52 protein-coding genes and 1 pseudogene (2 of these 53 only partly in view) are annotated in these 56,766 nt (G+C 61.9%); 29 read left to right on the top strand and 24 right to left on the bottom strand.

The window, feature by feature from the left end; translation table 11 throughout:
- The 4 genes from ACQZ5H_RS14195 to ACQZ5H_RS14180 form a co-directional block, all read left to right on the top strand.
- Positions 1-567: the 3' portion of an ABC transporter ATP-binding protein gene (locus ACQZ5H_RS14195; protein WP_112719799.1), read on the top strand. It extends 432 nt beyond the left edge of the window; only the last 567 of its 999 coding nucleotides appear in the window; the start codon falls outside the window, past its left edge; its stop codon occupies positions 565-567.
- A gap of 103 nt (positions 568-670) precedes the next feature.
- Positions 671-2,152: a mannitol dehydrogenase family protein gene (locus ACQZ5H_RS14190; RefSeq protein ID WP_449098073.1), complete on the top strand. Its 1,482-nt coding sequence runs from the start codon at positions 671-673 to the stop codon at positions 2,150-2,152.
- An 89-nt stretch (positions 2,153-2,241) separates the two neighbouring features.
- Positions 2,242-2,925: an HAD family hydrolase gene (locus ACQZ5H_RS14185; RefSeq protein WP_112719797.1), complete on the top strand. Its 684-nt coding sequence runs from the start codon at positions 2,242-2,244 to the stop codon at positions 2,923-2,925.
- On the top strand, positions 2,925-4,511 hold the full coding sequence (locus ACQZ5H_RS14180; protein ID WP_112719796.1) for an FGGY-family carbohydrate kinase: 1,587 nt from the start codon (positions 2,925-2,927) through the stop codon (positions 4,509-4,511). The genes ACQZ5H_RS14185 and ACQZ5H_RS14180 overlap by 1 nt, the downstream gene beginning before the upstream one ends.
- Here ACQZ5H_RS14180 and ACQZ5H_RS14175 read toward each other — a convergent pair.
- Complete coding sequence (locus ACQZ5H_RS14175; protein ID WP_130282295.1) at positions 4,508-5,365, bottom strand: MurR/RpiR family transcriptional regulator; 858 nt, start codon at positions 5,363-5,365, stop codon at positions 4,508-4,510. The genes ACQZ5H_RS14180 and ACQZ5H_RS14175 overlap by 4 nt on opposite strands.
- Positions 5,366-5,602: 237 nt before the next feature.
- On the opposite strand from ACQZ5H_RS14175, the gene ACQZ5H_RS14170 reads away from it, so the two are divergent.
- Positions 5,603-6,316 (top strand): sulfate transporter family protein, encoded by a 714-nt coding sequence (locus ACQZ5H_RS14170; protein WP_199628919.1) that lies wholly within the window; start codon positions 5,603-5,605, stop codon positions 6,314-6,316.
- A gap of 1 nt (position 6,317) precedes the next feature.
- Here ACQZ5H_RS14170 and ACQZ5H_RS14165 read toward each other — a convergent pair whose 3' ends face one another.
- Positions 6,318-6,743: a VOC family protein gene (locus ACQZ5H_RS14165; protein ID WP_203427953.1), complete on the bottom strand. Its 426-nt coding sequence runs from the start codon at positions 6,741-6,743 to the stop codon at positions 6,318-6,320.
- 81 nt (positions 6,744-6,824) lie between these two features.
- Between ACQZ5H_RS14165 and ACQZ5H_RS14160 the strand changes: the two genes are divergently transcribed.
- Positions 6,825-7,400, top strand: coding sequence for a TetR/AcrR family transcriptional regulator (locus tag ACQZ5H_RS14160; protein WP_449098072.1), 576 nt, complete (start codon positions 6,825-6,827; stop codon positions 7,398-7,400).
- On the opposite strand, the gene nth is transcribed toward ACQZ5H_RS14160, so the two are convergent.
- A complete protein-coding gene (gene nth / locus ACQZ5H_RS14155; RefSeq protein WP_449098071.1) occupies positions 7,365-8,168 on the bottom strand; it encodes an endonuclease III in 804 nt (267 codons plus the stop codon). The genes ACQZ5H_RS14160 and nth overlap by 36 nt on opposite strands.
- Here nth and ACQZ5H_RS14150 point away from each other — a divergent pair.
- A complete protein-coding gene (locus ACQZ5H_RS14150; protein WP_130282387.1) occupies positions 8,167-8,664 on the top strand; it encodes a DUF2244 domain-containing protein in 498 nt (165 codons plus the stop codon). The genes nth and ACQZ5H_RS14150 overlap by 2 nt on opposite strands.
- A gap of 69 nt (positions 8,665-8,733) precedes the next feature.
- Positions 8,734-9,606, top strand: coding sequence for a methylated-DNA--[protein]-cysteine S-methyltransferase (locus tag ACQZ5H_RS14145; RefSeq protein WP_449098070.1), 873 nt, complete (start codon positions 8,734-8,736; stop codon positions 9,604-9,606).
- A gap of 170 nt (positions 9,607-9,776) precedes the next feature.
- Here the strand turns inward: ACQZ5H_RS14145 and ACQZ5H_RS14140 are convergent, their stop codons facing one another.
- Entirely contained in the window at positions 9,777-10,757 is a 981-nt protein-coding gene (locus ACQZ5H_RS14140) for a sugar-binding transcriptional regulator (RefSeq protein ID WP_112719789.1), read from the bottom strand.
- A gap of 434 nt (positions 10,758-11,191) precedes the next feature.
- On the opposite strand from ACQZ5H_RS14140, the gene tal reads away from it, so the two are divergent.
- Together tal and ACQZ5H_RS14130 are read left to right on the top strand one after the other, a co-directional pair.
- Entirely contained in the window at positions 11,192-12,157 is a 966-nt protein-coding gene (tal, locus tag ACQZ5H_RS14135; protein ID WP_449098069.1) for a transaldolase, read from the top strand.
- Positions 12,158-12,249: 92 nt separating this feature from the next.
- Positions 12,250-12,915 (top strand): DUF1345 domain-containing protein, encoded by a 666-nt coding sequence (locus ACQZ5H_RS14130; protein WP_449098068.1) that lies wholly within the window; start codon positions 12,250-12,252, stop codon positions 12,913-12,915.
- Between the two features lie 25 nt (positions 12,916-12,940).
- Here the strand turns inward: ACQZ5H_RS14130 and ACQZ5H_RS14125 are convergent, their stop codons facing one another.
- On the bottom strand, positions 12,941-13,114 hold the full coding sequence (locus ACQZ5H_RS14125) for a DUF1328 domain-containing protein (RefSeq protein ID WP_112719786.1): 174 nt from the start codon (positions 13,112-13,114) through the stop codon (positions 12,941-12,943).
- 276 nt (positions 13,115-13,390) lie between these two features.
- Between ACQZ5H_RS14125 and ACQZ5H_RS14120 the strand changes: the two genes are divergently transcribed.
- A complete protein-coding gene (locus ACQZ5H_RS14120; protein ID WP_449098067.1) occupies positions 13,391-14,023 on the top strand; it encodes a YjbE family putative metal transport protein in 633 nt (210 codons plus the stop codon).
- Here ACQZ5H_RS14120 and ACQZ5H_RS14115 read toward each other — a convergent pair.
- The 7 genes from ACQZ5H_RS14115 to ACQZ5H_RS14085 form a co-directional block, all read right to left on the bottom strand.
- Positions 14,020-15,117, bottom strand: a complete 1,098-nt coding sequence (locus tag ACQZ5H_RS14115; protein WP_449098066.1) for a helix-turn-helix transcriptional regulator — start codon at positions 15,115-15,117, stop codon at positions 14,020-14,022. The genes ACQZ5H_RS14120 and ACQZ5H_RS14115 overlap by 4 nt on opposite strands.
- A gap of 172 nt (positions 15,118-15,289) precedes the next feature.
- On the bottom strand, positions 15,290-16,717 hold the full coding sequence (locus ACQZ5H_RS14110) for a gamma-aminobutyraldehyde dehydrogenase (protein WP_112719852.1): 1,428 nt from the start codon (positions 16,715-16,717) through the stop codon (positions 15,290-15,292).
- Positions 16,718-16,766: 49 nt separating this feature from the next.
- Entirely contained in the window at positions 16,767-17,582 is an 816-nt protein-coding gene (locus tag ACQZ5H_RS14105) for an ABC transporter permease (RefSeq protein WP_449098065.1), read from the bottom strand.
- The gene (locus ACQZ5H_RS14100; RefSeq protein ID WP_449098064.1) at positions 17,572-18,534 is read right to left on the bottom strand and encodes an ABC transporter permease; all 963 of its coding nucleotides are present in this window, start codon (positions 18,532-18,534) and stop codon (positions 17,572-17,574) included. The genes ACQZ5H_RS14105 and ACQZ5H_RS14100 overlap by 11 nt, the downstream gene beginning before the upstream one ends.
- On the bottom strand, positions 18,531-19,514 hold the full coding sequence (locus ACQZ5H_RS14095) for an ABC transporter ATP-binding protein (RefSeq protein ID WP_449098063.1): 984 nt from the start codon (positions 19,512-19,514) through the stop codon (positions 18,531-18,533). Before ACQZ5H_RS14095 ends, ACQZ5H_RS14100 begins: the two co-directional genes overlap by 4 nt.
- A 233-nt stretch (positions 19,515-19,747) precedes the next feature.
- Positions 19,748-20,908 carry an ABC transporter substrate-binding protein gene (locus tag ACQZ5H_RS14090; RefSeq protein ID WP_449098062.1) on the bottom strand — a complete coding sequence of 387 codons (1,161 nt, stop codon included), beginning with the start codon at positions 20,906-20,908 and terminating at the stop codon, positions 19,748-19,750.
- A gap of 119 nt (positions 20,909-21,027) precedes the next feature.
- Positions 21,028-21,939: a LysR family transcriptional regulator gene (locus tag ACQZ5H_RS14085; RefSeq protein WP_112719779.1), complete on the bottom strand. Its 912-nt coding sequence runs from the start codon at positions 21,937-21,939 to the stop codon at positions 21,028-21,030.
- A gap of 179 nt (positions 21,940-22,118) precedes the next feature.
- On the opposite strand from ACQZ5H_RS14085, the gene ACQZ5H_RS14080 reads away from it, so the two are divergent.
- Entirely contained in the window at positions 22,119-22,919 is an 801-nt protein-coding gene (locus ACQZ5H_RS14080) for a hypothetical protein (RefSeq protein WP_449098061.1), read from the top strand.
- 73 nt (positions 22,920-22,992) lie between these two features.
- Here the strand turns inward: ACQZ5H_RS14080 and lysS are convergent, their stop codons facing one another.
- The 4 genes from lysS to ACQZ5H_RS14060 form a co-directional block, all read right to left on the bottom strand.
- Positions 22,993-24,489 carry a lysine--tRNA ligase gene (gene lysS / locus ACQZ5H_RS14075; protein WP_449098060.1) on the bottom strand — a complete coding sequence of 499 codons (1,497 nt, stop codon included), beginning with the start codon at positions 24,487-24,489 and terminating at the stop codon, positions 22,993-22,995.
- 16 nt (positions 24,490-24,505) lie between these two features.
- Complete coding sequence (gene gltX / locus ACQZ5H_RS14070; protein ID WP_199628929.1) at positions 24,506-25,963, bottom strand: glutamate--tRNA ligase; 1,458 nt, start codon at positions 25,961-25,963, stop codon at positions 24,506-24,508.
- Positions 25,964-26,154: 191 nt separating this feature from the next.
- Positions 26,155-27,924, bottom strand: a complete 1,770-nt coding sequence (locus ACQZ5H_RS14065) for an SLC13 family permease (RefSeq protein ID WP_449098059.1) — start codon at positions 27,922-27,924, stop codon at positions 26,155-26,157.
- Between the two features lie 92 nt (positions 27,925-28,016).
- Positions 28,017-28,772 carry a bestrophin-like domain gene (locus ACQZ5H_RS14060; RefSeq protein WP_449098058.1) on the bottom strand — a complete coding sequence of 252 codons (756 nt, stop codon included), beginning with the start codon at positions 28,770-28,772 and terminating at the stop codon, positions 28,017-28,019.
- Between the two features lie 134 nt (positions 28,773-28,906).
- Between ACQZ5H_RS14060 and ACQZ5H_RS14055 the strand changes: the two genes are divergently transcribed.
- Complete coding sequence (locus ACQZ5H_RS14055) at positions 28,907-29,452, top strand: glutathione peroxidase (protein WP_199628930.1); 546 nt, start codon at positions 28,907-28,909, stop codon at positions 29,450-29,452.
- Here the strand turns inward: ACQZ5H_RS14055 and ACQZ5H_RS14050 are convergent, their stop codons facing one another.
- Positions 29,453-30,283, bottom strand: coding sequence for a helix-turn-helix domain-containing protein (locus tag ACQZ5H_RS14050; RefSeq protein WP_449098057.1), 831 nt, complete (start codon positions 30,281-30,283; stop codon positions 29,453-29,455).
- 93 nt (positions 30,284-30,376) lie between these two features.
- Here ACQZ5H_RS14050 and ACQZ5H_RS14045 point away from each other — a divergent pair, with 93 nt between their 5' ends.
- Entirely contained in the window at positions 30,377-31,300 is a 924-nt protein-coding gene (locus ACQZ5H_RS14045; protein ID WP_449098056.1) for a phytanoyl-CoA dioxygenase family protein, read from the top strand.
- 30 nt (positions 31,301-31,330) lie between these two features.
- Here the strand turns inward: ACQZ5H_RS14045 and ACQZ5H_RS14040 are convergent, their stop codons facing one another.
- Positions 31,331-32,080: a TerC family protein gene (locus ACQZ5H_RS14040; RefSeq protein ID WP_449098055.1), complete on the bottom strand. Its 750-nt coding sequence runs from the start codon at positions 32,078-32,080 to the stop codon at positions 31,331-31,333.
- 149 nt (positions 32,081-32,229) lie between these two features.
- Positions 32,230-32,907, bottom strand: a complete 678-nt coding sequence (locus ACQZ5H_RS14035; RefSeq protein WP_112719771.1) for a TetR/AcrR family transcriptional regulator — start codon at positions 32,905-32,907, stop codon at positions 32,230-32,232.
- A 155-nt stretch (positions 32,908-33,062) separates the two neighbouring features.
- On the opposite strand from ACQZ5H_RS14035, the gene ACQZ5H_RS14030 reads away from it, so the two are divergent.
- The 5 genes from ACQZ5H_RS14030 (at position 33,063) to xylB (ending at position 39,578) form a co-directional block, all read left to right on the top strand.
- Positions 33,063-34,283, top strand: coding sequence for an HlyD family secretion protein (locus ACQZ5H_RS14030; RefSeq protein ID WP_449098054.1), 1,221 nt, complete (start codon positions 33,063-33,065; stop codon positions 34,281-34,283).
- 22 nt (positions 34,284-34,305) lie between these two features.
- Entirely contained in the window at positions 34,306-35,895 is a 1,590-nt protein-coding gene (locus tag ACQZ5H_RS14025; RefSeq protein WP_449098053.1) for a DHA2 family efflux MFS transporter permease subunit, read from the top strand.
- 91 nt (positions 35,896-35,986) lie between these two features.
- Positions 35,987-36,979: an alpha/beta fold hydrolase gene (locus ACQZ5H_RS14020; protein ID WP_449098052.1), complete on the top strand. Its 993-nt coding sequence runs from the start codon at positions 35,987-35,989 to the stop codon at positions 36,977-36,979.
- Between the two features lie 100 nt (positions 36,980-37,079).
- Positions 37,080-38,105 carry a LacI family DNA-binding transcriptional regulator gene (locus ACQZ5H_RS14015; protein WP_449098051.1) on the top strand — a complete coding sequence of 342 codons (1,026 nt, stop codon included), beginning with the start codon at positions 37,080-37,082 and terminating at the stop codon, positions 38,103-38,105.
- A gap of 18 nt (positions 38,106-38,123) precedes the next feature.
- Positions 38,124-39,578, top strand: coding sequence for a xylulokinase (xylB, locus tag ACQZ5H_RS14010; protein WP_449098050.1), 1,455 nt, complete (start codon positions 38,124-38,126; stop codon positions 39,576-39,578).
- Between the two features lie 26 nt (positions 39,579-39,604).
- On the opposite strand, the pseudogene ACQZ5H_RS14005 reads toward xylB, so the two are convergent.
- A pseudogene (locus ACQZ5H_RS14005) lies at positions 39,605-39,734 on the bottom strand (endonuclease domain-containing protein); the annotation flags it as partial.
- Between the two features lie 45 nt (positions 39,735-39,779).
- Between ACQZ5H_RS14005 and xylA the strand changes: the two are divergent.
- Complete coding sequence (gene xylA / locus ACQZ5H_RS14000) at positions 39,780-41,090, top strand: xylose isomerase (protein ID WP_130282251.1); 1,311 nt, start codon at positions 39,780-39,782, stop codon at positions 41,088-41,090.
- 66 nt (positions 41,091-41,156) lie between these two features.
- Here xylA and ACQZ5H_RS13995 read toward each other — a convergent pair whose 3' ends face one another.
- The 3 genes from ACQZ5H_RS13995 to ACQZ5H_RS13985 form a co-directional block, all read right to left on the bottom strand.
- Positions 41,157-41,540: a response regulator gene (locus ACQZ5H_RS13995; protein WP_130282249.1), complete on the bottom strand. Its 384-nt coding sequence runs from the start codon at positions 41,538-41,540 to the stop codon at positions 41,157-41,159.
- A 1-nt stretch (position 41,541) separates the two neighbouring features.
- Positions 41,542-43,566, bottom strand: coding sequence for a GAF domain-containing protein (locus tag ACQZ5H_RS13990; RefSeq protein WP_449098049.1), 2,025 nt, complete (start codon positions 43,564-43,566; stop codon positions 41,542-41,544).
- Positions 43,567-43,782: 216 nt separating this feature from the next.
- Positions 43,783-44,814, bottom strand: coding sequence for a LacI family DNA-binding transcriptional regulator (locus ACQZ5H_RS13985; RefSeq protein ID WP_112719763.1), 1,032 nt, complete (start codon positions 44,812-44,814; stop codon positions 43,783-43,785).
- A 168-nt stretch (positions 44,815-44,982) separates the two neighbouring features.
- Here ACQZ5H_RS13985 and ACQZ5H_RS13980 point away from each other — a divergent pair, with 168 nt between their 5' ends.
- The 6 genes from ACQZ5H_RS13980 (at position 44,983) to ACQZ5H_RS13955 (ending at position 51,768) form a co-directional block, all read left to right on the top strand.
- Positions 44,983-46,506 carry a sugar ABC transporter ATP-binding protein gene (locus tag ACQZ5H_RS13980; RefSeq protein WP_199628940.1) on the top strand — a complete coding sequence of 508 codons (1,524 nt, stop codon included), beginning with the start codon at positions 44,983-44,985 and terminating at the stop codon, positions 46,504-46,506.
- A gap of 73 nt (positions 46,507-46,579) precedes the next feature.
- A complete protein-coding gene (locus ACQZ5H_RS13975; RefSeq protein ID WP_199628941.1) occupies positions 46,580-47,590 on the top strand; it encodes an ABC transporter permease in 1,011 nt (336 codons plus the stop codon).
- A gap of 87 nt (positions 47,591-47,677) precedes the next feature.
- Complete coding sequence (locus tag ACQZ5H_RS13970) at positions 47,678-48,625, top strand: substrate-binding domain-containing protein (RefSeq protein WP_112385616.1); 948 nt, start codon at positions 47,678-47,680, stop codon at positions 48,623-48,625.
- Positions 48,626-48,873: 248 nt separating this feature from the next.
- A complete protein-coding gene (locus tag ACQZ5H_RS13965) occupies positions 48,874-49,926 on the top strand; it encodes a sugar phosphate isomerase/epimerase family protein (protein WP_112719761.1) in 1,053 nt (350 codons plus the stop codon).
- A 174-nt stretch (positions 49,927-50,100) separates the two neighbouring features.
- Positions 50,101-51,288: a Gfo/Idh/MocA family protein gene (locus ACQZ5H_RS13960; RefSeq protein ID WP_130282242.1), complete on the top strand. Its 1,188-nt coding sequence runs from the start codon at positions 50,101-50,103 to the stop codon at positions 51,286-51,288.
- Between the two features lie 114 nt (positions 51,289-51,402).
- The gene (locus tag ACQZ5H_RS13955) at positions 51,403-51,768 is read left to right on the top strand and encodes a hypothetical protein (RefSeq protein WP_203427977.1); all 366 of its coding nucleotides are present in this window, start codon (positions 51,403-51,405) and stop codon (positions 51,766-51,768) included.
- 47 nt (positions 51,769-51,815) lie between these two features.
- On the opposite strand, the gene ACQZ5H_RS13950 is transcribed toward ACQZ5H_RS13955, so the two are convergent.
- Positions 51,816-52,220 carry a DoxX family protein gene (locus ACQZ5H_RS13950; protein WP_203430058.1) on the bottom strand — a complete coding sequence of 135 codons (405 nt, stop codon included), beginning with the start codon at positions 52,218-52,220 and terminating at the stop codon, positions 51,816-51,818.
- 248 nt (positions 52,221-52,468) lie between these two features.
- On the opposite strand from ACQZ5H_RS13950, the gene ACQZ5H_RS13945 reads away from it, so the two are divergent.
- The 3 genes from ACQZ5H_RS13945 to ACQZ5H_RS13935 all read left to right on the top strand — a co-directional run.
- Positions 52,469-54,067: an ABC-F family ATP-binding cassette domain-containing protein gene (locus ACQZ5H_RS13945; protein WP_449098048.1), complete on the top strand. Its 1,599-nt coding sequence runs from the start codon at positions 52,469-52,471 to the stop codon at positions 54,065-54,067.
- A 158-nt stretch (positions 54,068-54,225) separates the two neighbouring features.
- Positions 54,226-55,599, top strand: a complete 1,374-nt coding sequence (locus tag ACQZ5H_RS13940) for a GH1 family beta-glucosidase (RefSeq protein ID WP_449098047.1) — start codon at positions 54,226-54,228, stop codon at positions 55,597-55,599.
- A gap of 320 nt (positions 55,600-55,919) precedes the next feature.
- Positions 55,920-56,766 carry the start of a bifunctional diguanylate cyclase/phosphodiesterase gene (locus ACQZ5H_RS13935; RefSeq protein WP_449098046.1) on the top strand. It continues 1,361 nt past the right edge of the window, so only the first 847 of its 2,208 coding nucleotides appear in the window; the start codon lies at positions 55,920-55,922; its stop codon lies off the right edge, out of view.

Genomic DNA, 56,766 nt, shown 5'->3' with positions numbered 1-56,766 from the left:
GGCCGCGCGATCGTCCGCCAGCCGTCGGCCTTCCTGTTCGACGAACCGCTGTCGAACCTCGATGCCGCGCTGCGCGTCAACATGCGCATCGAGATCAGCGAGCTGCACCAGCAGCTGAAGACCACGATGATCTACGTCACCCACGACCAGGTGGAAGCCATGACCATGGCCGACAAGATCGTGGTGCTGAACAAGGGCAATATCGAGCAGGTCGGCTCGCCGCTGGAGCTCTACAAGAACCCGCGCAATCTCTTCGTCGCCGGCTTCATCGGCTCGCCGAAGATGAATTTCGTCAAGGGCCAGACGGCAGCACAGCTCGGCGCGCACACGATCGGCATTCGTCCGGAGCATGTGATGCTGTCGAACGAGAGCGGTGAGTGGAAGGGCAGGGTGACGGTCGCCGAGCATCTTGGTTCCGATACGTTCCTGCATATCGACGTCGATGGCATCGGCCCGGTGACGGCGCGTGGCGGTGGCGAATTCGCGGCCAAGGCGGGCGACACCGTCTACCTGACGCCGGACAAGACCCGCATCCACAAATTCAACGAGGGCGGCCTCGCCATCTGAGGCGACGACCGGGCCGGGGTGGCCATGTGAAGCGGGCAGGGTGTCCGCTTCACCGATACCCGGAGCGGCTGCCGTTCCGGAAGACCTCAAGAGGACTGAGATCATGACGTGCAAACTATCGCTGGCAACGCTTACCGAAGCGGCAAAGACCGCTGCAATTCCGGCCTATGACCGGGCGTCGCTCACGGCCGGCATCGTGCACTTCGGCGTCGGCAATTTTCATCGCGCCCACCAGGCGATCTATCTCGACGACCTGTTCAACCAGGGGCAGGATCACGACTGGGCGATCGTCGGCGCGGGCATGCTGCCGTCGGACGCGGCCATGCGCGAGAAGCTCGCGGGCCAGGATTTCCTGACGACCGTCGTCGAGCAGGACAACAACAAGACCGCGGCCCGGGTCACCGGACCGATGGCCGACATTCTGCCGATCGGCGACGCCAAGGCGATCATCGCCAAGCTCTCCGATCCCGCAATCCGCATCGTCTCGATGACGATCACCGAAGGCGGCTATTTCATCGACGCTTCCGGCAAGTTCAATCCGGAGCATCCGGCGATTGCCGCCGACGGCAAGAACCCGGCGGAGCCGAAGACCGTCTTCGGCCTGATCGTTGCCGGTCTGAAGGCGCGCAAGGACAAGGGCATCGTGCCGTTCACGGTCATGTCCTGCGATAACATTCCGCATAACGGCGTCGTCACCACCAATGCCGTCGTCGGCACCGCGAAGCTTTCCGATCCGGCGCTTGCCGACTGGATCAAGGCCAATGTCGCCTTTCCGAATGCCATGGTCGACCGCATTACGCCGGCAACCGGCCAGCGCGAAATCGACCTCCTCAAGGATCAGTTCGGCATCGAGGACAACTGGCCCGTTTACTGCGAAGAGTTCAAGCAGTGGGTGCTGGAAGACAAGTTCACGGCGGGCCGCCCGGCGCTCGAAAAGGTCGGCGTCACCTTCGTTCCCGATGTCACGCCTTACGAACATATGAAGATCCGCATCCTGAACGGCGGCCATGCGGCGATCGCCTATCCGGCGGCTCTGATGGACATTCACTTCGTGCACGACTCGATGGAAGATCCGCTGATCCGCGCCTTCCTGGCGAAGCTCGAAAAGGATGAGATCATCCCGATCGTTCCGCCGGTGCCGAACACTTCGCTGCAGGATTATTTCCAGCTGATCGAGCGGCGCCTGCTCAACCCGAAGATCGCCGATACCATTCCGCGCCTGGCGCAGGATGGTTCGAACCGTCAGCCGAAGTTCATCCTGCCCTCGACGCTCGACAATCTCAGCCAGGGCCGTGATGTCGTCGGCCTGTCGCTGGTCTCAGCGCTCTGGTGCCGCTACTTCGCCGGCAAGACCGACAGCGGCAAAGACATCGTCTTCAACGATGCCAGCGCCGACCGTCTGCATGCCGCGGCGCTGAAGGCCAAGGACGATCCGATGGCCTTCCTCGCTTTCGACGACATCTTCGGCGAAGTGGCGAAATCGGAAGTCTTCCGCAAGCGCTTCGCACATGCCCTGAAAACGCTGTGGGAAAAGGGCACTCGCGAGACGCTGCAGCTCTATCTCGACGGCAAGCTTGCAGTGTAAGCAATTGCGATGGCGGCGGATGACGCCGCCATCGCCCCGCCTTGCGGCAAGCGGGCCGGCAACGCGTCCGAGAACATGGTTGGTCTTTCATGACTGAGACACGGCTTGTCATTTTCGATTGCGACGGCGTGCTCGTCGACAGCGAGCCGATATCCGTCAACGTTCTCGTCAAGGCGATGAACGATCTCGGTGTTCCGATCACGGAAGAAGAGGTCTATGGCCGCTTTCTCGGCAAGAGCCTCGCAACCGTCATCGAAACCATGAGAAACGACTATCACGTCCATGCCGGGGAAGAGTTTCTTGAGCGGATGCGGGTCGATCTCTACAGCCGGTTCCGCAACGAGCTGAAGCCGATCGAGGGGATCGGCGAGACGATCGACGCGCTGCATCTTCCCTGCTGCGTGGCCTCGTCCAGCCAAGTCGAGCGCATCAAACTTTCGCTTTCCGTCACCGGGCTGATCGACAAGCTGCCGAACATCTTTAGCGCCAGCATGGTCAAGAACGGCAAGCCGGCACCGGACCTTTTTCTGCATGCAGCGCGGGAAATGCATGTCGCGCCGGAGAACTGCGTCGTCATCGAAGACAGCCCCGCAGGCATCGAGGCGGCAAAGGCCGCGGGCATGCGCGTCTTTGCCTTCACCGGCGGCTCGCACGCCAATTTCGAAGGCTATCGTGCTGAACTTGACCGGCTTTCGCCCGAAGCGGTGTTTGACGTGATGCCGGATTTGATACACCTTATCCAGAAACAAAAGCTGGATGGGATGCACCCCTGATGCATGATCACGTGGTTGCGGTGGATGTCGGCACCGGCAGTGCGCGCGCCGGTGTCTTCGATGCCACCGGCCGGTTGCTTGGCAAGGCCGAGCATCCCATCATCATGAACAGACCGCGTGAAAACCACGCCGAGCACGATTCCGAAAATATCTGGTCCGCCGTCTGCATCTCGGTCCGCAAGGCCGTGGAACAATCCGGCGTGGCGCCCGCCTCGATCGGCGCGATCGGCTTCGACGGGACCTGCTCGCTTGTCGTGCGCGATGTCGAGGGGCGGCAGATTTCCGTTTCGACCGGTGGCGAAAAGCGGTTCGACACGATCGTCTGGCTCGATCATCGGGCGCTGCAGGAGGCTGATTTCTGCACGGCGACGGAACATGCGGTGCTGGAGCATTCCGGGCATTTCATGTCGCCCGAAATGGAAATGCCGAAGCTGATGTGGCTGAAGAAGAAGCTGCCGGGCACCTGGATGAATGCCGGCTACTTCTTCGACCTCGCCGACTTCATGACCTGGAAAGCGACGGGATCGCTAAACCGCTCGCGCTGCACGCTGACGGCCAAGTGGAATTATCTCTCCCATGAGGAACAGGGCTGGCGGAAGGACTTCCTGGCGAAGATCGGCCTTGAGGACCTGCAGGAGCGCGGGCATCTGCCCGACGATACAATTCCGGTTGGCTCCAGCGTCGGCACGCTGACGCAGGAAGCGGCCTCGGCCCTCGGTTTGACGACGGCATGCCACGTCTCGGCGGGGATGATCGATGCTTATGCCGGAGCGCTCGGAACGCTCGGCGGCTTTGCCGATGATCCACGCGCGCTCGAGCGGCAGCTGGCGCTGATCGCCGGTACATCGAGCTGCATCGTTTCCTTCTCGCGCGAACGGCGGCCGAGCCACGGCATGTGGGGGCCGTATTACGAAGCGGTGTTTCCGCAGTCCTGGCTCGTCGAGGCCGGACAGTCGGCGACAGGTGCGCTTCTCGATCATATCGTGCGCATGCATGCTGCAGGCGGCGAGCCGACGGCGGCACTTCACCAGAAGATCGCAGCCCGCGTTGCGCAGCTTCGCGCCGAGGAGGGGGATGACGCCTTCGGCGCCCGCATCTTCGTGCTGCCCGATTTCCACGGCAACCGCTCGCCGCTTGCCGATCCGCATGCCGTCGGCGTCGTCAGCGGATTGACGCTCGACACGTCCTTCGACGGGCTCTGCGCGCTCTATTGGCGCACGGCCGTCGGGATCGCGCTCGGCATTCGCCACATCCTCGAGAAGATGAAGGAATACGGCTACGTGCCGGATACGCTGCATGTGGCAGGTGGCCATGTGAAGAACCCGGTACTCATGGAGCTCTATTCCGATGCCACGGGATGCAAGGTGGTGGTGCCGAAGATGAATGAGGCCGTGCTGCTCGGCACGGCAATCGCCGCATCCGTCGCCTGCGGCCTGCACCGCGATCTCGCCGCTGCAGGAACCGCCATGTATCCCGGCGGCGACGAGCGCAGCCCGAACGCCGGGAAGCGGGCGATGTACGATCGGGAATACCGCCGGCTGCTGGCGATGTATCGCCACCGCGCCGAGCTGGAGGCGATGGATTAACCTCCGCCGCGGCCCTCGCCCAGGATGGCGCCGAATTCGGCCATGCGGCGTTCGCGCTGCTGTGCTTCGTCGCCGGTGGCGGCGATCACCGTTTCCGAGAGGCAATCGAGCAAGGCCATCAGCGGCGGCAGGTTGTCGTCATCGGGGACGCGGGAGGGCGGCAGCGTCAGCATGATGTTGGATTGATCCGGCATCCAATCATTGTTCTCGGCAGCGATCAGGACGACCTTGTAGCCGTAGCGCCGTGCCGTTCTGGCAAGCAGCCGGGCGCGGGCGAAGCGGCGGCTGTCGACGATGACGAGGAGCGCGCCTTCGCCGGTCTGGCGGGCAAACAATTCGGCGAAACGGCTGCCGGAGCCATCAAGGGCCCGCACACCATCGCGGGCGCGGGTCAGCCGCTGGGCGAAATGCGAGGCGAAGCCGGCCATGCGGGCATGCGTGGCGATGAAGACTTCGCGCGCGCCGGAGATCATCGCCACGGCTTCGGCCCATTGGGGCTGGGCGGTGAGATGATAGATGTGGTGCAGGGCCTGAATCTGCTCGGTGACCAGCAGAGCCAGCGGCTTGCCGCTCGATGCGTCGGTTTGCAGTTCGGTGAGTGAGGTCTGCAATTGCACCGGCGAGGTGACCGCGGTTTCGCGGATGTGGATCTTGACGCTGTCGAGGCCTTGATAGCCAAGCGCCCGCAGAAAACGGCCGACGGTCATCGGGCTGAGGTCCAGCCGGTCGGCGACGGATGCCGCCGTTTCGAAGGGCAAATCGTTCAGATGCTCGGTGAAATATTTCGCGATCCGGCGCTCCGCTGGGGTGCCGGATTTCACGTAATGCCTGAGCTTCTGGACGAAGTCTTCCACGCGGGCATCCCCTCACTGGCAGAGACACCAGGGCTTCCGACGCGCTTAGGCGAGACTTGCCGTTTGCAACTATTTCCGGAAGCTGCGTCTCAGGCTCAAGTTTAGATCGAATAGTTTGCAGTATATATTAGTGTCTAGTTGCAGACAAGTTTTCCATTGTTGCATGTAATTTTATTTCCGCTTGCCGTTCTGCGCGGGGATTCCTACATCCGGGACAACACATGGAGACGCCAAAGCATGATCCTTGACGCCGCTCGTCTGTCTTTCCGCAATCTTCTCGCCTCCGAGACCCGTTCGGTTTTCTGGAAGGTTCTCGGGCTTACGCTGTTGGTGCTGGTGGGGCTGTGGTTCGTGCTGCGCAGCCTGTTTGCCACGCTGCTGTTTCCCTGGGTCGCGGGCTTCTTTCCGCAGATGCCGGAATGGGCCGGATGGCTGAGCTTCGTCTTCGCCATCCTTGCCGGTCTCGGGCTGGCGCTCGGTCTCGCGCTGCTGCTGTCGCCGGTCACGGCGCTGATCGCCGGACTGTTTCTCGACGATGTGGCCGAGGTTGTGGAAAAGCGGGACTATCCAAATGACCGGCCGGGCAGCGCCATGCCCTTCGGGCCGGCTCTCGCGAGCTCGATCAAGTTCCTCGGCGTGGTGATCCTTGGCAATATGATCGCGCTGTTCCTGCTCTTCATTCCCGGCGTCAACCTGATCGCCTTCTTTATGGTCAACGGCTATCTGCTGGGGCGGGAATTCTTCGAATTTGCGGCGATGCGCTTCCGGCCGCCCGAGGAGGCCCGCGCGTTCCGGGCCAAGCACGGATCGACGGTCTTCCTGGGCGGCCTTGTCATCGCGGCCTTTCTTGCGGTGCCGTTCCTCAATCTCCTCACGCCGCTCTTTGCCGCCGGCATGATGGTGCACCTGCACAAGCTGGTGTCGCAGAAGGATCCGGCCTTCAGAGGCTAGGTCAGGCGGGCAGCGCCGAGGCGTCGTACATGGCGGCAAACTCGGCGCTCGGCGGGATCGGCTTGATGATGTCGATCAGCACGCCGTTCGGATCGGCGGTGATGAAATGCCGCTGGCCGAAATCCTCGTCGCGCAGATCGCGCATGATCGGCAGGCCGGCCGTCTTGCAGGCGGTGTAGATCGTATCGACATCCTCGACCTCGAAATTCAGAAGCAGGCCGGAGACCTTGCCGCGCGCCTGCTCGGGAATGGTCTCGTGGCTGCCGTCGAGGACTGCAAGGGTGACGTTCTCATTTTCCATGGACTGGAGATGGACGTACCAGTCGGCTTCAAATAGCGCCTGAAAGCGGAAATGCGTGATGTAGAAGGCCGCCGTGGCCGCCACGTCATCGGTCATGATCACCGGATAATAGCTCGTCGATTTCACTTCGTTGCTCCTTTTTTATTTGCGTACAGTTTGTATGTTTTTTCGTTTAACATACATGCAGTGTGTATGTAAATAGAAGATATGAGCAGGACCAATCGCGAACGAACCGAACAGACACAGCAGGCGCTGATTGCGGCAGCGCGCCGACTCTTCGTCGACAAGGGCTATGCCGAGACCGCGACGCCGGACATCGTTTCGGCGGCGGGTGTGACGCGCGGGGCGCTTTATCACCATTTCGAGGACAAGCGGGCGCTGTTCCGTGCGGTCATCGAACAGGAGGCGGAGAGGGTCGCCGAAGAGATCGAGAGCCGTTCGGCGGATGCGCAGTCGCCGCGCGATGCGCTGCTCTCGGGCGCTTCGGCCTATTTCGATGCCATGGCGGCGGAGGGGCGCACGCGGCTTCTGTTGCTGGAGGCACCGGCGGTTCTCGGCGCAGAAGCATCGGCGATCGATCGCGAGAATGCCGAGGAAAGTCTGCGGCGGGGATTGGCAACGATGCTGCCGGCCGCCGGGGCGCAGCTTGGACCGCTGACATCGCTGTTGTCAGCCGCCTTTGATCGCGCGGCGATCGAGATTGAGCAGGGCGGGGTGCGGAAGGACTACGAGAGGGCGATTGCCAGCCTACTCGACGGCCTCGCCGATCACCTGCGGCGGTAGCTCGACCAGCGGCGCCGGCATTTCCCAGGTCTTCTCCGCCGACTTACAAATATCGGCGATGATACAGTGCTCGCATTCCGGGCGTCTGGCCTTGCACGTATAGCGCCCATGCAGGATCAGCCAGTGATGGGCGTGGTAGAGATATTGTTTCGGCACCACCTTCATCATCCGCTCTTCGACCTCATCCGGCGTCTTGCCGGGGGCGAGCCTGATGCGGTTGGCAATGCGGAAGATATGGGTATCGACGGCCATCGTCGCCTGGCCGAAGGCCATGGAGAGCACGACATTGGCGGTCTTGCGGCCGACGCCCGGCAGGCGGATGAGCTCTTCGAGCGTCTGCGGCACGACGCCGCCGAATTCATCCACCAGCATCTGCGAGAGAGCCATGACGTTCTTCGCCTTGTTGCGATAGAGGCCGATGGTCTTGATGTAGTCGCGCACCTGGTCTTCACCGAGCGCCAGCATCTTCTCGGGGGTGTCTGCCGCCTTGAAGAGGGCGCGGGTCGCCTTGTTGACGCCGGCGTCCGTCGCCTGCGCGGAAAGCGCCACGGCAACGACGAGCGTGAAGGGGTTGCTGTGCTCCAGCTCGCCTTTCGGCTCCGGCCGCTGGATCGAAAAGCGGCGGAAGATTTCTTCGCGCTCGGCCTCGGAATAGGCGGTGCGCACCGCCGTCTTCTTACGGCGGACGATCACTTTTGAGTTTGCGGAAGTCCGGGAAGCGGATTTGAGTTTCGGTTCGGCCATGGACAATCTATACTCGCCAGCCATGACGGAAAGCAACGCCGACAGCGCACGCGAACAGCCTGTTTTCGCAGCCGAACTTTTCCCTTACCGCTCTCTCGGCCGCAAGGGTTTCCGCATCCTGCTGGCGATATCCGGCGGTATCTGCTTCCTCTACGGCATGTTCTTCATCGTCACCGGCGCCTGGCCGATCGGTTTCTTCTTCGGGCTCGATTTCGCGCTGCTCTACGGCGCCTTCTGGCTGAACTACCGGTCGGGGCGGGCACGCGAGGAAGTGACGGTGTCGCGCACCGATGTGGCGATCCGCAAGTTCGCGCCGTCGGGCAAGATGGTCGAGCATCATTTCAATCCGTTCTGGACCCGCTTTCTCGTGCGGCGGCATGAAGAGATCGGCATTCTGTCGATGCATGTCTCGGGGCAGGGACGGCGCACCGATATCGGCTCCTTCCTCAATCCCGATGACCGCGAAAGCTTCGCCAAAGCCTTCAAGGGAGCGCTCGCCACCGTCAAACAGCGGTTATGAAAGTGGCGCAAGAAACGGGTGGCTTGCGAGATCACCCTTGATTATCTCCTTGTTACAAGGAGAAATACGATGAACATGATCGCAAATCTGAACAGAGACATCACGCCTGACGGTCCCGACTACGAGACCGTGCGGCAGGTCATCGAATTGATCACCGAGAATTATCGCGACCAGCCTTCGCTGGACGATATCGCCGCACGCCTCAACCAGTCGCCGACCCAGCTGCAGAAGACTTTCACCCGCTGGGCGGGGCTTTCGCCGAAAGCCTTCCTGCAGGCGGTGACGCTCGATCATGCCAAGCGTCTATTGCGGCAAGAAGAGCTGCCGCTGCTGGAGACGTCGTTTGAGGTCGGCCTGTCCGGGCCGAGCCGCTTGCACGATCTCTTCGTGACGCATGAGGCGATGTCGCCCGGCGAATGGAAGGCGAGGGGCGGCGGGCTGACGATTCGCTACGGCTTCCACCATTCGCCGTTTGGCGTTGCGTTGGTCATGGCCACCGATCGAGGGCTCGCCGGCCTAGCCTTCAGCGATCTCGGAGACGAGGCGGCCTGTTTCGACGATATGGCCTGCCGCTGGCCGAATGCCGAATATGTCGAGGACAATCAGGCGACGGCGCCCTATGCCGAGCGCATCTTCCAGCCGGGCAAGTGGTCATCCGAGCAGCCGCTGCGGGTGGTGCTGATCGGCACGGACTTCCAGGTGCGCGTCTGGGAAAGCCTGCTGAAGATCCCGTTCGGCAAGGCCGTCACCTATAGCGATATCGCCAATGACATCGGCAATCCGAAGGCGATGCGGGCTGTCGGGGCTGCTGTTGGCGCCAACCCGATTTCCTTCGTCGTGCCTTGCCACCGTGCGCTCGGCAAGAGTGGTGCGCTGACGGGCTATCATTGGGGGCTGACGCGCAAGCGTGCGATGCTTGGGTGGGAGTCGGCGCACGCCTGATAGTTTTGCGCGAGCAGCCTTCTATAACTTTGAGCGATCAGCCCCCTCATCCGGCTGCCGCCACCTTCTCCCCGCTGGGGAGAAGGGGACTCGCGGCGGGCTCCGGTCTTGCCTTCTCCCCTCGGGGAGAAGGTGCCCGAAGGGCGGATGAGGGGGCCAGATCCGCAGAGCTAGCCTTCAGCCAGTTCCAGCAGCGCCTTGGCGGCACTCTCATCGGTGATCAGCGTGTTGCAGCCGATACGCTTGATCGTTGCGCGGATGGCGGTGGCGCGGTGGGCGCCGCCTGAAGAGAGCACGATGTGCTTGGCCTTCTTCAGCGTATCGAGATCGACCGACATGACGCGGCTGTTGATCGAGTGATCGATGGTGTTGCCGTCCTTGTCGAGGAAGTTGAACATCGTATCGCAGACGCAGCCGGCGTCGATGAGCTCCTGCAGTTCGGCCTTGGATATCCAGCCCTCCGACAGGGAGGTGGAGTGCGGGCCGATATCGCCGCAGGAGACGATGGCGAGATCGAGGTTTTCGGCGAGGCGGTAGATGGTTTCCAGCCCGCATTTGTCGATCAGGTTCCGCTTCGTCTCGGTGGAATCGACGAGCAGCGGCGCCAGGAACATGTAGCATTCGGCGCCGAGCTGGTTTGCCAGGCGCCACGTGTAATCGATCGGGTTCGTCTGATGCACCGCGACGATGCCACCGAGCAGCGACACCACCTTGCAATTGTCGCGCCGGGGCGGGCGGAAGCTTGAAAGCGACGCGGTCATTGTCCGGCCCCAGCCGACGCCGATTGTGTAGTCGTCGGGGATTGCCTCGGACAGAAACTGGCCGAGCGCCAGGCCGACGCTCTTTGCCAGAGCATTGACGTCGTTGTTGACGGGCGAGGGAACGACGATTGCCTCGTCGAGGCCATAGGCGCGTTCCAGCTTGACCGAGAGCTCGACGCAGTCGCCGATGGAATCGTTGATCCAGATCTGCACTTCGCTGCGCTTCATCGCCTCGTCGAGGAGGCGGATCACAGTCGTGCGGCTGATGCCGAGCTGTTCGGCAACATCCTTCTGGGTTAGGCCCTGATTGTAATAGAGCCATGCCGCCCGCAGACGCAGCGACGAGGCTTCGGAATAGGCGGTATGCGTGCCGCGCTTCAGCTTGACCACATCTTCTCTCGCGAAAATTTCACCCTAGTTTGCTTCAGCAAGCGAAAGGGGTGCAGGCATTCCTTTGTTCCCCGGCGATAATGACGGGTGTGACACTTATGTCAATTGAAATGCACAAATGTCCTTGACTTTCGATGAACTGGATTGCCATATTATCGATGACAGAAGTCGTTCTTGTCCGTCCGAGGAGGACAGTGTGCGGGCATGCGGGAAGTCAGGACCGGCCATGGTGCCGCGGGCATTGCCTGCGCGGAATTATCGCGCCATTCTTTCCCTCCGCACCGGGAACACTGCGGGTGTTCCTCACGTTAGCCCAATAGCCGTGATGGAGCCGCGCCTTTTCGCCTGCAACACGAACGTCAGCATTCCGTAGATCACCTCTTTCCGGGCGAAGATCGCGCCGGTCCGCAGCTCAGTCACAAAGGATTTTGACCATGACATCCAAGCTTGACCAACTCCGCGAGATAACCACGGTGGTTGCCGATACCGGCGACATCGAGGCCGTTGCCCGTCTGAAGCCGGTCGATTGCACCACGAACCCGAGCATTGTTCTGAAGGCATTGGGCACGCCGATGTTTGCCGATGCGATCAAGGAAGGCGTTGCTTGGGGCAAGAAGCAGGGCGGTAATGCCGAAGCCGTTTCGGCTGCCGTTGCCGATCGCCTGGCGATCTCCGTTGGTGCGGCTCTCGTGAAGCTCGTTCCGGGCCGCGTTTCGACGGAAGTCGATGCCGACCTTTCCTTCGATACCGAGGCATCGCTTGCCAAGGCCCGTTCGATCATCGCCGCCTACAAGGAGCGCGGCATCGAGCGTGACCGCATCCTGATCAAGCTCGCTTCCACCTGGGAAGGCATCCGCGCCGCCGAAGTGCTGCAGAAGGAAGGCATCGACTGCAACCTGACGCTCCTCTTCTCGAAGGCCCAGGCCGTTGCCTGCGCCGACGCCAAGGTATTCCTGATCTCGCCCTTCGTCGGCCGTATCCTCGACTGGTACAAGAAGTCGACCGGCAAGGAGTTCACCCCTGAGGAAGATCCGGGCGTCATCTCCGTTCGCGACATCTACAACTACTACAAGGCCAACGACATCAAGACGATCGTCATGGGCGCCTCGTTCCGCAGCGCCCGCGAAATCGAAGCGCTGGCCGGTTGCGACCGCCTGACGATCGCTCCGAACCTGCTCGACGAACTGTCCAACGATCAGGGCAAGCTGGAGCGCAAGCTCTCGCCCGAGACCGTCAAGCCGGCTGCGAAGATCAGCGTCGACGAAAAGACCTTCCGCTGGATGATGAACGAAGATGCGATGGCGACCGAAAAGCTCGCCGAAGGCATCCGCGCCTTCGCCAAGGACCTCGGCACGCTGCGCGGCATGGTTCAGAAGGAACTGCAGCTCGCCGCTGCCTGATCCTGCCGGATAAGTGTTTGAAAAGGCCCGGACGCCGATGGTGTCCGGGCCTTTTTCATGATGATATCGTCAGCCGAGGCAGGAGAAGCGGAATGGCAGGCAGCAAGCGCTCCGGTTTTATGACCTACGCAATCAGACACGGCAGTTTCATCATCGCCTTCGCCGCCGGGTTCGCCGTTTTCCTGCTGCTGACATCGCGTGACGTGAATGCCAAGAACGTCCTGGTCGGCTGGAATGTCACGGCTATCGTCTTCATCGGCATCAGCTGGCGCAAGATGCTGCGGGCAACCGTCTCGGATATCCGGCGGCGCTCGGAGGATCTGGATTTTTCCGATACGTTCGTGCTGTTTTTGTCGATTGCCGCGGCTATTGCCAGCATTGCTGGCATCGGCCTGGAACTGCATTCCGTCAAGGATGCGCCCCCTGACATCGCCTTCGCACGGGCGATCGCGGCTGTCGTCACGATTCTGATTTCCTGGGTGTTCCTGCACACGCTCTTCACTATCCACTATGCCCACCGCTTCTATGGCGGGCCGGACAAGGGCGAGGGGCTGATGTTTCCCGACAAGATAGAGGAGCCCACCTATTGGGACTTCCTCTATTTCTCTTTCACCATCGGGGTGGCGGCGCAGACGGCCGATGTGGCGGTATCATCGCGGACCATGCGCAAGATCGCCCTGCTGCATGCGATCCTGTCGTTTCTTTTCAACACGACGATCCTGGCATTGGCGATCAATGTCGGGGCGAGCCTGCTTTAGGCCCGCCCGTGAGACGCGGTGGGCGCTAGAGAATGGCTTGTCCCGCCATCAGCGCGAGGATGAGGAAGATCAGGAAGATCACCAGCGCGATACCGAAGAGGACGCGCGCGATCGTCGCGGTGGCGGCCGAGATACCGGAGAAGCCGAAGAAGCCGGCGATCAGCGAAATGACGAAAAATATGAGAGCCCACTTAAGCATGGAAGTTTCCTCTGTGTTGGACGCAGAAGATGACGCGGCAGACGGCGATTTGTTCCCGCGCCAGAATAAAATCGATTGAAATAACAGGCGATTTTCTAATGTTCCGGCATCGCCGGGTTGCGGGGCTTTTCAACCGGGCTTCGATCTGTTTCAAACTTTGCCCAGGAAGAGCCCCCAATTCCTAAGGATGACGATCTGCCGCATATTTGTGCGCGGCAGGCGGGCTGAAGGCGTGGGGATTTTTCATCGATTTGCCCCATCGACGAAAGTGCCTTGATGTCCTCCCTCTTTGATCCCGCCGTCATTTCCATCTATCTCGAAGTCATCATGATCAACATCATCCTCTCCGGGGATAATGTGATCGTCATCGGCATGGCCGCCGCCGGTCTTGCGCCTGAACTGCGCGGCAAGGCAATCGTGTCCGGTATCGCGGCTGCCGCCGTCATCCGCATAGTCTTCGCCGTCATTGCCGCGGAACTGCTCGTCATCAAGGGCATCAACCTGATCGGCGGGCTGCTGCTCCTCTGGATCTGCTGGACGATGTTCAAGGAGCTGCGGGAAGCCGGCGAAGAAGAAGAGGGTGGTGACGAGGCCGGGCATCATGCCCACAAGCCGAAGCTGCTGCGCCAGGCGATCGGCCAGATCATCTTCGCCGATCTTTCCATGTCGCTGGACAACGTACTGGCCGTCGCAGGTGCGGCGAAGTCGAACATGACGGCGCTGATCTTCGGCCTCATTCTCTCCGTCGTGCTGATGGGCGTTGCTTCGAATTTCGTTGCGAAGCTGCTCAGCCGCTTCCGCTGGATCGGCTGGATCGGGCTGGCGATCATCGTCTATGTCGCGCTCGACATGATCTGGGAAGGCGGCTGGGAAGTCTGGGCGCTCTATGGGATGCAGGTCGCCGGTTAAGGCTTGAGGCCGGAGAGCAGCGCGATCAGCTGTGCCTGGCGCTGCGTTCCGGTTTTCGAGAGCACACGTTTCACATAGCCGCGCGCCGTTTCGTATTGCAGGCCGCAGATGGTGGCGATCTCGCGCGGCGAGGATCCGTCGAGCAGCAGCCGTGCAACCGTCGCCTCCTGGGGCGTGAGCGAAAAGGTGCTGCGCAAGAGCTCGATACTCGGCCCGTCGCGTTCACCGAGATCGGTGATCAGCGCCACGACACTCGAATGGGCGAAGAGATCGGCGGCAAAGCCCTGCAGCTTCTGAACGCGGGCCACGAGCGGCGGCTTTCCCGTCCGGGTGATGCGAATGGCAGGCAGTTCGATGAACAGCGCGCCGTCGGCGGCCGAGAGCACCTGGCGCTGCAGCTGTGCCGCCTCGCTCTGCTTCAGGGTGAAAAGCTCTCCCCCGGCGATACGGATTTCCTCGTCGAGCAGGCCTTCGGCCCGGGCGTTGAGATGGGTGATGCGGCCCTTGCGGTCGAAGAAGATTGCGGCCGCAGCCGTCATGTCGAAGGCTTCGCCCATGCCGCCGACCTTCGCCGCATCCAGCGTGCGCACCAGTTCGGCTGCTGATGACAGGCTCGATTGCATGCCGAGAAGCGCCGCCTCGTCATTGCGGTCGAAGGGGGCATCATGGATGCCGCGCTGCAGATTGATGCTGAGCGTCGTGCCGCGCGCCTGAAACAGCACCATCGCGGAATAACGCATGCCGAAGCGCGCCAGGAAGTCGGCATAGAAGGCGTGCTGCGAGAAATCGCTGCTGGTGGCGATGTCATGCTCGATGACGACGCCCTTCGTCAGGCCGATCTGCAGGCCGCGCTCGCGAAAGTCCCGCTTGTACCAGCCTTCCGAGAAATAGATGTCGAAGGCATCCAGAAAATTAGGGGTGGTGAGGACGCCGGCCTCGAACTTTCCACGCACCGGCATGATGTGGGTGCCGACCGAGCCGGTGGCCCGGCTGATCGCCTCCAGCGTGCCGTCCCATTGTTCCGGCATCAGCGCCGAATCCATCAAGCCGCCAAGGGCGCGCTGGAGTTCCGGAATATTAATCTGCGATGCCATTGAAAGTAATCAGCCTTTTTAGCCCCCCGCGGCTATTGCCAAGGCTTTGCTCAAATATGGAGCATATATTCGTTCAACGCAATATTGAAATATATCCACAAAAAGACCGCCGTAGTTGTTTACGGCGGTCTGGAGTCACAAATATGTTATCTCAATAACCCGTTTAGGTTATTCAGCCGTGGTTGATCATTACATGGCGCACGGCGGTATAATCTTCGAGCGCGTAGACCGACATATCCTTGCCATAGCCGGATTGCTTCAGGCCGCCATGCGGCATTTCGTTGGTGAGCATGAAGTGGGTGTTGATCCACGTGCAGCCATATTGCAGGCGGGCGGCCGTCTTCATGCCGCGGCCGATATCCTTGGTCCAGACGGAGGAAGCAAGGCCGTAGTCGCTGTCATTCGCCCAGGTGACGGCATCCTCGACATCGCTGAAGCGGGTGACCGAGACCACAGGGCCGAAGACTTCACGGCGGACGATCTCGTCGTCCTGCGTGGCGCCGGCAATCACGGTCGGCGTGTAGAAGAAGCCCTTGTCGCCGGAGGTCTTGCCACCCGTGGTGATCTCCATGTGCTTGTGCTCGGAGGCGCGGGCGACGAAGCTTTCGACGCGGTCGCGCTGGCGCTTGGAGATCAGCGGGCCGATCTCGTTTTCGGTGTCGTCGGCCTGGTTGAACTTGATCGACGAGACAGCCGAAGACAGGTCGGCGACGAAGCGGTCATAGACCTTGGCATCGGCATAGATGCGGCAGGCGGCGGTGCAATCCTGGCCGGCATTGTAGTAGCCGAAGGTGCGGATGCCGGCGACGACCGCATCGATATCGGCGTCGTCGAAGACGATGACCGGAGCCTTGCCGCCAAGTTCCAGATGGGTGCGCTTGACGGTCTTGGCGGCGGCCTGCAGCACCTTCTTGCCGGTCGCGACATCGCCGGTGATCGAGACCATGCCGATCTTCGGATGGTTGATCAGCGCGTTGCCGACGCTCTCGCCGCGGCCCAAGATGACGTTGACGACGCCCTCGGGCAGGATCTCGGAGAGCAGCTTTGCCATCTTCAGCGCCGTCAGCGGCGTCTGTTCCGAGGGCTTGAAGACGACGGTATTGCCGCCGGCGATTGCCGGTGCCAGCTTCCAGGCCATCATCATCAGCGGGTAGTTCCAGGGCGCGATCGAGCCGACGATGCCGATCGGGTCGCGGCGGATCATCGAGGTGTGTCCCGGCAGGTATTCGCCGGCGGCGGGGGCATGCAAGTTGCGCACGGCGCCTGCGAAGAAGCGGTAGCAGTCGACGATCGCCGGGATTTCGTCATTGAGGACGGCGTTGATCGGCTTGCCGCAGTTCAGCGCCTCGAGGGCAGCGAAACCCGCGGCATCCTTCTCGATCGCATCAGCGATCTTCAGGAGATAGGAGGAGCGCTCGCCGGGCGTCGTCTGCGACCAGCTCTTGAAGGCCTTCTCGGCGGCATCGACGGCGTTGTCGATCTGGCCGAGCGAGGCTTCCGGCAAGTCGACGACTTTCTCGCCGGTCTTGGGGTTGAGGACGTGTTCCTCCGTCTCCGTGCCCGCTTCGAAACGCGAACCGATCAGCATTTGGGTGTCCATGATGTTCTCCCTTTCGTTCGTCGAGCGGATGGGGGCATCCCACTCTGGCTTATTTTCCGCCTCCGGCGATCTGGTCGCCGTCGCGGGTGAGGTAATAGGCTGCCAGGATCGGCAGGAAGGTGACGAGCACGACGACCATGGCGACCACGTTGGTCACCGGGCGCTGGCGCGGACGGATTAGCTCTTCCAGCATCCAGATCGGCAGCGTCGATTGCTGGCCGCCGGTGAAGGTGGTGACGATGACTTCGTCGAAAGACAGCGCGAAGGCAAGCATGCCGCCTGCCAAGAGCGCCGTGCCGATATTCGGCAGCACGACATGGCGGAAGGTCTGGAAGCCGTCGGCACCGAGATCCATCGAGGCCTCGATCAGCGATCCCTGCGTGCGGCGGAAGCGGGCGACGGCGTTGTTATAGACGACGACGACGCAGAAGGTGGCGTGGCCGAGGACGATCGTCCAGACCGAGAACGGAATGTCGAACAGGCTGAAGGCCGAGCGCAGCGCGATGCCGGTGATGATGCCCGGAAGCGCGATCGGCAGGATGACGAGCAGCGAGATCGCTTCACGGCCGAAGAACTTCGTCTGGCTGACGGCAGCGGCGCAGAGCGTGCCGAGGACAAGCGCGATCGCGGTAGCGATGCAGGCGACCTGTACGGAGAGGCCGAGTGCGTTCCAGACATCCGGGCGGTTCCAGGCGATGCCGAACCACTGCAGCGTCAGCCCCGGCGGCGGCCACTGGTAGCTCTTCTCTTCCGTCGTGAAGGCGTAGACGAAGATCAGCAGGATCGGCAGATGCAGGAAGAGCAATCCGGCACCGGCGGCGATCTTCAGGAGAAGCGGGGATTTCTGTCCGCGATCAGAGCGCATCGAAAGCCCCCATGCGTTTGGCAAGCGAGAGATAGATCGCCATGATGACGATCGGCACGACCGAGAAGGCGGCGGCGAGCGGCACGTTGCCGGCCGTGCCCTGCTGGGTGTAGACGGCCTGGCCGATGAAGAGGCGCGATGAGCCGATGATCTGCGGGATGATGTAGTCCCCGAGCGTCAGCGAGAAGGTGAAGATCGAGCCTGCGACGATGCCGGGCAGCGCCAGCGGGAAGAGCACCGTGCGGAAGGTCTGGCGCGGGGTGGCGCCGAGATCCGACGAGGCCTCGATCAGGTTGCCGGGGACGCGCTCCAGCGCTGCCTGCGTCGGCAGGATCATGTAGGGCAGCCAGATATAGACGAAGACGATGAAGGTGCCGAGATAGCTGACGGAGAGCGAATTGCCGCCGACCACGGGCAGGTTCAGAATGCCGTCGAGCAGCCAGGAAAGGTAGAGCTTGTCGAAAAACCAGGTAAGGATGCCTTCCTTGGCAAGGATCAGCTTCCAGGCATAGATCTTCACGAGATAGCTCGACCAGAGCGGCAGCATGATGCCGAGATAGAAGAGCACCTTCCACTTTCCCTTTGCATAGCGCGCCGCATAATAGGCGATCGGGAAGGCGATGACGGCGGAGGCCAGCGTGACGAGCGCCGCCATCAGGATGGTGCGGACGATGATGTCGAAATTGGTCGGATTCAGCAGCTGCGCATAGGTCGACAGCGTGAACTCGTAGCTGATCATCCCGGAGAAATCGTCGATCGAGAAGAAGCTCTGCAGCAGAAGCGCGATCAGCGAACCGATATAGATGATGCCGAGCCAGAGCAGCGGCGGGGTCAGCATCAGGAAGAGCAGCAGTTTCGGATGGCGCCAGAAGGCGTCCGAGAGGCGGCCGAAGAAGCCGCCGCGTCCGGGCAGGATCGATGTGCCCTTGCCTGTCATCGCAATGGCGCTCATGCGGCATCATCCATGTAGTGGACGTCGCCCGGCTGCCAGCCGAGACGAACGCTGGAGCCGACATCAGGCACGTCCGCACCAGCGGGCAGCATGACATGCAGGCGGGTGCCACGGATATCGACCGTCAGGCGTGTCGCGGCACCGAGGAAGCTCGCATTCTCGACGCGAGCCTCTGCGCCGTCGCCGAGACGGATTGCCTCGGGGCGCAGGCTTGCCCAGCGCTTCTCGCCGCCGAGCGAGGCCATGAAATCCGGGGCGATGACATTCGAGGAGCCGACGAAATCGGCGACGAAGCGGGTCTTCGGGCGGCGGTAGATATCGTGCGGCGTGCCTTCCTGGACGATGCCGCCATTGTTGAAGACGGCGACGCGGTCGGCCATGGACAGGGCCTCGCCCTGATCGTGGGTGACGAAGATGAAGGTGATGCCGAGGGCGCGCTGCAGGCTCTTCAGCTCTTCCTGCATCTGTTCGCGCAGCTTCAGATCAAGCGCGCCGAGCGGTTCGTCGAGGAGCAGCACCTTCGGCTTGTTGACGAGGGCGCGGGCGAGCGCCACGCGCTGCCGCTGGCCGCCCGAAAGCTGGCCGGGGCGGCGGCTGCCATAGCCCGGCAGCTTGACGAGTTCGAGCGCCTTTTCCGCTTCGCGCAGGCGCTCGGCCTTGCCTGTTCCCTTGACCATCAGGCCGTAGGCGACGTTGTCGAGAATGTTGAGATGCGGGAAGAGCGCGTAGTCCTGGAAGACGGTGTTGACGTTACGCCGGTACGGCGGCACGCCTTCGGCCTTCTCGCCGAAAATCTGGATATGGCCGCCAGTCGGCTGTTCGAAGCCGGCGATCAGGCGAAGGCATGTCGTCTTGCCGGAGCCGGACGGGCCGAGCATGGCAAAGAATTCGCCGGGCGCGATCTCAAGATCGACGTCGTCAACGGCGCGAACCTGGCCGAAATGACGCGAGACCTGCTGGAAACGGACGGCGGGTGTCATGGGTGGGCTCCTCGGAATTTTTCGTGTGAGGGTCACGGGGCGGTTGTGCCGTGTGGCTCACCCCCCTCTGTCCTGCCGGACATCTCCCCCACAAGGAAGGAGATCGACCTGTTGCTCGCGCCTCGCCTATACGGTGAGCGTGGAGCGAGCGGCTCCGCCCAGCCAATCTCCTCATCTGTGGGGAGATGCCCGGCAGGGCAGAGGGGGGCGCCACTGGCGCCGAGGCTGGCGTTTTACCGCCCGCCGATCACGCCGACATAGTCGGAAACCCAGCGGTGATAGGGAACGCATTCGCTCTGCGTCGTGCACTTGGCGACCGGGGTCTTCCAGAACTTGATCTTGTCGAAGTGGTCGAAGCCGTTGGTGGCGCAACCGGTGTCGGTCATCAACTCGTTGCCCTTGCAGGCGGCCGGAACCGAGGGAACCGCGCCGAACCAGGCGGCGGCGTCGCCCTGAACCTTGGCGGACAGCGAGTGTTCCATCCACATATAGGCGCAGTTCGGGTGCTCGGCGTCGGCATGCAGCATGGTGGTGTCAGCCCAGCCTGTGACGCCTTCTTCCGGGAAGGTCGAGGCGATTTTCTGCTTGTCGGCCTGCATCAGGTTGACCTGGAACGGCCAGGAGCCGGAGGCGACGACGCCTTCGTTCTTGAAGTCGTCGATCTGGATCATCGCGTCGTGCCAGTAGCGGGAGACGAGCTTGCGCTGGCCGCGCAGCAGGTCGAGCGCCGCCTTGTACTGGTCTTCGTTCAGCTCGTAGGGGTCCTTGATGCCAAGCTCGGGCTTGTGGGCCATCAGATACATGGCGGCATCGGCGATATAGATTGCGCCGTCATAGGCCTGGACGCGGCCCTTGTTGGACTTGCCGTCAGGCAGGGTTTCTTCCTCGAAGACAACCTTCCAGCTGGTCGGCGCCTTATCCTTGAAGGCGTCGGTATTGTACATCAGGACGTTCGGTCCCCAGAGATAGGGAACGCCGTAGTGAACGCCACCGACTGTGTACCACGGGCCGTTCTGCAGGCGAGGATCGACATTCTTGAAGCCGGGGATCAGATCGGTGTTGATCGGCTGGACGCGCTTGCCGGCGATCAGGCGCAGCGAGGCGTCGCCGGAGGCGGTGACGAGGTCGAAGCCGCCTTCGTTCATCAGCGAGACCATTTCGTCGGAGGTGGCGGCCGTCTTGACGGTCACCTTGCAGCCGGTGTCCTTTTCGAAGCCGGTCACCCAGTCGTAGTTCTTGTCGGTTTCGCCGCGCTCGATATAGCCGGCCCATGCGACGATGCTGACTGCACCTTCGCCCTTGCCCAGTTCTTTCAGCGGTTCGGCGGCAATCACCTGCGTTGCGAAGCTCAGGCACGCGAGCGCGGCCGTGCAGGATTTCAAGAGATTCGTCATCGTCTGTCTCCCGGTTTGAGCCGCTTGCTGCGGCATTTTGTTCCCGGTTGAAAAGTTGCGATGAAAAATCCGCTTTCGCAAATTCATTTATCAGAAAGACGTTATCGGAAATTCCGATATCAGGAGCGGACGCGGCCGGAGCGCATGCTTTCGGCAATGCCGACGAAGTCGCGCGCCGCCTGCGGCAGGCTCGATCCCTTGCGCCAGACCATGCCGACCTGGACCACCGGAAGAGATCCCGAGACGTCGCGGCTCTCGATACGGTCGCCTTCCAGCGACCAGGGGCGGTAGACAAGATCGGGCAGCAAGGCGACACCGGCGCCGGTGGCGACAAGGCTGCGGACCGCCTCGACAGAGCGGGTGCGGAACGCCACGTGCGGGCGGGCGCCGAGGGCCGAGAGCAGCTTGCCGGTATTCTCCTCGATTTCGTCGACCGTCAACATGATCAGCGGCTCGCGAGCGATATCGGCAACGGAGATGATATCGGCGGAGACCAGCGGATGGCCCATCGGCAGCCAGAGGCGATAAGGCGATGTCTCCAGGATTTCCGCCTGCAGCGCCATGCGGTCGCGCAGGTTGGAGATGACCATGACGGCGACATCGAGCTCGCCGCCGACCAGCAGATGTTCGAGATAGCCGCCATTGTCCTCGATGGCGCTGACATCGACTCCGGGGCAGGCGCGGCGGTAGCGGGCGAGGAGATCGGAGAGCACATAGCCGGCGACGAGCGAGGTGACGCCGATGTTCAGCGTTCCCGAGAGAGCGCTTTGCTGGCCGGAGAAGCTGGTGCGCGCGTCCGAAACTGTGGCCAGGATCTTCGTTGCGTGGCGCAGGAACTGGTGGCCGTTATGAGTGATGGTCAGGCCGCGCGGATGGCGATCGAAGAGCGAGACGCCAAGATCTGTTTCCAGCTCTTTCAGCGCCTCTGTGACCGAGGATTGGGAGATGGAGAGGTTCTGCGCCGCACGCGTCACCGAACCCTGCTCGGCGACGGCGACGAAATATTGAAGCTGACGAAGCGTGAAGGCCATGCGGCTTTAGAGCATGCCGAAATACACGCTGACAAGTCTGTGAACTACCGGACCTTTTTTGGCCTTTTATTCTCACCCCTGCGTTTTTACTGGCCGCACTTAAGCATTCCGAAACGTCGCTTGAATAGTTTTCCGAGCATGTATCGAGTTGGAGTTTTGCCGATGACGGAGCAGTTGGCGTGAAGGCCTTGCTGCGCATATTCCGGCCGTCCCGGAAACTGGCGTTCGTTATCGGCGGTGTGGCGCTCTTCGCAGGCGCCTCCGGCGGTGCGGCGCTTTATGTCGGCAAAGATGCGATCCTTGGTCCTCCGGCAGAGGAAGTGAATGGTGCCTCCTGCACCGACGTCAATCTCGTGACGATCAAGAAGCAGGAGCATGTCTGGATCCGCAAATACATCAAGACCGAACCCACCGACGGGATGACCCGCGTCCGGACCGCTCTGCGGGTGGCGCAGGCGATCTATGCCGACAGCAAACCGGATCTGGTGCAGGTCGTGGTGCTCGACCAGAACGGCCCGACATTGCGCTCCGACATTCGCGGCCGGGCGATCGGCGCCGACGTCGTCTATATCCCGCATCCGGAAAAGATGATCGAGGGCATCGACGACAAGCCCTATACCGCGCGCTACTATGACGGCCAGGCCAGCCAGAACGGCTTGTTCTTCGGCGAGCGCGTCGATCTCCCGGAAGACGAGATCAAGACGCTGAACGCGTCCTTCAAGGAATATTCCGACTGCATCGATCCGACGGCCGTTGCCTCGACTGAGGGTGGCGAAGGCGGTGAGGGCGGCAAGAAGGGCGCCAAGGCCGAGAAGGCCAAGGGCGACGAGGGCGAAGGCGAGGCCAAGGCGGAAGGCGGAGAAGCCAAGGCCGAGGGCGGCGAAGCCAAGGCTGAAGGCGGAGAAGGCGAGGCAGCGCCCGCCGAGGCTCCGGCCGAAGGTGGCGGCGAGAAAGCCGCGCCCGCCAAGAGCGGCCACTAACAAAAATCACCGGACACAAAAAAGCGGAGCGTCCTTTCGGGCGCTCCGCTTTTGCATTTGAAGTTCGTCAGTCTCAGTCCGTCTTGCTGCGGCGGGCCGGGAAGAGGATGACGTCGCGGATCGACGGTGCGTTGGTGAGCAGCATGATCAGGCGGTCGACGCCGATGCCGAGACCGCCGGCGGGGGGCATGCCCTGGTCGATCGCATCGAGGAATTCGTCGTCCAGCTGCTTGTCCTTTTCGCCGCGGGCATGGGCCTGCTCAAGCTGCTCGACCATGCGGCGGCGCTGCTCTTCCGGATCGTTGAGTTCGGAGAAGGCGTTGCCGAGTTCCCAGGCGTTGCAATAGGTCTCGAAGCGCTCGACGAGGCGCGGCTCGCCCGGTACTTCCTTGGCGAAGGGCGAGATGTCCTTCGGGAAATGGGTGACGTGGCTCGGCTGGATCAGCGTGCCCTCGACCTTCTCTTCGAAGATGAAGGCCAGGCATTCGCCCCAGGTCCAGTCCTTCTCGACTTCGAAGCCGGCGGCCTTGGCGGCGGTGCGGGCTTCTTCATCGGTCTTCATCGCAAGGAAGTCGATGCCGGTCACTTCCTTGACGGCGTCGGGCATCGGCACGCGCTTGAACGGACCCTTGAAGGAGATTTCCTTGTCGCCGAAGGCAAATTCGGTCTTGCCGTGGATCGACAATGCGAGCGTCTCGAACAGCCGCTCGACGAGGTCCATGATGTCCTCGTAGTCGGCATAGGCCCAGTAGCACTCCATCATCGTGAATTCTGGATTGTGCCGGGTGGAGACGCCTTCGTTGCGGAAGTTGCGGTTGATCTCGAACACCTTGTCGGTGAGGCCGGAGACCAGCGTGCGCTTCAAGAACAGTTCCGGCGCGATGCGCAGGTACATGTCGAGCTTCAGCGTGTTGTGATGCGTCTTGAAGGGCTCAGCAGTCGCGCCGCCGTAAACCGAGTGCAGCATCGGCGTCTCGATTTCCATGAAGCCGTCACTTTCCATGAAGCGGCGGATACCGGAGACAATCTTCGAACGCTGCTGGAAGCGGAGCTTCGATTCCTCGTTGCTCATGATGTCGAGGTGGCGCTTGCGATAGCGGATCTCGACATCCGCAATACCATTCCACTTCTCCGGCATGGGAAGAAGCGACTTGGTCAGCATGGTGATTTCGCGGGCGTTGATCGAGAGCTCGCCGCGCTTGGTGCGGCGGACGGTGCCGGTGACGCCGATGATGTCGCCGATGTCGATCATGGCGAGCATGTTGCGGGCTTCTTCCGGCGTCACGTCCTTGTGGCTGAAGATCTGGATCTTGCCGCCGGCGTCATGGATATCCATGAACATGCCGGAATTGCGCGAGGAATAGACGCGGCCGGCAACGGTCACGACATCGGTCGTCTCGACGTCGGATTCGAGATCCTTGTACTTCTCGGCGAGCTCGGCATTGGTGATGGTCCGGTGGAAATGCGCCGGATAGACATCGCCGATCTGTTCGCGCAGCAGCTTCAGCTTCTGGGCGCGCACTTCGGTTGCGTCGGAAGAAAGGGTCGCTGTTTCGGTCTTTTCGGTCATGGTGCAGATGTCCGGTTCAGTTCTTCGGGCCGACGAGAGAGGCGACTGCCTGCGAGGCGAGTTTCAGACGCTGGCGCACGACCGAGCGGCCGAGGATCGCCATGGAATCGAAGAGCGGCAGCGAGCGCGACGAGCCGGATACGGCGACGAAGAGCGGGGCCACAACGACCTTCAGCTTCTTGCCCATGCGGTCGGCGATGGCGCGCAGTTCGGCTTCGATCGTCTCGACGTTCCATTCGAGGATCTTTTCGAGGTCCGGCTGCACGGTGTTGAGGATTTCGAGGATCTCTTCCGGCGGCGACTTGATCTTGGCGAAGGCCGACGGGTCGAGGCCGAGGTCGGACTTCAGCAGGAAGCCTGCGAGCTCCGGCAGTTCGCCGAGCTTGGAAATGCGCGACTGCGACAGGCGCAGGCCAGCCTTCAGGCGATCGTTTTCCATCGCCCAGGTCAGGACGCGGGCCTGGAACTCGTCTTCCGACAGCTTCTCGCGGATCCAGCGGCCATTCAGCCAGTCGAGCTTCTGGATGTCGAAGATGGCGCCGGCCTTGGAGAGGTTTTCCGGGTCGAACTTGTCGGAGAGCTCGTCCATCGTCAGCAGCTCTTCGCCTTCGGCGATCTGCACGAAGAACAGGCCGAGGAAGTTCATCAGTGCTTCCGGGATGTAGCCGAGAGCGGAGTAGTAGGAGATCGAGGTCGGGTTCTTGCGCTTCGACAGCTTCGACTTGTCGGCGTTGCGCATCAGCGAGAGATGCATGAACACCGGCTGTTCCCAGCCGAAATAGCGATAGAGCAGGATGTGCTTCGGAACCGATGCCAGCCACTCTTCGCCGCGGGCGACGTGGGTGATCTTCATCAGATGGTCGTCGATGACGTTTGCCATGTGATAGGTCGGCATGCCGTCGCCCTTGATCAGGACCTGCATGTCGACGCTGTCCCACGGGATCGACACGTCGCCATAGACGCCGTCGTTGAAATCGCAGGAGCCTTCGGTCGGGATCTTCATGCGGATGACGGAGCTTTCGCCCGCTGCCATCTTGGCGCTGACTTCCTCGGCCGAATATTTCAGGCAGAGGCCGTCATATTTCGGCGCCTTGCCGGCGGCGCGCTGGGCTTCGCGCATCTGTTCCAGGCGCTCGGGGGTGCAGAAACAGCGGAACGCATGGCCCTTGTCCAGCAATTCCTGGCCGTAGGGCGTGTAGATGTCCTTGCGGTCGGACTGACGATAGGGGCCGTAGGGGCCGCCGATATCCGGGCCTTCCTTCCATTCGAGCCCGCACCACTTCAGGGCGTCCAGCACCTTCTGCTCGAATTCCGGGGTAGAGCGCGTTGCATCGGTATCTTCGATACGCAGGATGAACTCGCCGCCGTTCTTCTTGGCGAAAAGATAGTTGAAGAGTGCGATATAAGCGGTGCCGACATGCGGCTCGCCGGTCGGCGAGGGAGCAATGCGGACGCGGACGCCGGAAGCTGTCATTTTATGTGCCCGTCAAATGAATGCCGACGGCTTTTGATGGCAAAAGCGGCGTGCGGCGGGAAGAATGCAGATAACTGGATCAGGAAACCGGCCGGATAAGGGCAAATTGCGCACTTCCCCGGCGATTGTCCATTTGGCTGGCCTTAAGGCCATATTCGGCCGCTTGCGTCAAGGAAAATGGGCATCAGCGCTCATCGCACCGGCCAGACATAGAGCAGCATGGGAACGCTGACGAGAATGATGATGAAGGAGAGCGGCAGGCCGAGGCGGGGATAATCGCTGAAGCGATATCCGCCCGGGCCGAAGACCAGCGTGTTGCACTGGTGGCCGATCGGGGTGAGGAAATCGCAGCCGGCTCCAATGGCGACCGCCATCAGGAAGGCTTCCGGCTTATAGCCGAGCGTCTGCGCAAAGCTTGCGGCGATCGGCGCCATGACCAGCACTGTCGCGGCATTGTTGAGGAACGGCGTCACCGCCATTGCGGTGATCAGGATCAGCGCCAGGGCGCCAAAGGGTGGCATCTGCGCTGCGAAATCGCCCAGCCAGCCGGCGATGAGCTCGCTGCCGCCCGTTGTCCTGAGCGAATCCGATACGGGGATCAGGGCGGCGAGCATGATCAGGATCGGGCCATCCAGCGCCTTGTAGACATCGGCAAGCGGGATGACGCGGAAGACGACCATGGCGAGCGCGGCACAGAAGAAGGCCACGGCAACGGGCGCCAGACCCGCGGCTGTCGCGCCCATGGCGGCGGCGAGGATGATCAGCGGCACATAGGCGCGGCGCTGGGTGCCGAGCAGGATGTCGCGTTGCGCCAGCGGCAGGCAGGAGAATTCCTGCAGGAAGGCCGGCAGGTTTTTGCGGCTGCCCTGGAGCACGAGCACATCGCCGCCCTTCAGCGTGACTTCGCTGAGGCGTTCCGTCAGACGATGGCCCTGGCGGCTGACGGCGAGCAGGTTGACGCGGCGGCGGTTGAAGAGCGACAGCTGCCGCGCCGACCAGCCGATCAGCGTCGATTCCGGCGAGACCACGGCCTCGATCGAGGTGATGTCGCCATCCTGCGTATCCGCGGGAATCTGCTTGCCGGCGAGCTTCAGCTTGGCATTGGTCACGACGCGATCGAGCGGTTCCGGACCGCCTTCGAGAAGCAGGGTGTCGCCCGCTTTTAGGATAAGGTCCGGGATCGGCGACAGGCGCGAGTGGCCGCGTAGGATTGCGGTCGCGACCACTTCGCCATCGCCGAGTTTCAGGATCTCGTTCAACATCTTGCCGTCGAAGCCGGAGCCCTCGACGACCGTCGCCTCCGAGAAATAGTTCTTGAGATCGAGCGCTTCTTCAAGCGACGGATTTTCGTTCTGCCGCTCTGGCACCAGCCAATGAAAGAAGATCAGGAAGATAATGCCGACCAGCGCCAGCGTGGCGCCAACCGGCGTGAAGTCGAACATCGTGAAGGATTTGCCAGTTATCTCTTCGCGCAGCCGAGACACGACGATGTTCGGCGATGTGCCGATCTGCGTCATGAGCCCGCCGAGCAGGGCGGCGAAGCTCATCGGCATCAGATAGAGCGAAGGCGACTTTCCGGTCTTGCGCGAAAACTGGAAAGCGACCGGGATCATGATCGCCAGCGCGCCGATATTCTTGATGAATGCGGAGAGCACGGCGACGACGATCAGTAGCAGGGCGAGCTGCGTATGCAGCGAGTTCAGGTTCGGAAAGAAGCGCTTGATGGCGCTGTCGACGATGCCGGAGCGGGCGACGCCGGCGCTGACGACAAGCGCGCTGCCGACGATGATGACGATATCGTCGCTGAAGCCGGAGAAGGCCTTTTCGAAGGGCACGATGCCGACGCAGACGGCGAGCACCAGCGCGCAACAGGCGACGAGATCATAACGGAAGCGGTCCCAGATGAAGACGGCCATCATCAGGCCAATGACGCCGAAGGCGAGAATCTGCGGGGTGGTCATGCTGCTCCAGGGGCTGGAATTCCGAACGCAGACGATGCTCTGCGACAGGAATAACTGTAACGCCGCCTGCGCTTATCAATCCCGCACGCGCATCATTGCTGCAGTTCGGCTAGCGCCCGGCGAAGCGGGGCGTCGGAAATCTGGATCATGCCCGCGAAGGGGATATCCATGTCGAGCACGAGATAGATCGATGCGGATATGAGAAAGGCGGCCACCAGGAACATTGACATGACGATGATGTTTTTGGGCGCGCGGAATCCGAAACTCGCGAAGATCAGCGTCAGCCAAGCCATCAGCATGAAGACCAGCGGCATTGGAATGACGCCTTCCGATTGCTCGACGATCACCCATCGCCGCTCGACGATGGTCTTGTATTGCTGCCGGGCGTCGGTCCAGAGCGCGATGTGGTTGGGATCGGTCGGCATCATGACGGCGATGTTGTTGCCAACCGCGTTGAGTGCCATTTCGGATTTCGGATCACTCTGCAGCACGGGATCGACAACGTGCATCGGGCCCGACAGGGCCTGCTGGACGTAACGGAGCAAGCTGGCGCGCGTGTCGTCGGCTTCCAGCCCGTAGGTTCGCAGCGTACGGTCGAGCAGGATGATCTCGGTGGCGAAGGAATGAACGCTGTCGTCGATGCCGGCGAAGGTGTTCTTCGAGGAGTTGATCATCAGGCCGAAGACGAGCGAGGTCATGACCACGAAGATGTTGGCGACGAGGCGAACGACCGTGTTCGTTTCCTCCTCGCGATGGCGGGCCGGCAGCCGTGGATAGATCATCATCGTGCCGATCGAGGCGACGGCCAGACACACAAATACCGATCCCGCGACAACGATCTCACGCACCCGAGATTTCCCCTCTCATCTCTCCGTGAGGCACGTTAGCGCATGCGGAGGATTTTGGCATCAGGCCGGTGTTGAAGGCTGGACAAAGCGTAGCATGGGTATAGCTTCACCGCCCGACGTGAATGGAGACTGACATGACCGAGATCCTCGACATCCCCGTGAAGCTCGCCGATGGCCGCGAGACAAGCCTCAACGAACATCGCGGCAAGGTGATGCTCGTCGTCAACGTTGCCTCCAAATGCGGGCTGACGGCGCAGTATGAAGGTCTTGAAAAACTCTACGAGGACAAACGTGAGCGCGGCTTCGTCATTGCCGCCTTCCCGGCCAACAACTTCAAGGGTCAGGAGCCGGGGACGGATGCCGAGATCGTCGAGTTCTGCCAGCTGACCTATGACGTGAAATTCCCGATCTATTCGAAGATCTCGGTCAAGGGTGACGACAAGCATCCGCTCTATCGCCAGCTGACGGCTGCCGCGGTGCCGACGACCGGCGAAGGGCCGATGCGTGACCGGCTGCGCGATCGTGGTCTGGCCGATGACGACGGCAAGGAAATCCTCTGGAATTTCGAGAAGTTCCTGATCGGCCGCGACGGCAAGATCATCGCGCGTTTTGCGCCCGATGTGACTGCCGAGGATCAGCGGCTGGTGACGGCGATCGACAAGGAATTGTCCAAGGCCTGATCACTGCCTGCGATAGCGGCCTCGGAAGGCGCTCGGCGCCAGTCCCTCGCGGTTCTGGAAAAGCCGCGAGAAATAGAAGGCATCATCGATGCCGATCTCCCGGGCAATCGCTTCGATCGGGAGATCGGAGGTGGTCAGCAATTGCTTGGCATGATCGATCCGCAGCCGTAGCTGGAATGCTTTCGGCGAGAGACCGGTTGCGGCCATGAAGCGGCGGCGGAAGGTCGCCGGCGACATGTCGAATTCGGCGGCGAGCTGCTGCATGTCGATTTCCCTGAAGGCGCGTTCGGCAAGGGCGGAAACAGCTGCTTCGATCCTGGCGCCAGCCACGGTATCAGTGGCAGCATCCGCCTGCCTCGCTGACTGGACGACGATGCGGTGAAGCGTGGCGGCGGCCGAGCTCAGTGCCAACGCACTGCCATCGGTGAAATCGGCGCGGAGCGCGGCAAAGAGCTGCTGCGTCTCGCGCAGATTGCTCAGCGCCACATGCGGTGCGGTCTCCGAGATCAGGCGCTGCCGGACGAGGCTCGAGGCGAAAGGGCCCTCGAACAGCGCCCATTGCTCCTCCCAGCTTTCACCCTCCGCCGGGCCGTAGGAATGCAGGCTGCCCGGCGTCAGCCACAAGAGCGCCGGTCCTTCGATCGTAAGCTTGCCTGCCGCTTCAGTTTCCAACGTACCGCGTCCCGTTTCGACCAGCACCACCGCATGGCACGGCAGGCGGCGCTGCCGGACATGCACAGCGATCCGCTGACGTCCGAAGCCGGTCACCGACAAGGCGGGCGGGTTGACCGATGGCGGCGATCGGTAGAGCGCGAGCGGCGGCGAAGTCATGAGCGAAAAGTCCAGCTGTATTTTCCGTCCATGGTCATTTGCCCTTCATCGCGGCAACATCGTCACATGAATTCGAAGGGGATGGCGATCGAAATGTCAAGCTTGGCTGTGAAAATGGCGACTGAAATGCCGGTGCTGAGGGCAGGTGGTAAGGTGCTCTCGACAGCGGAGAACCGGCTTGGCCATCTCGTTCATACCGATCCGACGATCGGCATCGCGGCGATCCGGGAGCGCTATGAGGAGCATGGCTATGTCTGGCTGAAGCGGTTTCTCGATCCCGATGCCGTGAACGCGTTTCGCGGCTGGGCGTTCGGACATCTGGCCGGGGCAGGGTTGATCGAGCCGGGATCGGATCCGCGTCTTGGTCTGGCCGCCGCTGGAGGAGGGGACCCGCAGCAGGCCAACCGCATCCTCATGTCGCTGGTTCGATCCGTTGCCTATGAAGGCTTCTGTGCCCAGCCGCGGCTCGCGGCCTTTATGGACGAGTTCCTGTGCGGCATCTCCTATCTGCACAAGCGTAAGATCATGCGCCATACGATGCCGGGTAGCGCCACGGCGACGCCGGCGCATTACGATCTCGTCTATCTGCGCGGTGGGACCAACCGGATCGTCACGGCATGGATCCCGCTAGGCGATGTGCCGGTCGAGATGGGCGGGCTTGTCTATCTCGAGGGATCGCATGCGATTGGCAGAAAGATGGAGAGTGAGTTCGCGGCGCAAAGCGCCGGGCTTTCCGCTGAAGAGCGGATCAGCGCCTATAACCGCAACATGACCGAGGGCGGCTGGGTTTCGAAAGATCTGCCCGATATGGCCGAGCGCTTCGATACCCGCTGGCTGATCGCCGGCTACGAGACCGGCGATGTGATGCTGCACAGTCCCTACATGATCCACGCCTCGACGGCGAACGAGAGCGCCGAGCGGCTGATACGTCTGTCGACCGATATCCGCTACCAGAATGTCGATGACGAGATCGATGCGCGCTGGGCCAATCACTGGAGCCTGGGAGACATGCTGTAGGCGCGGCCAAAGCCGCGCCTGCTGCAGAAGCTAGTGGCTCTCGCCTCTTTTTCGTTTTCGGGCGTTTCTGGCAAACATGTTCAACACCTCGACGAGTGCCGAGAAGGCCATGGCGGCGTAGACGTAGCCCTTCGGAACATGGAAGCCCATGCCCTCGGCGATCAGCGTCGTGCCGATCATCATCAGGAAGGCGAGCGCCAGCATGACGATGGTCGGGTTCTTCTCGATGAAGTTCGCAAGCGGCGTCGCGGCGACCAGCATGACGGTCACGGCGGCCAGAACGGCGATGACCATGATCGGCAGATGCGGGGTCATGCCGACGGCGGTGATGATGCTGTCGACCGAGAAGACCAGGTCGAGGATCAGGATCTGCACGATCGCCGAGCTGAAGGTCGTCGTCGCCGAATTGGCGATGAAATCCTCGTTGTGATCGGCCGGATCGACATTGTGGTGGATCTCCTTCGTCGCCTTCCAGAGCAGGAAAAGACCGCCGGCAATCAGGATCATGTCCTTCCACGAGAAGCCGTGGCCGAAGAGTTCGAAGACCGGAGCCGTGAGCTTGACGATCCAGGCGACGGTGCCGAGTAGCGCCAGGCGCATGATCAGCGCCAGGCCGATACCGACCTTGCGGGCCTTTTCACGGTGCTCGGGCGGCAGCTTGTTGGTGAGGATGGAGATGAAGATAAGGTTGTCGATACCAAGAACGACTTCCATGACGACCAGGGTAACCAGCGCCACCCAGGCAGCCGGGTCCTGAACCAGCATCATGATATCTTGCATGAATTGTTTTTCCCTTGCGCCACAGACAGCCGACGCCGAAATCTAGAGTGAAGGCGCTGAGATGCAAGCGCCGCAAGGGGTATACGAAAGCCGGACGGCATTTATTCCGCCGGTGATGGGGAGAATGAAGCGGGGACGCCGCCGATCCCTCAGGCGGGCTCGTTGTGCTTGGCGCCATAGGCGGCCATGAAGACGCGGATGGCGCCGTCGATGACGCGCTTTCTCTCCGCCTCGGACGGCGGCTCCGGCATGCTGCCGAAGAGGCGGAACTTGAAGAAGCTGCCGCTGGCGAGATCGAGGAACTGCCCGGCTGCCAGATCGACGTCAGCGATCTCGAGCTTGCCGGAATTCACGTAGCGCGTCAGATACGAGTGCAGCACCGTGCGCAGGTTCTCCGGTCCGTTGAAGAAGCGCTGACAGAGCTCCGGCATGCGGTCGCGCACGCCAAGAACGGTGCGCATGGCGCTGATCACCTTCTCGCTTGTGATATGCGAGATGAAGCTCAGGCCAAAATCGTGCAGGCCTTCCTCGACATTGTCATGATGTTCGAGAGCGACGCGCAGTGCGGCCACGAAGGCGGCGCGCTCGGTCTCGATCATCGCGGTGAAGAGCTCTTCCTTATTGGCGAAGTAGACATAGAGAGTGCCCTTCGAGACGCCGGCTTCGCGGGTCACGTCGTTCATGCTCGCTGCGTCGAAACCCATCTTCATGAAGACGCTCTTGGCGCCCTCGAGGATTTGCGTGCGCTTGGCCGGGTCTTCTCCGGCTGCCCAGCGGCCAGTGGCCACGGGCGTTTCGGCGGCTGAAACCTTGGACACTTCGGTCATCTTCTCCTTAACCATTTTTCGCACTTGCGAAGATTCTTTACTAAAATCGAACCGCTCGGTTCGATATGACTTGATATGGATGCAAAAAGGGCCTATGTCAACTGAACCGAACCGTTCAGTTCGATTAAATCTACTTCACAAAGCGGTGTTCGTCTATGTCCAGTCAGAAAACCAATGTTGCGCGCATCGTAAGCGATTCCGCTGAAGCCGAAGCGGCTCAGCCGGAAACTGCAGCCTCCGCGGATACCCCCACCGCGGAGGCTCGCAGTGCTCCCCAGCAGGCGCCAGCACCCGAGGTAAAGGTTGCCGAGCAGCCGCCGGTGAAAAAGAAGCGCAGCCGCGTTCTGCCGATCGTCGCCCTCGCCATCCTCGCCGGTGGCAGCTGGTACGGCTATGAATGGTGGACGAATGGCCGCTTCATGGTCTCGACCGATGATGCCTATATCGAAGGCGATATCGCGACCATCTCGCCGAAGGTCACCGGTTACGTTGCCAAGGTCAATGTCGTTGCCAACCAGCTGGTCAAGGCCGGCGACGTGCTCGCAACGCTCGATAACGGCGACTATCAGAATGCTCTCGACCAAGCCGAAGCGCAGATCGCCACCGAAAAGCTGTCGCTGAGCCGCATCGATGCTCAGGTCGATGGCGCCAAGGCGGCTCTCGCGCAGGCACAGGCCCAGAAGGTGTCGCTCGATGCCGCCGTCCGCGGCGCCGAGATCACCCAGAAGCGCCAGAGCGACCTGCAGGCAAAGTCGGTCGGCACCGCTGCCGATCTCGACACCGCCAACATCGCGCTCGATCAGGCCAAGGCAAACCTCGTTGGTGGCGACGCCAATATCAAGTCGGCCGAAGCCAACATCACGATCCTGGAAGCGCAGCGCAAGGAAGCCGAAGGTTCGGTCCGTACGCTTGAGCTGCAGCGCGACAAGGCCGCCCGCGACCTGTCCTTCACGATCCTGAAGGCACCGTATGACGGTGTTGTCGGCAATCGCTCGGTTCAGGAAGGCGATCTCGTATCGCCCGGCCAGCGTCTGATGGCGCTCGTCCCGACCCGCCAACTCTATATCGACGCGAACTTCAAGGAAACGCAGATCCAGCATCTGGTTCCGGGTTCGAAGGTCAATGTCCATGTCGACGCTTACGACGATCATCCGATCGTCGGCACCGTCGAGTCGATCTCGCCGGCTTCCGGCTCGGTCTTCTCGCTGCTGCCGCCTGAGAATGCGACGGGCAACTTTACCAAGATCATCCAGCGCGTGCCGGTTCGCATCGCGCTCCCGCAGGATGCGCTTGATACCGGCCGTCTGCGTGCAGGCCTGAGCGTCGTCGTCGATGTCGACACGCGCACGGCGCCGGACGCACAGCAGGCAAAGTAATCAGCCAGCCGGAGTAAGGCCAATGGCCGCGACCACCACTGCAGGAACCGTTCCCGGCGTAGGAGCCGAGGAACGGATGGACCCGCGCAAGCTCATCGCATTCTTTGCGATGGTGCTCGGCATGTTCATGTCGATCCTCGACATTCAGATAGTCTCGGCCTCGCTCGCCGAAATCCAGGCCGGCCTTTCCGCCGGCTCGGATGAAATCGGCTGGGTCCAGACCTCCTACCTGATCGCGGAAGTCATCATGATTCCGCTGTCGGGTACGCTCGCCCGCATCGTCTCGACGCGCTACCTCTTCGCCTTCTCGGCGGCGGGTTTCACGCTGTCGAGCGTGCTCTGCGCCACGGCGACGAATATCGACCAGATGATCGTCTACCGCGCCATCCAGGGCTTCATCGGCGGCGGCATGATCCCGTCGGTCTTTGCGGCCGCCTTCACGATCTTCCCGCCCTCCAAGCGCAGCATCGTTTCGCCGATCATCGGCCTGATCGCTACGCTGGCGCCGACGATCGGCCCTACTGTCGGCGGCTATCTCAGCCACGCCTTCTCCTGGCACTGGCTGTTCCTGGTCAACGTCATCCCCGGCATCATCGTGGCGACCGTTACCTGGAACTTCATCGACTTCGACAAGCCGGAACTGTCGCTTCTCAAGAAGTTCGACTGGTGGGGCCTGATCTCGATGGGCGTGTTTCTGGGCGCGCTGGAATATGTGCTCGAGGAAGGCAATTCGAACGACTGGTTCAACGACAACTATATCGTCATCGGTGCGATCGCATCGGCGATCGGCTGCGTGGTCTTCTTCTACAGGGCGTTCACTGTCGATTTTCCGGTCGTTGACTTGAGAGCCTTCGCCAACCGCAACTTCGCTTTCGGCTCGGTCTTCTCTTTCGTCATGGGTATCGGTCTCTACGGCCTGACCTACATCTACCCGGTCTATCTCGGACGCATCCGCGGCTACGACTCGCTGATGATCGGCGAGACGATGTTCGTCTCCGGTCTTGCGATGTTCTTCACCGCGCCGCTCGCCGGACGTCTATCGACGAAGATGGACCTGCGCCTGATGATGGTCATCGGTTTCGTCAGCTTTGCGGCCGGCACCTATATCATGACCGGGCTGACCGATGACTGGGACTTCTACGAACTGCTGATCCCGCAGCTGTTCCGCGGTTTCGGCCTGATGATGTGCATGGTGCCTATCAACAATATCGCGCTCGGCACGATGCCGCCGGCCCGTATGCGCGGTGCCTCCGGCCTCTTCAACCTGACCCGTAACCTCGGTGGTGCCGTCGGTCTTGCGATCATCAATACGGTTCTGACCAACCGCCAGGACGTGCATTACGAGCGCCTGCGCGAGAATATGGACTGGGGCCATCCGGCCGCGATCGATCAGCTGAACAACCTGACCGCCAACTTCAATTCCTACGGGATGGACGGCGCGTCGGTGGCGATCAAGCAGATGGTCGGCATGGCAACCAAGCAGGCAGTCATCCTGTCCTTCAGCGATATCTTCCTGATGCTGACCGTGCTGTTCATGGTCATGGTTCTCGGTGTTGCGATGATTGCCAAGCCTGCGCCGCAAGGCGGCGGAGGCGGTGGCGGCGGCCACTGATCGTCTGGTGTTCGAAATAACGGCCGGCTTGGGAAACCAAAGCCGGCCGTTTTCCGTATATCGTGCATCTCTTTCGACCGGATGCCGCTTCATGCTTCAGTCTTCCGCCAGGGCAATCGCCTGGCTCTGCATCGTCCTGCCCCTCTTCGCATCCGCATCCGCGCGGGCGGCCGCCGAGGAGGAGAGGATAGACATCGGCGGCTACAAGCTGAACAGCGTCTTCATCCCGGCTTCCGGCAAGGCAAGACTGCCGCCGATCGTCTTCATCCATGGCGCCAGCGCCAATCTCTATGATCCGATGCTGTCGTTCCGGGAGAAGCTGGAAGGCAAGTCTGATCTGCTGTTCGTCGATCGTCCGGGCCACGGCCGCTCCGACCGCGGCGGTCCCGAGAACGCTTTCCCGGACGGGCAGGCCGACGCGATTGCAGCGCTGATGAAGAAGCGCGGCATCGGGCGGGCAATCATCGTCAGCCATTCCTTCGGCGGTGCCGTTGCGGCCGCCTTTGCACTCGGTCATCCCGATATGGTTGCCGGTCTCGTGTTCCTGTCGCCGGCCGTCTATCCTTGGCCGGGCGGCATTGCTTGGTACTATGATGCGGCGACGGCGCCGCTGACCGGCCCGCTCTTCAGCGCGCTGGTCGTGCCGCCTGTCGGCCTTGCGATGGTCGATGGTGCGACCCGCAGCGTGTTTGCCCCGAACCGGCGGCCTCCGGGGTATATCTCGAAGGCGCGAACGCTTCTCGCCCTGCGCCCGGCCGAGTTTCACAACAACGCCGCCGATGTCGCCAACCTGCTCGAATGGACGAAGAAAGCCTCGCCGCGCTACCGGCAGATCAAGGCGCCAACGATCATTATCACCGGCGATACCGATAGCGTCGTTTCGCCGACGATCCACTCGGCGCATCTTGCAAAGGATATCCGAGGGGCGCGGCTGATCGTCGTCCGAAACCTCGGTCACAAGTCGGATTACGTCGCAAGCGACCTTGCCGTCGGCGCCATTGAAACGCTGGCTGGCGAGCACCCCAATCTGCGAGGGATCGCGCAGGCGATCGAAGCGCGTATTGCCGGTGACGGCAAGAAATAATCCATGTTTTTCAAACGCGACCAGATGAGTTTCGGTCGATCCGGCATTTTCTGATTTACGTACATCAGAATTGGCGGTAAAGGCTTCGTCAGGAGGAGCGATGAAGCCTACGGTTCACGATATCGCCGCGCATGCGGGGGTCAGCCTTGCGACTGTCGATCGCGTGCTGAACCAGCGCCCGGGCGTGCGCCATGTGACGCGCGAGAAGGTGGAAAACGCCATTCGCGAGATCGGCTATGTCAGGGATGTGGCGGCTGCCAACCTCGCCAAGGGCCGCACCTATCCGCTGGTCTTCATCCTTCCGGCATCCGACAATTCCTTCATGCATGGGCTGACGGGCGAGATCCGCGAGGCCGTTGCCCGCGCTCCAGTCGAGCGCACGCAGATCCAGACCATCGAGGTTCCGGCCTTCGATCCGGCCGCACTGGTCGAAGCGCTGCGGAAGCTCGCTGCCGAACGGCCTGCCGGCATCGCGCTCGTCGCGACCGATGCGCCTGAGGTTGCCGAGGCAGTCGATGCCCTAGTGCGCGATGGCATTCCCGTCGTTACCCTGGTTTCCGATCTCACGGGGTCGCTGCGCCACCACTATGCCGGTGTCGACAACATCGCGGCCGGGCGCACGGCGGCTCGCCTGCTTGGCCGTTTCCTCGGTGGCGCCAAGGGCGAGATTGCGGTGCTTGCCGGCTCCATGCTGGTGCGCGACCATCGCGAACGCCTGAAAGGTTTTGTTGCGCTGATGGCGCAGGAGTTTTCCGGCCTTTCCATCCTGCCCGTCATCGAGGGGCGCGACGATCCTGAAATGGCGCATATGCTGGTTTCGGATGCGCTTTCGAAGAATGATCGCATTGTCGGCATATACAGCTTGGGCGCCGGTAACCGCGGCCTGATCAGGGCGCTGAAGGCCAAGGGCGCCGGGCGGCAGGTCACTGTCGTTGCCCATGAACTCACGCCGCATACGCGGGCGGCATTGATCGACGGAACGATTGACGCAGTTCTCAATCAGGATGCCGGTCATGAGGTGCGCAGCGCCATTCGCGTCTTGAAGGCGAAGGCCGACGGGCTTGCCGTCATCGATGCGCAGGAGCGCATCCGCCTCGATATCTTTTTGAAAGACAACCTGCCGTAACGGCAAAGGGAGAACGACATGTATCTGGGTCTCGATCTCGGAACTTCGGGCGTCAAGGCGATGCTCATCGACGGCGATCAGAAGATCATCGGTTCGGCCAATGGATCGCTGGACGTTTCGCGTCCGCATTCCGGCTGGTCCGAACAGGATCCGGCGCACTGGATCCGCGCGACCGAAGAAGCGGTTGCCGGTCTGAAGGCCAAGCATCCGAAGGAGCTTGCGGCGGTCATGGGTATCGGCCTTTCCGGCCAGATGCATGGCGCGACCCTGCTCGACGCCGACGACAAGGTGCTGCGGCCCTGCATTCTCTGGAACGATACGCGCAGCTATCATGAAGCCGCGGCGCTCGACGCCGATCCGCGCTTTCGCAAGCTCACCGGCAATATCGTTTTCCCGGGTTTTACCGCGCCGAAGCTCGTCTGGGTCGCCAAGAACGAGCCTGAGATCTTCGCCAAGGTCGCGAAGGTTTTGCTGCCGAAGGATTATCTGCGCCTCTGGCTGACCGGTGAGCATATTTCGGAGATGTCGGATTCGGCCGGTACGTCCTGGCTCGATACCGGCAAGCGCGCCTGGTCTTCGGAACTCCTGGCCGCAACGGGCCTCGATGAAAAGCAGATGCCGTCGCTTGTTGAAGGTACTGAGCAGGCGGGCAAGCTGCGCGGCGAGCTGTCGTCCAAGTGGGGCATTGCTGGCGATGTCGTTGTCGCCGGCGGGGCAGGGGACAATGCGGCCTCGGCTTGCGGCATGGGTACGGTCAGCCACGGCGCGGCCTTCGTTTCGCTCGGCACTTCGGGTGTGCTCTTCGCCGCCAACGGCTCTTACCTGCCGAAGCCGGAAAGCGCCGTCCATGCCTTCTGCCACGCGCTGCCGAATACCTGGCACCAGATGGGCGTCATCCTCTCGGCCACCGATGCGCTGAACTGGCATTCGCATGTGACGGGCAAGTCCGCGGCGGATCTGACCGGCGAACTCGGCGAGACCCTGAAGGCGCCGTCGGGCGTGACCTTCCTTCCTTATCTCTCGGGCGAGCGCACGCCGCACAATGATGCCGTCATCCGCGGCGCCTTCATCGGCCTCGAGCATGAGAGCAGCCGCGCCGTCCTGACCCAGGCGGTTCTCGAAGGTGTGTCCTTTGCTATCCGCGACAATCTCGAAGCGCTGCGTTCGGCCGGTACCGATATCGCCCGCGTCACCGCGATCGGCGGCGGTTCGCGCTCGCGCTACTGGCTGGCCTCGATCGCGACGGCGCTCGGCGTTCCCGTCGATCTCCCGGCGGACGGCGATTTCGGCGCGGCGTTCGGTGCTGCCCGTCTCGGCTTGATTGCCGCGACGGGTGCGGATCCGGTCGCGGTCTGCACGCCGCCGGAGACGGACGGCACGATCGAGCCTGTCGCTGCACTGAGCGGCGCCTATGAGGATGCCTACAAGCGCTACCGCGCGCTCTATCCGGCGATCAAGTCGCTGGCGCATTGAGGGCGGATTTAAGTTTGCACTGAGGTCGGAGCCCCCTCATCCGCCTGCCGGCACCTTCTCCCCGTCGGGGAGAAGAGACTTGTGGCAGACCGCTCGCTCCGATCTTCCCTTCTCCCCAGCGGGGAGAAGGTGGCCCGAAGGGTCGGATGAGGGGGCCGCACGCTACAACGAACAAGATTGACCAACCCAAGGAGGACCAACATGAGCACCGGATTTTTCGGCGATATTCAGAAGATCAAGTATGAAGGCCCGGAGAGCACCAATCCGCTCGCCTTCCGTCATTACAACAAGGACGAAGTCGTTCTCGGCAAGCGCATGGAAGACCATCTGCGCTTTGCAATCGCCTATTGGCACACCTTCACCTGGCCGGGCGGCGACCCCTTCGGCGGCCAGACCTTCCTGCGCCCGTGGTTCGAAGACACGATGAAGGCTGCGAAGCTGAAGGCTGATGTGGCCTTCGAATTCTTCTCGCTGCTCGACGCGCCCTATTACTGCTTCCACGATGCCGACGTGCGTCCCGAAGGCCAGAACTTCGCCGAGAACACCAAGAACCTGAACGAGATCGTCGATTACTTCGCCGAGAAGCAGGCCGCGACCGGTACCAAGCTGCTTTGGGGTACGGCAAACCTGTTCTCCAACCGCCGCTACATGTCCGGCGCTGCGACCAATCCGGATCCGGATGTCTTCGCTTTCGCTGCGGCAACCGTGAAGACCTGCATCGATGCGACGCAGAAGCTCGGTGGCGAGAACTACGTTCTCTGGGGCGGCCGTGAAGGCTACGAGACGCTGCTCAACACCGACCTGAAGCGCGAGCTCGATCAGCTCGGCCGATTCCTGAATCTCGTCGTCGAGTACAAGCACAAGATCGGCTTCAAGGGCACGATCCTGATCGAGCCGAAGCCGCAGGAGCCGACCAAGCACCAGTACGACTACGATGTCGCGACGGTTTACGGCTTCCTGAAGAAGCACGGCCTCGAAAACGAAGTGAAGCTCAACATCGAGCAGGGCCATGCGATCCTCGCCGGCCATTCCTTCGAGCACGAGCTGGCGCTTGCCAATGCACTCGGCATCTTCGGCTCGATCGACATGAACCGCAATGACTACCAGTCCGGCTGGGATACCGACCAGTTCCCGAACAACGTTCCGGAAATGGCGCTCGCCTATTATCAGGTTCTGCAGGCAGGCGGCTTCACCACCGGCGGCACGAACTTCGACGCGAAGCTGCGCCGTCAGTCGCTCGATCCGGCAGACCTGCTGATCGGCCATATCGGCGGCATGGATTGCTGCGCCCGCGGTCTCAAGGCTGCTGCAAAGATGGTCGAGGACAAGGCTCTCTCGCAGCCGCTCGCAGACCGCTATGCAGGTTGGGATTCGGCCGAAGGGCAGAAGCTCTTCCGCGGCGAGTATTCGCTCGGTGAAATCACCAGCTGGGTCGAAGGCAAGGACGTCAATCCGCAGCCGCGCTCGGGCAAGCAGGAACATCTCGAAAACGTCGTCAACCGTTACGTCTGATCGACGGCTTATCGAAATACAGGCCGGGGAGCGCAAGCTTCCCGGCTTTTTCACGCGTGGATTTTGTCACTGAGGCAGTCCGAAGGCGACGAGCTGCTGGCTGAGGCGGCGGGTGTCGTAAGGTTTGGGGAAGAACACGCCGCGGATCGGCATCTCCACTTCCTGTTCGCGGATATGGCCGGAGGTGATGATGATCTCGATCGGCGGCCAGCGGTCGCGGATCGCTGCGGCCAGCATCATGCCATCCATGCTGCCCGGCATGTCGATATCGGTGAAGACGATGCGGATGTCGGCCCGTGCCTCCAGGATGCGTACCGCCTCATCCGCATCCGCAGCCTCGATCGCCTCGAAACCGGCCTCCTCGACGAGATCGACTGCCATCATCCGCTGTAGCGGTTCATCTTCGACCACGAGGACAGCAGGCCTTTGGGCTGCATAACCTTCCCTCATGTCATTCGGTCCTTTGCATCTGCGAGAGCGACGCGGACATGCTGACCGAGAAGCCATCGGGGCCGTAGCGGCTTTCCGTTCCGCCGGAGCCGATCAGTCCCATCTTGATCAGTTTGGAGCCGAAGCCCTTTTTGGTCGGTTCGCCGACAGCAGGGCCGCCCTCTTCACGCCAGGTGAGGTGGAAGGTAGCCGCCTCGCCGCGGCCTTCAATGGTCCAGCGCACATAAACTTTGCCGCCTTCGGTCGAGAGCGATCCGTATTTGATGGCATTGGTCGCCAGTTCGTGCAGCAGCAGCGAGAGCGAAAGCGAGCCCTTGGCGCCGAGCGCCAGGCTTGGCCCTTCCATCGAAACCTGCTCGCCGACGCCGAGCGGTTCGACTGCCCGGGCGGCGAGATCGTGGACACTGGCACTCAGCCAGTTGTCCTGCAGGAGAATGTCGTGGGCGCTGCTGAGGGCATGCAGCCGCCGTTCGAAATTCTCGACATGCTCGCGTTCGGCCACTGGGCGTAGCGTTTGCGTGGCGATCGCCTGGATCATTGCGAAGGTGTTCTTGAGCCGGTGGTTGATCTCGCGGTTCAGGAGGTCCTGTTCGGCCTCGGCGCGCACCCGGGCAATGGCGATCTGGATGCGGTCGCCGAAGCTGCGCACGAAGGACACTTCCTCGCCCGTCCACTCGTAGGGGTGATCGTGATGCACGAAGACGACGAGGCTGAAGCGGCCGTGATCGAAGATCGGCACGTTGACGAGCACGCGGATGTCGATCGCGAGCAGCTGCTCGGCATTGCCATCGGTGCGCGGATCGTTGCTGACATCCTCGATGATGACGGTTTCGCCGCGTTTCAGATCGTCGATGAAGCTGCCGTAGTCGCGGAAGTGGTGGAGGCCGGCAAGCGACGTGACGCCCGGCGCGCACCATTCCGGCTGCATCAGCACGGTCTCGCTGCCGGCATCGATGACGCCGAAGCCGGCGCGGCTGGCATCGAGCGCCTTGGCCATCAGATCGGCGGCGGCGATCGCCATCGATTCCACGTCGTCGAGGTCGCGCAGCCGGTCACCGAGATCAAGCAGCGCCTGAACGCGGGCGGCGGCGCGCCGCTCGATGGTCACGTCCTGTACCGTGCCGCGCAGAAGCGCCGGCCGGCCATCCGTCGTTGCCATGAAAGCGGCATGACGCGAAATCCAGCGGGTGCCGCGATGCTCGGTGTTGATACGGTATTCGACATCGAGGGCGGCGCTGCCGTCCGCCCGCGTCGATGCGGAGGAGCGGATGCCCTGATCGTCCGGAACGACCATGTCTTCGAAGGTCGAGGCCGGGTAGCTGTCGGCCACCGGCACGTCGAAGATGCGGCAAAATTCCGGGGAGACGCGCATCTGGCCGCTGGCAATATCGAGCTCGAACGTGCCGACACGTCCGGCCTCTTGCGCAGCCATGCTCTGTTGCGCCGTAGAGCGCATCGTCGAGCTGATATGCTTCTGGCGGCGGAAGAGCTCGTCCTTGCGGCTCGATATGCGGCGGGCTTCCAGAAGGGCGGCCACCTGCCGCGACAGGGCCTGGAGGATCTTCAGTTGATCAGGCGTCAAGCCTTCGGGGCGCGGGACGGTGTCGATGACGCAGAGCGTGCCGATGATCGTGCCGTCGTAGGTGACGAGCGGTGCGCCGGCGTAGAAGCGGATATTGGGTGGCGCGGTGACCAGCGCGTTCGTCCGGGTCCGTTCGTCTTTTGTAAGATCGGGGATGACGAGCGGCTGCGGGCTGGAGAGTGCGTGGGCGCAGACGGATTGATCGATGGGGGTCTCGCAGGCTTCGAAGCCGACCTTTGCCTTGAACCATTGCCTGTCGGCGCCGACAAGGCTGATCAGGGCAACCGGCGTGCGGCAGGCCGAGGAGGCGACGAAGACGATATCGTCGAATTCGGGCTCGGGAGCGGTGTCGAGAATGTCGAATGCCTCGAGCGCCTCAAGGCGTTTCTGCTCCTCGATGACGGCTGGATCGGACGTCGGCGACACTGAATCTATGGGTCCCATGTTCATCTTAGCGATCAATGATGTAGGCGGTCGGTTGATTTTTCCAGCGACGGAAACGCCGATGACCAAAATAAGTCCGGGATAGAATGAAGCTGCCGCAAACGCGGACTTTTCAGCTGAGCTGGACGCCAGCTGCCGGTGCAAACCACAAATCTCAGATTGTGCAGCCGGCGTCCGGCAAGGCAACGGACGGGGGCGGGAATTGTTCCGCCTGGGTTAGCGTCTTTGCCAGTTTTTCGGCGGCGCGGAGACGGAGTTGCGCACGACGAGATCGGGGCGCAGCAGGATTTCCGTTTCGGCCGGCCGGCCATCGCCGAGAAGCTCCAGCAAGAGCGCCATCGCCTGCTTGCCGATCGCCGTGCGCGGCTGGCGGATGGTGGTCAGCGACGGGCTCATGAATACGGCCTGCGGCACGTCGTCGAAGCCTGTCACCGAGAAGTCGCGCGGGATATCGTAGCCGCGGGCATTGAGGCCGATCATCACGCCGATCGCCGTCTGGTCGTTGACGCACATGAAGGCGGTCGGCAGCGTGTCGCGCATGAAGAGTTGCTCGACGGCGTGGCGGCCGCTTTCGATGGTGCCGTCGCCTTCGAGAACGATCCGCGTTTCCTTCGGCACACCGGCTGCATCGAGCCCGGCTTCGTAGCCCTCGCGACGGCGGGTATAGGCAAGGCGGGTACGAGAATCGCCGATGAAGGCGATCTTGCGGTGGCCTTCGGCAAGCAGCAGGTCAACCGCCTTGCGGGCACCCTCGGTATCGTCGACGCCGACATAGGGGATGCCGCCGTTGAAAACCGGTTCGAAGACGCCGACGCTCGGCGGCAGCCGTGCCGTCATCGTCTGGTGGCCGAAGGGCAGGATGCCGGTGAAGAGGATCAGGCCGGCCGCCTGGTTCGAGTTGAAGAATTTCAGATATTCGAGGCCGCGCTGGGCGTCGTTCTGGGTGTGGCCGATCAGGATGCCGTAGCCATGGGCGCGGGCTTCGTTCTCCAGGCCGACGAGAATGTTGGAGAAATTCGGGTCGCCGATATCGGGTGCCACGACCAGGATCATATTGGAACGGCCAAGCCGCAGGCTGCGCGCCATGGCGTTGGTCGTATAGCCGGTAATGGCGATCGCCTGGTTGACCTTCAGCCGCGTCGAGTTCGCAACTTTCTCCGGCGTATGGATCGCACGGGACACGGTCGCGATGGAAACCTCGGCGATCCGGGCGACGTCTTCGATCGTTGCAGGCGTGGAATTCGACACTGGGGGCTCTGCCATGGGGCTGTCTTCGCCGCGACACTACACAGACTTGCTAATCCGTCAAAGCGGGCTTTCGCCAGATTTGTGCATATCCATGATGTAAACCTTTACATGGCCGATGTAAAGGTTTACACAAATGCTCAAGCGGTCGGGAGCCGCAGGGAGGAAATGATGAATCTGGAGACGGCCGAGACCGCACCCGTGGTGCTGTCCGCAAAGCGAATCTGTAAATCCTTCAATGGGGTACAGGTCCTCTTCAGCGTAAATTTCGATCTCCGCGCCGGTGAAGTTCATGCCCTAATGGGCGAGAATGGTGCCGGAAAATCCACTCTCGTCAAAGTTCTCTCCGGTTTCGAGCAGCCGACCTCCGGCGAAATCCTTCTCGACGGCAAGCCGATCGTGTTGCCGCCGAACGGTGGCGCCGAGGCGCTCGGCATCGTCATCATCCACCAGGAATTCAATCTCGCCGAACATCTGACCGTCACCGAGAGCCTGTTCCTCGGCCGTGAAGTGACGCATTTCGGCGTGCTCGACCGTCGCTACATGCGCAAGGAAACCCGCCGCGTCCTCGATATGCTCGGTTCGCATGTCGATGAAGACGCGCTGATCAGCACGCTGTCGATCGCCGACAAGCAGATGGTCGAAATCGCCAAGGCGATCAGCCGCGATGCGCGCGTCGTCTTCATGGATGAGCCGACCGCCGTTCTGTCGCGCGAGGAAACCAACATCCTCTTCGAACAGGTCCGCAAGCTGCGCGACAAAGGCACCAGCTTCGTCTTCGTCTCGCACAAGCTCGATGAAGTCATGGAACTGACCGACCGGGTCACCGTACTGCGCGACGGCCAGTGGGTGAAGACGGCACCGACCTCGATCCTTGACGGCGAGTCGATCGCCCAGCTGATGGTCGGGCGCGAGCTTTCCAGCCTCTATCCGGCGAAGGTCGAGCCGAATGTGGATGAAGAAGTCGTCCTGCAGGTCACCGGCGTTTCGACCGGCTATGTCCAGGATGCGAGCTTCGAGGTGCGCAAGGGCGAAGTGATCGGCTTCTCGGGCCTGATCGGTTCAGGTCGTACGGAGCTGATGGAAGCGATTGCCGGGTTGCGGTCACGCACGGCCGGTGAGGTGGTGATCAAGGGCGATACCATTGCCTCCGGCGACGTTCACGCCGCCAATCGGGCCGGTCTTGCCTATATGACCAAGGACCGCAAGTCGAAGGGGCTGCTGCTGCGCTCCAACATGGTCACGAACCTGACGCTGCAATCGCTCGGACAGCATGTCGCGCACGGCTATCTCAGCCCGAACAGCGAGGCGGCGGCACTTGCCAAGGCGAAGCGGCGCTTCGACATCCGCGTGCGCGATGCCAATATCGTCGCCGGCCGCATGTCGGGTGGTAACCAGCAGAAGCTGCTGCTTGCCAAGGTGATGGAGACCGAGCCCGATATCATCATCATCGACGAGCCGACGCGCGGCATCGATGTCGGCACCAAGCAGCAGATCTATCATTTCATTTCGGCGCTGGCCCGCGATGGCCGGTCGATCATCGTCGTCTCGTCGGAAATGCCTGAGGTCATCGGCCTCTGCACGCGGGTCTGTGTCATGCGCGAGGGGCGCATCGTCGGCGTGCTCGAGGGCGACGAGATCTCGGAACAGGAAATCATGCGCTATGCCGCGGGGCTAAAGAGGAAGGCCGCCTGACAGTTTCAGGCGCCGCATCGCTTCGCGGTTTCAACGATAAGATACCCACACGGTTTGGGTCGGGAGGTTGGTTTTGACTACTGATATCAACGAGGAGACCAGGCAGATCCGGCGCCGCTCCTGGCGGGATGTCGATCTGCGCGCAGTGGCGCCGTTCGCAGCCTTGATCCTGCTTTTGATCGTCGGCGCGCTCGTCAACCCGAACTTCATCGGCATCACCAATCTCGCCAATGTCGCGACCCGCTGTGCGTTCATCGCCATCATCGCCGTCGGCGCAACTTTCGTCATTTCGGCCGGCGATCTCGATCTTTCCGTCGGCTCGATGGTGGCCTTCGTCGCCAGCCTGATGATCCTGCTGCTCAATTCGGGCGTCATTGCCGATCCGACAATGATGCTCGTCGTCGCCGTCGTCTTTGCTGTTGTTGCCGGTGCGCTCTGTGGACTTGCGAATGGCCTTATCACCACGGTCGGCAAGATCGAACCATTCATCGCGACGCTCGGCACCATGGGCATCTATCGTGGCCTGACGACCTGGCTGTCGCAGGGCGGCGCCATCACGCTGCGCTCGCCGGAAATCCAGACGCTCTACCGTCCGGCCTATTTCGGCAGCATTCTCGGCGTGCCGGTTCCGATCGTTGTGATCCTCGCGGTCACCGCCGTCGCCGCCTTCATTCTGTATCGTACTCGCTATGGCCGCCATGTCGTCGCCGTCGGTTCGAACAGCGATGTGGCGCGCTATTCCGGCATCGCCGTCAATCGCGTCCGCACCATCGCCTTCGTCATCCAGGGTCTCTGCGTGGCGATTGCCGTGCTGCTCTACGTGCCGCGTCTCGGCTCCACATCCGCGACAACGGGCATCCTCTGGGAGCTGCAGGCGATCACCGCCGTCGTTGTCGGCGGCACGGCGCTGAAGGGCGGGGCAGGGCGCGTCTGGGGCACGATCTGCGGCGCCTTCATTCTCGAACTCGTCGGCAACATCATGCTGCTGTCGAACTTCATCAGCGAATATCTCATCGGTGCGATCCAGGGCGCGATCATCATCATCGCCATGCTGGTGCAGCGCTCTCTGGTCCGGAAGGCATAACGGACCTCAACAGGAATTGGCCGGGCTCACAGGGCGTCCGGTTCACGGGTAGGAAAGTCCCTGAAGTTATGTTGGGAGGAGAATAGCATGCGCAAACTCATGTTGGGTCTTGCCGTTGCGGCCGTCGCTGTGGCGGGTTCCGCATACGCACAGGACAAGAAGTTCACCATCGGCGTGTCCATTCCGGCCGCTGACCATGGCTGGACCTCGGGTGTGGTCTTCCATGCCGAACGTGTCGCCAAGAAGCTGATGGAAGAACATCCGGGCCTGAACGTCATCGTCAAGACCTCGCCGGATGCCGCAAGCCAGGCAAACGCCGTGCAGGACCTCGATACGCAGGGTATCGACGCTCTCGTCATCCTGCCGTCGGATCCGGATCCGCTGGTCAACGCCATCAAGGAAGTCAAGGGCAAGGGCAAGTATGTCGCTCTCGTCGACCGTGCACCGTCCACCAACGACGACTCGGTTCGTGACCTCTACGTTGCCGGCAACAACCCGGCGCTCGGCGAAGTCGCCGGCAAGTACATTGCCGCTCAGACGCCGGATGCACAGGTCGTCGTTATCCGCGGTCTGCCGATCCCGATCGATCAGCAGCGCCAGGACGGCTTCGACAAGGGTATTGCAGGCTCCAACGTCAAAGTTCTCGACCGCCAGTACGGCAACTGGAACCGCGACGATGCCTTCAAGGTCATGCAGGACTACCTGACGAAGTACCAGAAGATCGACGTCGTATGGTGCCAGGACGACGACATGGCTGTCGGCGTTCTCCAGGCCATCGAGCAGGCCAAGCGCACCGACATCAAGTATGTCGTTGCCGGTGCAGGCTCCAAGGACATGATCAAGAAGGTCATGGACGGCGACAAGATGATCCCGGTCGACGTTCTCTATCCGCCGGCAATGGTCGGTACGGCTATGGAACTGACGGCTGCCGGTCTCTACGACCAGGTACCGGTTCGCGGCACCTTCGTTCTTGATGCGACGCTCGTCACCAAGGACAATGCCAAGGACTTCTACTTCCCGGATTCTCCGTTCTGATCATTCGTATCGGATGCGCCCATTCGAAAGGATGGGCGCATTTTTCATGTCTTCAGGTTGCATGCGGACGAATTTGCGGCACGTACCTCTTGCAGCTGCCGGTGAGGCGTGTTTAGTTCGCCTACCGTTTGACTTCCGGCTTTCCAGCCACATCTGCCGCAAGTGCGTGGAGGCGCCTTGCTTCCGCCAGAAGCGTGTTGAAGACTACCATAAACGTTTACGGTCGCTAATCAGGGAGGATTTCTGACATGAAGACGATCAAGGGGCCGGGCCTGTTCCTCGGCCAGTTCGCAGGCGATACCGCGCCTTTCAACTCATGGGATGCAATCACCAAATGGGCGGCCGATATCGGCTACAAAGGCGTGCAGGTTCCGACCTGGGCGAGCCAGCTCATCGACCTGAAGAAGGCCGCAAGCTCTAAGGATTATTGCGACGAGTTCGCCGGCAAGGCGCGTGAAAACGGCGTCGAGATCACCGAGCTTTCGACCCATCTGCAGGGCCAGCTGGTTGCCGTTCATCCGGCCTATGACGAAGCCTTCGACGGCTTTGCGGCGCCCGAAGTGCGCGGCAATCCGAAGGCGCGTCAGGAATGGGCTGTCGAGCAGGTCAAGATGGCGCTGACGGCGTCGAAGCATCTCGGCATCAAGGCGCATGCGACCTTCTCGGGCGCGCTTGCCTGGCCGTTCATCTATCCCTGGCCGCAGCGCCCGGCCGGTCTCGTCGAGACCGCCTTCGACGAGCTTGCCAAGCGCTGGACACCGATCCTCAACCACGCCGAAGATTGCGGCGTCGACGTCTGCTACGAAATCCATCCGGGCGAAGACCTGCATGACGGCGTCACCTTCGAGATGTTCCTGGAGCGTGTGAAGAACCACAGCAGAGCCAACATGCTCTACGATCCCTCGCACTACGTTCTGCAGTGCCTGGATTACCTCGACAACATCGACATCTACAAAGACCGGATCAAGATGTTCCATGTCAAGGACGCCGAGTTCAACCCGACCGGCCGTCAGGGCGTCTATGGCGGCTATCAGGGCTGGGTCGAGCGTGCCGGCCGCTTCCGCTCGCTGGGCGACGGCCAGGTCGATTTCGGCGCCGTCTTCTCGAAGATGACCGCCAACAATTTCGATGGCTGGGCCGTGGTCGAATGGGAATGCGCGCTGAAGCATCCAGAAGACGGTGCCCGTGAAGGCGCCGAATTCGTCAAGGCGCACATCATCCGCGTTACCGAGAAGGCGTTCGACGACTTCGCCGGCAGCGGCACCGACCAGGCAGCCAACCGGCGCATGCTGGGGATTTAATTTTTCTCCCCTTCTCCCCCGCGGGGAGAAGGTGGCCCGTAGGGTCGGATGAGGGGGCCAGTGACGCCTTCGCTTGCCGCTCAGGCGCTCGCTACGCTCACCCCCCTCATCTGTCCTTCGGACATCTTCTCCCCGCTGGGGGAGAAGGGAAGAGCACCGATTGAGGAGGACACAATGGCAATCGAAGCATCAAACGAACAGACCCGCGAGCCGCGCATCCGGCTCGGCATGGTCGGCGGCGGGGCTGGCGCATTCATCGGCGCGGTACACCGCATGGCCGCCCGTCTCGACGATCAATATGAACTGATCGCCGGCGCTTTGTCGTCGACGCCGGAAAAGGCGCAAGCCTCCGGCCGCGATCTCGGTCTCGATCCGTCGCGCACCTATTCCAGCTATCGCGAGATGGCGATCCGCGAAGCGAAGCTGAAGAACGGTATCGAGGCCGTCTCGATCGTCACGCCGAACCATGTGCATTACGACGCTGCCAAGGAATTCCTGCGCCGCGGCATCCATGTCATCTGCGACAAGCCGCTGACGTCGAACCTTGCCGATGCCAAGAAGCTGAAGAAGATCGCCGACGAAAGCGGCGCGCTCTTCATCCTGACGCATAATTACACCGGCTATCCGATGGTCCGCCAGGCGCGCGAAATGGTCGCCAATGGCGAGCTCGGCGATATCAGGCTGGTTCAGGCGGAGTATCCGCAGGACTGGCTGACCGAGGCCGTCGAACAGCAGGGCGCCAAGCAGGCCGTCTGGCGCACCGACCCGGCGCAGTCGGGTGCAGGTGGCTCGACGGGCGATATCGGCACGCATGCCTATAATCTTGGCTGCTTCGTTTCCGGCCTGGAGCTCGACAGCCTTGCCGCCGATCTCGACAGCTTCGTCGAAGGCCGCCGTCTTGACGACAACGCGCATGTGATGCTGCGCTACAAGGCGAAGGGCAAGGAAAAGCCGGCTAAGGGCATGCTCTGGTGCAGCCAGGTGGCGCCGGGCCACGAGAATGGTCTGAAGGTCCGCGTCTACGGCACCAAGGGCGGCATCGAGTGGGTTCAGGCCGATCCGAACTATCTGTGGTTCACGCCGTTCGGCGAGCCGAAGCGGCTGATCACCCGCAATGGCGCCGGGTCGGGCGCGGCAGCGGCGCGCGTTTCGCGCGTTCCCTCCGGTCATCCGGAAGGCTATCTCGAAGCCTTTGCGACGATCTATACCGAGGCGGCGCTCGCTATCAACGCCGCCAAGAAGGGCAAGCCGGTCGACAAGGCCGTGGTTTACCCGACCGTTGATGACGGCGTGAAGGGCGTAGCCTTCGTCGAAGCCTGCGTTGCGTCGTCGAAGAAGAACGGCGGCTGGGTCAAGGTCTGATCGCAGGCCCATAGCTGATCATTCGAGCGCATTCCCTCCAATCTTAGGGAATGCGCTCATTCGCGTTTAAGGGGATTATGAAAGAAGAAGGGCGCAACCATTTGGGGAGGCCCGATGACATTCTCTTTCCGCATCATGACGTGCATCCTGGCGCTTGGCGCCGTTCCTGCATCCGCTCAGCAGTTCGTTCCCGGAGGGCAACGCGTGCCGGGCACGGTCAACGTGCAATCGACGATGTCGATGTCGGTTCCCGCCGATGCGACGCAGAATCCCTCCGAGCAGATCGAATTCGCGCAGAAGGCTTTCTATGCGATGGCCGGGCGGCAATGCTCGCTGGTTCTGGAGACGGTCGGCGAAAGCTGCCAGATTACCAATCTCAGCAACAATGCGGATCTCAATCGCGGCAACGGCAGCTTCATCACGGTGCGCGGCACCGTCACGATGGCGGTCAAGCTGAAGAACCAGGCGGACAAGCCATAACGCGGATCCAGCTGAAGCGGAGAACCGCTTCAGCCTCGCCGTTCATATCAGGCGGCTGCCGCCTGCTTGCGCTTCAACAGCGCATCGACGCTGTAGGGACCGGCGCCGGCGGCGACGAAATACAGCATGACGAAGCAGAAGAGGATGGCGGCGACGCCGCCGTTCTGGGCCGGATAGAAGCTCTTCGGCGCATGGGCGATGAAATAGGCGAAGGCCATCAGGCCCGAGAGAACAAAGGCTGCGGCGCGCGTCTTGAAGCCGATCAGCACCAGGAAACCGAGCACGAGTTCCAGCATGCCGGCGATCCAGGACATCGAGCCGACGGGCGGCACGTTCGCGGCGGCCGGGAAATGCAGGATCTTCTGCGTTCCGTAGCTAAAGAGCACGAGCGACGAGACGATGCGCAGCAGGCTGAGAAGGTGGGGCTGCAGCAGGTGGATGGAGGCGAGCATCGGGTTCCTTTCGTTATAATCTCCCATTCCCGCTCTCACCCGGCACACCGCCGATCTCAAGTCACGTCTTCTGACATCAGCGTTATCGCATTGCGAGCAGTGCAGGCCGTCGACCGGCACACGCCTTGATTTGACCCATTTGCCCGCCTAGATTGTCGCCATCCGCAATACCAACAGGATGTGTGCCACCATGGATTTCACCCAGATCGCAATGCCGTCTCGCCTTGCCATCCGGGAGTTCTCTATCCATGCCTGCCTCCATCACCATTTCCAATCTCTCGTGGTCGACGCCTGACGGCAGACCGCTTCTTTCCCATCTTGATCTGAGTTTCGGTGCCGAACGCACAGGGCTTGTCGGCCGCAACGGCACTGGCAAGACGACGCTGCTGAAACTGGTGACCGGCGAGCTGCAGCCGCTGTCGGGAAGCATCGCCTTTACCGGACGTTTCGGCATTCTCCGCCAGGCGGTTCAGGTCGAGGCCGGGGCGGCGATCGCCGATCTCTTCGGTGTGCGGGAGACGCTCGCCATCCTCGCCCGCGCCGAGCGTGGGGAGGCGACCGGTGACGAGCTTGCCAACGCCGACTGGACGCTGGAAGCCCGCATGGCCTCGGCGCTCGAGCGCGTCGGGCTCGATGCTTTGCCGGAGACCGGTCTCTCGTCGCTCTCCGGCGGGCAGCGCACGCGCGCGGGGCTCGCGGCACTGGTCTTTTCCGAGCCGGACTTTCTGATCCTCGACGAGCCCACCAACAATCTCGACCGCGAGGGCCGGGAGGCGGTAATCGGCCTCTTACGCGACTGGCGCGGCGGCGCGCTGGTCGTCAGCCATGACCGCGAACTGCTCGACACGATGGATGCGATCGTCGAGCTGACAACGCTCGGCGCCAAACGCTATGGCGGCAACTGGAGCGCCTTTCAGGAGCGCAAGGCGATCGAGCTTGCGGCCGCCGAACATGATCTGGCGGATGCGGAGAAGCGGGTCGACGAAGTCGATCGCAGCGCGCAGCTGGCCGCCGAGCGACAGGCCAAAAGCGACCGCGCCGGGCGGGTGAAGGCGGCGCGGGGCGACATGCCCCGGATCCTGGCCGGCGGATTGAAGCGCAAGGCCGAGAATACGCGTGGAGACCGGGTTCGCCTCGGCGAGAAGCGGCGCGATCAGGCGTTCGGCGATGTATCGGCGGCGCGCGGCAAGATCGAAATACTACAGCCCTTTGCCGTCAAGCTGGAGCCGACGGGGCTTCCGTCGTCTCGCGTGGTGTTGCGTCTCGATGGCGTGACGGCTGGCTATGAGCCGGGGCACCCTGTCATCCGCGATCTCTCGCTTGCGCTGACCGGGCCGGAGCGCGTGGCGATCTCCGGGCCGAACGGCTCCGGCAAGACGACGCTCCTGGCGCTGATCACTGGCACGCTGGAGCCTTGGGCGGGGACGGTCTCCGTTCCTGCCGGGCACGCCTTCTTCGATCAGAGCGTCAGCCTGCTCGATCCCAAGTTCAGTGTCCGCGAGAATTTTCGCAATCTCAATCCCGGTGCGGATGAGAATGCCTGCCGGGCGGCGCTGGCGCGGTTCATGTTCCGGGCAGACGCGGCATTGCAGCAAGTCTCGACGTTGAGCGGCGGGCAGCTGCTACGCGCAGGTCTTGCCTGCGTGCTCGGCGGACCGAAGCCGCCGCCGCTGCTGATCCTGGACGAGCCGACCAACCATCTGGACATCGATTCCGTCACCGCCGTCGAAGCCGGGCTGGCGGCATATGACGGCGCGCTGCTCGTCGTCAGCCATGACGAGGTGTTTCTCGACAATATCGGCATTTCCCGCCGTCTGCTCCTGCCTGATGGAAAAGAGCTGCTGTGACCGACGAATGCGGCTCTCGTGTCGAAGCTGGCGAAGAATCTATCTGCAACGTTGCAGTTTTGACATTCAAGGCCTGTACAAGGCATTCCGGCTTGGCTAAACCGCCGCCAACGATGGCCGCGCCGGCCGACCTGAACAGCATAGAGACGGAAAACAACATGATCGATCCGAAGCTTCTCGCGGCCCGCTTCCCGGGCGATTTCACCTTCGGTGTGGCGACCGCCGCCTTCCAGATCGAGGGTGCCTCCAAGGCTGACGGCCGCAAGCCGTCCATCTGGGATGCCTTCTGCAACATGCCCGGCCGCGTCTATAACCGGGATAATGGCGATATCGCCTGCGATCACTACAACCGCCTCGATGAAGACCTCGACCTGATCAAGGATATGGGCGTTTCGGCCTATCGCTTCTCGATCGCCTGGCCGCGCATCATCCCCGACGGCACCGGCCCCGTGAACGAGGCCGGTCTCGATTTCTACGATCGCCTCGTCGATGGCTGCAAGGCGCGCGGTATCAAGACCTTCGCGACGCTCTATCACTGGGACCTCCCGCTGCAGCTCGCCGGTGACGGCGGCTGGACGGCGCGCTCGACCGCCTATGCCTTCCAGCGCTATGCCAAGACCGTCATGGCCCGCCTCGGCGATCGTCTAGACACAGTCGCGACCTTCAACGAGCCCTGGTGCATCGTCTGGCTCAGCCACCTCTATGGCATCCATGCGCCGGGCGAGCGCAACATGCAGGCGGCGCTGCACGCCATGCACTACATGAACTTGGCGCACGGTCTCGGCGTCGAGGCGATCCGGTCGGAAGCGCCGAATGTTCCCGTTGGCCTCGTGCTCAATGCCTCGTCGATCATTCCGGGTTCCGACAGCCCAGCAGATCTTGCTGCTGCCGAACGCGCCCATCAGTTCCACAACGGGGCCTTCTTCGATCCGGTCTTCAAGGGTGAGTATCCGAAGGAGTTCGTCGAGGCGCTCGGCGACCGCATGCCCGTCGTGGAGGACGGCGATCTCAAAATCATCAACCAGAAGCTCGATTGGTGGGGTCTCAACTATTACAAGCCGGACCGCGTTCATGACGACGCGTCGAAGAAGGGCGATTTCCCCTGGACCACGGAAGCTGCACCCGCAAGCGACGTGAAGACCGATATCGGTTGGGAAGTCTATGCGCCGGGCCTCAAGCATCTGGTCGAGGACCTCTACCGCCGCTACGAGCTGCCGGAATGCTACATCACCGAGAACGGGGCCTGCGACAACACCGATGTCGTCAATGGCGAGGTGAATGATACGATGCGCCTCGACTATGTCGGCGATCACCTTGATGTCGTCGCCAACCTGATCAAGGACGGCTATCCGATGCGCGGCTATTTCGCCTGGAGCCTGATGGACAATTTCGAATGGGCGGAAGGCTACAAGATGCGCTTCGGCCTCGTCCATGTCGATTACAACACCCAGGTCCGTACTGTGAAGAAGAGCGGCAAGTGGTATCGCGAGCTCGCCGACCAGTTCCCGAAGGGCAATCACAAGACGGCCTGAGCGGAGCTTCCGTTCCACTCTGGGGTTTATCGAAAATCGCTGAAATCACCCCTGGGTTTCAGGGGTGGTTTTGGCCTCCCGAACGAGGGCCGGAAATCGGTTTCTGATGCCGGTTTTTCCGCTTCGAAGCGCCGATCAAGCGGCATGCCATGACTACAAAATGTGCAGTAAAGTCAGCCGCTTCCGGTGTTCTGGGGGCGGCTTTTGCATAGATAGCGAAATTTATTTGTAAAACACGTACTGATTAATCGTTTTGCCGTGATTTTTAACAGTTTCTTGAAGGCTTGACTGTCACAGTCCCTGCCATCGGGGAGCAATGAATGCCTAAGTCAATCGGGCAAAAAAATCAGGCCTTGGGGATAGGCCGGCACACGACCGTCACGGGCGTGCTGCTGACCTTCGCCGTCATCGTCGCGATCGTCACTGTGATGATCTTGACTGCCATTTCGCGCGTTGCAGACAATGCCAATGTGCTCGACGACGAGCGATCGCGGGAAACGACTGCCGGTGCGCTGAAGACCTTCGAGGAACAGCTCGGCGCGACACTCAACGATTATGCCGCATGGGATGATGCCGCCACCAATGTCTATGCCAAGGATGGCATGGCCTGGACGGTGAGCAACTACGGCGAGATGTCCGTCAACAGCTCGCTGTTCGATATGGCGATCGTCATCGATGGCGACCGCAAGCCGCTGATGGTCTACCGCAACGGCCAGCCGATGGAGGGCAAGCTCGACGACTTCTTCGCGCCGTCGCTGTGGGCGCTGTTCGACCAGGCGCGTGCCGCCGGAGCGGACAAGCCGGAAGCCGTCGGTTTCGTCGGTACGAAGAGCGGCATTGCCGCAGCCGGTATCGCGCTCGTGCGCCAAAAATCCGGCGCGCTGGACAAGTCTGCCGATCAGCGCCGCTACCTTATCTTTGCCCGCCATCTCGACGATGAGAAGGTGAAGGGTCTCGGCGAGACCTATGTGATCCATGGCATGAAGCTGGTGCCTGCGAATACGCCGGCTAAGTATTCCGTCAATATCGACGATGCCTCGGGCGTGACGCTCGGCAAGCTCGTCTGGACGTCGCGTTCGCCCGGCGATATCGGCTACGATCAGGTGCGCCCGACGGTGGTCAAGGCGCTCGGTCTGGTCGGCCTGTTCTTCGCTGTGCTGCTCGTCA

The sequence above is a fragment of the Rhizobium sp. 21-4511-3d genome (assembly GCF_053522545.1).
This window is presented reverse-complemented; position numbering and strand designations above follow the sequence as displayed.

Bases quoted from the DNA above. Each gene is read 5' to 3' on its own strand.
- ACQZ5H_RS14045 (WP_449098056.1), top strand. From the start codon at position 30,377: ATGTCAAGCTTGGCTGTGAAAATGGCGACTGAAATGCCGGTGCTGAGG.
- ACQZ5H_RS14065 (WP_449098059.1), bottom strand. From the start codon at position 27,924: ATGACCACCCCGCAGATTCTCGCCTTCGGCGTCATTGGCCTGATGATG.
- ACQZ5H_RS14190 (WP_449098073.1), top strand. From the start codon at position 671: ATGACGTGCAAACTATCGCTGGCAACGCTTACCGAAGCGGCAAAGACC.
- ACQZ5H_RS14105 (WP_449098065.1), bottom strand. From the start codon at position 17,582: ATGCGCTCTGATCGCGGACAGAAATCCCCGCTTCTCCTGAAGATCGCC.
- nth (WP_449098071.1), bottom strand. From the start codon at position 8,168: ATGGCTGGCGAGTATAGATTGTCCATGGCCGAACCGAAACTCAAATCC.
- ACQZ5H_RS14120 (WP_449098067.1), top strand. From the start codon at position 13,391: ATGTCCTCCCTCTTTGATCCCGCCGTCATTTCCATCTATCTCGAAGTC.
- ACQZ5H_RS14110 (WP_112719852.1), bottom strand. From the start codon at position 16,717: ATGGACACCCAAATGCTGATCGGTTCGCGTTTCGAAGCGGGCACGGAG.
- ACQZ5H_RS14100 (WP_449098064.1), bottom strand. From the start codon at position 18,534: ATGAGCGCCATTGCGATGACAGGCAAGGGCACATCGATCCTGCCCGGA.
- ACQZ5H_RS14145 (WP_449098070.1), top strand. From the start codon at position 8,734: ATGAACATGATCGCAAATCTGAACAGAGACATCACGCCTGACGGTCCC.
- ACQZ5H_RS13950 (WP_203430058.1), bottom strand. From the start codon at position 52,220: ATGCTCGCCTCCATCCACCTGCTGCAGCCCCACCTTCTCAGCCTGCTG.
- xylB (WP_449098050.1), top strand. From the start codon at position 38,124: ATGTATCTGGGTCTCGATCTCGGAACTTCGGGCGTCAAGGCGATGCTC.
- ACQZ5H_RS14050 (WP_449098057.1), bottom strand. From the start codon at position 30,283: ATGACTTCGCCGCCGCTCGCGCTCTACCGATCGCCGCCATCGGTCAAC.
- ACQZ5H_RS13965 (WP_112719761.1), top strand. From the start codon at position 48,874: ATGAAGACGATCAAGGGGCCGGGCCTGTTCCTCGGCCAGTTCGCAGGC.
- ACQZ5H_RS13990 (WP_449098049.1), bottom strand. From the start codon at position 43,566: ATGGGACCCATAGATTCAGTGTCGCCGACGTCCGATCCAGCCGTCATC.
- tal (WP_449098069.1), top strand. From the start codon at position 11,192: ATGACATCCAAGCTTGACCAACTCCGCGAGATAACCACGGTGGTTGCC.
- ACQZ5H_RS14055 (WP_199628930.1), top strand. From the start codon at position 28,907: ATGACCGAGATCCTCGACATCCCCGTGAAGCTCGCCGATGGCCGCGAG.
- lysS (WP_449098060.1), bottom strand. From the start codon at position 24,489: ATGACCGAAAAGACCGAAACAGCGACCCTTTCTTCCGACGCAACCGAA.
- ACQZ5H_RS14040 (WP_449098055.1), bottom strand. From the start codon at position 32,080: ATGCAAGATATCATGATGCTGGTTCAGGACCCGGCTGCCTGGGTGGCG.
- ACQZ5H_RS14015 (WP_449098051.1), top strand. From the start codon at position 37,080: ATGAAGCCTACGGTTCACGATATCGCCGCGCATGCGGGGGTCAGCCTT.
- ACQZ5H_RS13955 (WP_203427977.1), top strand. From the start codon at position 51,403: ATGACATTCTCTTTCCGCATCATGACGTGCATCCTGGCGCTTGGCGCC.
- ACQZ5H_RS14085 (WP_112719779.1), bottom strand. From the start codon at position 21,939: ATGGCCTTCACGCTTCGTCAGCTTCAATATTTCGTCGCCGTCGCCGAG.
- xylA (WP_130282251.1), top strand. From the start codon at position 39,780: ATGAGCACCGGATTTTTCGGCGATATTCAGAAGATCAAGTATGAAGGC.
- ACQZ5H_RS13960 (WP_130282242.1), top strand. From the start codon at position 50,101: ATGGCAATCGAAGCATCAAACGAACAGACCCGCGAGCCGCGCATCCGG.
- ACQZ5H_RS13980 (WP_199628940.1), top strand. From the start codon at position 44,983: ATGAATCTGGAGACGGCCGAGACCGCACCCGTGGTGCTGTCCGCAAAG.
- ACQZ5H_RS14180 (WP_112719796.1), top strand. From the start codon at position 2,925: ATGCATGATCACGTGGTTGCGGTGGATGTCGGCACCGGCAGTGCGCGC.
- ACQZ5H_RS14150 (WP_130282387.1), top strand. From the start codon at position 8,167: ATGACGGAAAGCAACGCCGACAGCGCACGCGAACAGCCTGTTTTCGCA.
- ACQZ5H_RS14090 (WP_449098062.1), bottom strand. From the start codon at position 20,908: ATGACGAATCTCTTGAAATCCTGCACGGCCGCGCTCGCGTGCCTGAGC.
- ACQZ5H_RS14125 (WP_112719786.1), bottom strand. From the start codon at position 13,114: ATGCTTAAGTGGGCTCTCATATTTTTCGTCATTTCGCTGATCGCCGGC.
- ACQZ5H_RS14095 (WP_449098063.1), bottom strand. From the start codon at position 19,514: ATGACACCCGCCGTCCGTTTCCAGCAGGTCTCGCGTCATTTCGGCCAG.
- ACQZ5H_RS14030 (WP_449098054.1), top strand. From the start codon at position 33,063: ATGTCCAGTCAGAAAACCAATGTTGCGCGCATCGTAAGCGATTCCGCT.
- ACQZ5H_RS14160 (WP_449098072.1), top strand. From the start codon at position 6,825: ATGAGCAGGACCAATCGCGAACGAACCGAACAGACACAGCAGGCGCTG.
- ACQZ5H_RS14025 (WP_449098053.1), top strand. From the start codon at position 34,306: ATGGCCGCGACCACCACTGCAGGAACCGTTCCCGGCGTAGGAGCCGAG.
- ACQZ5H_RS14185 (WP_112719797.1), top strand. From the start codon at position 2,242: ATGACTGAGACACGGCTTGTCATTTTCGATTGCGACGGCGTGCTCGTC.
- ACQZ5H_RS14115 (WP_449098066.1), bottom strand. From the start codon at position 15,117: ATGGCATCGCAGATTAATATTCCGGAACTCCAGCGCGCCCTTGGCGGC.
- ACQZ5H_RS14170 (WP_199628919.1), top strand. From the start codon at position 5,603: ATGATCCTTGACGCCGCTCGTCTGTCTTTCCGCAATCTTCTCGCCTCC.
- ACQZ5H_RS13945 (WP_449098048.1), top strand. From the start codon at position 52,469: ATGCCTGCCTCCATCACCATTTCCAATCTCTCGTGGTCGACGCCTGAC.
- ACQZ5H_RS14130 (WP_449098068.1), top strand. From the start codon at position 12,250: ATGGCAGGCAGCAAGCGCTCCGGTTTTATGACCTACGCAATCAGACAC.
- ACQZ5H_RS13940 (WP_449098047.1), top strand. From the start codon at position 54,226: ATGATCGATCCGAAGCTTCTCGCGGCCCGCTTCCCGGGCGATTTCACC.
- ACQZ5H_RS14035 (WP_112719771.1), bottom strand. From the start codon at position 32,907: ATGACCGAAGTGTCCAAGGTTTCAGCCGCCGAAACGCCCGTGGCCACT.
- ACQZ5H_RS13970 (WP_112385616.1), top strand. From the start codon at position 47,678: ATGCGCAAACTCATGTTGGGTCTTGCCGTTGCGGCCGTCGCTGTGGCG.
- ACQZ5H_RS14020 (WP_449098052.1), top strand. From the start codon at position 35,987: ATGCTTCAGTCTTCCGCCAGGGCAATCGCCTGGCTCTGCATCGTCCTG.
- ACQZ5H_RS13995 (WP_130282249.1), bottom strand. From the start codon at position 41,540: ATGAGGGAAGGTTATGCAGCCCAAAGGCCTGCTGTCCTCGTGGTCGAA.
- gltX (WP_199628929.1), bottom strand. From the start codon at position 25,963: ATGACAGCTTCCGGCGTCCGCGTCCGCATTGCTCCCTCGCCGACCGGC.